This window comes from Psychrobacter maritimus (assembly GCF_029953575.1).
Classification (GTDB): Bacteria; Pseudomonadota; Gammaproteobacteria; order Pseudomonadales; family Moraxellaceae; genus Psychrobacter; species Psychrobacter maritimus.
The window spans coordinates 2,883,574-2,941,244 of the sequence record NZ_CP124526.1 but is presented as its reverse complement, the minus strand read 5'-3'; the positions used below and the strand labels follow the sequence as shown (position 1 = coordinate 2,941,244).

General features: G+C 43.7%; 49 protein-coding genes and 1 tRNA gene (2 of these 50 only partly in view). 27 read left to right on the top strand and 23 right to left on the bottom strand.

The window, feature by feature from the left end; translation table 11 throughout:
* The 4 genes from thrS to rnr all read left to right on the top strand — a co-directional run.
* On the top strand, positions 1-301 hold the final stretch of the coding sequence (gene thrS / locus QJS82_RS12550; RefSeq protein ID WP_281490712.1) for a threonine--tRNA ligase. The gene continues 1,634 nt to the left of window position 1, outside the view; the window shows 301 of its 1,935 coding nt (coding positions 1,635-1,935); its start codon lies beyond the left edge, outside the window; its stop codon occupies positions 299-301.
* A gap of 23 nt (positions 302-324) precedes the next feature.
* Complete coding sequence (gene infC / locus QJS82_RS12545; RefSeq protein WP_045447656.1) at positions 325-828, top strand: translation initiation factor IF-3; 504 nt, start codon at positions 325-327, stop codon at positions 826-828.
* Positions 829-1,254: 426 nt separating this feature from the next.
* Entirely contained in the window at positions 1,255-2,499 is a 1,245-nt protein-coding gene (locus QJS82_RS12540; RefSeq protein WP_281490711.1) for a toxic anion resistance protein, read from the top strand.
* Positions 2,500-2,655: 156 nt separating this feature from the next.
* Positions 2,656-4,950: a ribonuclease R gene (gene rnr / locus QJS82_RS12535; protein ID WP_281490710.1), complete on the top strand. Its 2,295-nt coding sequence runs from the start codon at positions 2,656-2,658 to the stop codon at positions 4,948-4,950.
* Between the two features lie 103 nt (positions 4,951-5,053).
* Here the strand turns inward: rnr and QJS82_RS12530 are convergent, their stop codons facing one another.
* From QJS82_RS12530 to hisA, 4 genes are all read right to left on the bottom strand, one after another.
* The gene (locus QJS82_RS12530; RefSeq protein ID WP_281491729.1) at positions 5,054-5,980 is read right to left on the bottom strand and encodes an IS30 family transposase; all 927 of its coding nucleotides are present in this window, start codon (positions 5,978-5,980) and stop codon (positions 5,054-5,056) included.
* 204 nt (positions 5,981-6,184) lie between these two features.
* On the bottom strand, positions 6,185-6,475 hold the full coding sequence (locus QJS82_RS12525; RefSeq protein ID WP_281490709.1) for a hypothetical protein: 291 nt from the start codon (positions 6,473-6,475) through the stop codon (positions 6,185-6,187).
* 119 nt (positions 6,476-6,594) lie between these two features.
* Positions 6,595-8,385: a mechanosensitive ion channel domain-containing protein gene (locus QJS82_RS12520; protein WP_281490708.1), complete on the bottom strand. Its 1,791-nt coding sequence runs from the start codon at positions 8,383-8,385 to the stop codon at positions 6,595-6,597.
* Positions 8,386-8,455: 70 nt separating this feature from the next.
* Positions 8,456-9,196, bottom strand: a complete 741-nt coding sequence (hisA, locus tag QJS82_RS12515) for a 1-(5-phosphoribosyl)-5-[(5-phosphoribosylamino)methylideneamino]imidazole-4-carboxamide isomerase (RefSeq protein WP_183619188.1) — start codon at positions 9,194-9,196, stop codon at positions 8,456-8,458.
* Positions 9,197-10,246: 1,050 nt separating this feature from the next.
* Here hisA and QJS82_RS12510 point away from each other — a divergent pair.
* The 14 genes from QJS82_RS12510 (at position 10,247) to QJS82_RS12445 (ending at position 26,666) form a co-directional block, all read left to right on the top strand.
* Positions 10,247-11,599 carry a Na(+)-translocating NADH-quinone reductase subunit A gene (locus tag QJS82_RS12510; protein WP_201563919.1) on the top strand — a complete coding sequence of 451 codons (1,353 nt, stop codon included), beginning with the start codon at positions 10,247-10,249 and terminating at the stop codon, positions 11,597-11,599.
* A gap of 5 nt (positions 11,600-11,604) precedes the next feature.
* Positions 11,605-12,840, top strand: coding sequence for an NADH:ubiquinone reductase (Na(+)-transporting) subunit B (locus QJS82_RS12505; RefSeq protein ID WP_201563917.1), 1,236 nt, complete (start codon positions 11,605-11,607; stop codon positions 12,838-12,840).
* Positions 12,821-13,765, top strand: a complete 945-nt coding sequence (locus QJS82_RS12500) for a Na(+)-translocating NADH-quinone reductase subunit C (RefSeq protein ID WP_201620173.1) — start codon at positions 12,821-12,823, stop codon at positions 13,763-13,765. The genes QJS82_RS12505 and QJS82_RS12500 overlap by 20 nt, the downstream gene beginning before the upstream one ends.
* 1 nt (position 13,766) lies before the next feature.
* The gene (locus QJS82_RS12495) at positions 13,767-14,438 is read left to right on the top strand and encodes an NADH:ubiquinone reductase (Na(+)-transporting) subunit D (protein WP_281490707.1); all 672 of its coding nucleotides are present in this window, start codon (positions 13,767-13,769) and stop codon (positions 14,436-14,438) included.
* A complete protein-coding gene (nqrE, locus tag QJS82_RS12490) occupies positions 14,438-15,046 on the top strand; it encodes an NADH:ubiquinone reductase (Na(+)-transporting) subunit E (RefSeq protein WP_149490233.1) in 609 nt (202 codons plus the stop codon). Before QJS82_RS12495 ends, nqrE begins: the two co-directional genes overlap by 1 nt.
* 123 nt (positions 15,047-15,169) lie before the next feature.
* On the top strand, positions 15,170-16,405 hold the full coding sequence (gene nqrF / locus QJS82_RS12485) for an NADH:ubiquinone reductase (Na(+)-transporting) subunit F (RefSeq protein ID WP_281490706.1): 1,236 nt from the start codon (positions 15,170-15,172) through the stop codon (positions 16,403-16,405).
* A 172-nt stretch (positions 16,406-16,577) separates the two neighbouring features.
* Positions 16,578-17,378 (top strand): SDR family NAD(P)-dependent oxidoreductase, encoded by an 801-nt coding sequence (locus QJS82_RS12480; protein ID WP_281490705.1) that lies wholly within the window; start codon positions 16,578-16,580, stop codon positions 17,376-17,378.
* Positions 17,379-17,567: 189 nt separating this feature from the next.
* Complete coding sequence (locus tag QJS82_RS12475; RefSeq protein WP_281490704.1) at positions 17,568-18,698, top strand: FAD:protein FMN transferase; 1,131 nt, start codon at positions 17,568-17,570, stop codon at positions 18,696-18,698.
* Between the two features lie 122 nt (positions 18,699-18,820).
* The gene (nqrM, locus tag QJS82_RS12470) at positions 18,821-19,066 is read left to right on the top strand and encodes a (Na+)-NQR maturation NqrM (protein ID WP_201563905.1); all 246 of its coding nucleotides are present in this window, start codon (positions 18,821-18,823) and stop codon (positions 19,064-19,066) included.
* Positions 19,067-19,567: 501 nt separating this feature from the next.
* Positions 19,568-20,893, top strand: a complete 1,326-nt coding sequence (locus QJS82_RS12465; protein ID WP_348651551.1) for an MFS transporter — start codon at positions 19,568-19,570, stop codon at positions 20,891-20,893.
* 112 nt (positions 20,894-21,005) lie between these two features.
* Entirely contained in the window at positions 21,006-21,821 is an 816-nt protein-coding gene (locus QJS82_RS12460) for an arylesterase (RefSeq protein ID WP_281490702.1), read from the top strand.
* Positions 21,818-22,501 (top strand): ABC transporter ATP-binding protein, encoded by a 684-nt coding sequence (locus QJS82_RS12455; RefSeq protein ID WP_201612092.1) that lies wholly within the window; start codon positions 21,818-21,820, stop codon positions 22,499-22,501. The genes QJS82_RS12460 and QJS82_RS12455 overlap by 4 nt, the downstream gene beginning before the upstream one ends.
* Positions 22,502-22,575: 74 nt before the next feature.
* Complete coding sequence (locus tag QJS82_RS12450) at positions 22,576-25,188, top strand: ABC transporter permease (protein ID WP_438656729.1); 2,613 nt, start codon at positions 22,576-22,578, stop codon at positions 25,186-25,188.
* A gap of 131 nt (positions 25,189-25,319) precedes the next feature.
* On the top strand, positions 25,320-26,666 hold the full coding sequence (locus tag QJS82_RS12445; protein WP_281490700.1) for a valine--pyruvate transaminase: 1,347 nt from the start codon (positions 25,320-25,322) through the stop codon (positions 26,664-26,666).
* 46 nt (positions 26,667-26,712) lie between these two features.
* On the opposite strand, the gene QJS82_RS12440 is transcribed toward QJS82_RS12445, so the two are convergent.
* From QJS82_RS12440 to hisB, 4 genes are all read right to left on the bottom strand, one after another.
* On the bottom strand, positions 26,713-27,105 hold the full coding sequence (locus QJS82_RS12440) for a hypothetical protein (RefSeq protein WP_281490699.1): 393 nt from the start codon (positions 27,103-27,105) through the stop codon (positions 26,713-26,715).
* A gap of 183 nt (positions 27,106-27,288) precedes the next feature.
* Positions 27,289-27,924 (bottom strand): imidazole glycerol phosphate synthase subunit HisH, encoded by a 636-nt coding sequence (hisH, locus tag QJS82_RS12435; RefSeq protein ID WP_281491728.1) that lies wholly within the window; start codon positions 27,922-27,924, stop codon positions 27,289-27,291.
* A gap of 86 nt (positions 27,925-28,010) precedes the next feature.
* Entirely contained in the window at positions 28,011-28,571 is a 561-nt protein-coding gene (locus tag QJS82_RS12430) for a cysteine hydrolase family protein (RefSeq protein ID WP_281490698.1), read from the bottom strand.
* A gap of 54 nt (positions 28,572-28,625) precedes the next feature.
* Positions 28,626-29,300 carry an imidazoleglycerol-phosphate dehydratase HisB gene (gene hisB / locus QJS82_RS12425; RefSeq protein WP_271133658.1) on the bottom strand — a complete coding sequence of 225 codons (675 nt, stop codon included), beginning with the start codon at positions 29,298-29,300 and terminating at the stop codon, positions 28,626-28,628.
* A 387-nt stretch (positions 29,301-29,687) separates the two neighbouring features.
* Between hisB and QJS82_RS12420 the strand changes: the two genes are divergently transcribed.
* The 4 genes from QJS82_RS12420 to QJS82_RS12405 all read left to right on the top strand — a co-directional run bounded on the left by QJS82_RS12420 (position 29,688) and on the right by QJS82_RS12405 (position 31,798).
* A complete protein-coding gene (locus tag QJS82_RS12420; RefSeq protein ID WP_201620161.1) occupies positions 29,688-30,110 on the top strand; it encodes a hypothetical protein in 423 nt (140 codons plus the stop codon).
* Positions 30,111-30,232: 122 nt separating this feature from the next.
* Positions 30,233-30,308 (top strand) — tRNA-Phe (locus tag QJS82_RS12415).
* Positions 30,309-30,503: 195 nt separating this feature from the next.
* The gene (locus tag QJS82_RS12410) at positions 30,504-31,004 is read left to right on the top strand and encodes a DUF4385 domain-containing protein (RefSeq protein WP_281490697.1); all 501 of its coding nucleotides are present in this window, start codon (positions 30,504-30,506) and stop codon (positions 31,002-31,004) included.
* A gap of 101 nt (positions 31,005-31,105) precedes the next feature.
* Complete coding sequence (locus QJS82_RS12405) at positions 31,106-31,798, top strand: phosphoglycolate phosphatase (RefSeq protein ID WP_281490696.1); 693 nt, start codon at positions 31,106-31,108, stop codon at positions 31,796-31,798.
* A gap of 12 nt (positions 31,799-31,810) precedes the next feature.
* On the opposite strand, the gene QJS82_RS12400 is transcribed toward QJS82_RS12405, so the two are convergent.
* Positions 31,811-33,370 (bottom strand): YifB family Mg chelatase-like AAA ATPase, encoded by a 1,560-nt coding sequence (locus tag QJS82_RS12400; RefSeq protein ID WP_281490695.1) that lies wholly within the window; start codon positions 33,368-33,370, stop codon positions 31,811-31,813.
* Between the two features lie 380 nt (positions 33,371-33,750).
* On the opposite strand from QJS82_RS12400, the gene QJS82_RS12395 reads away from it, so the two are divergent.
* Together QJS82_RS12395 and hemN are read left to right on the top strand one after the other, a co-directional pair.
* The gene (locus QJS82_RS12395) at positions 33,751-36,246 is read left to right on the top strand and encodes a penicillin acylase family protein (protein ID WP_281490694.1); all 2,496 of its coding nucleotides are present in this window, start codon (positions 33,751-33,753) and stop codon (positions 36,244-36,246) included.
* 183 nt (positions 36,247-36,429) lie between these two features.
* Positions 36,430-37,974 (top strand): oxygen-independent coproporphyrinogen III oxidase, encoded by a 1,545-nt coding sequence (hemN, locus tag QJS82_RS12390; protein WP_281490693.1) that lies wholly within the window; start codon positions 36,430-36,432, stop codon positions 37,972-37,974.
* A 172-nt stretch (positions 37,975-38,146) separates the two neighbouring features.
* Here hemN and QJS82_RS12385 read toward each other — a convergent pair whose 3' ends face one another.
* From QJS82_RS12385 to grpE, 7 genes are all read right to left on the bottom strand, one after another.
* The gene (locus tag QJS82_RS12385; RefSeq protein WP_281490692.1) at positions 38,147-39,520 is read right to left on the bottom strand and encodes an esterase-like activity of phytase family protein; all 1,374 of its coding nucleotides are present in this window, start codon (positions 39,518-39,520) and stop codon (positions 38,147-38,149) included.
* A gap of 206 nt (positions 39,521-39,726) precedes the next feature.
* The gene (locus QJS82_RS12380; protein WP_201563875.1) at positions 39,727-40,587 is read right to left on the bottom strand and encodes an SPFH domain-containing protein; all 861 of its coding nucleotides are present in this window, start codon (positions 40,585-40,587) and stop codon (positions 39,727-39,729) included.
* A 21-nt stretch (positions 40,588-40,608) separates the two neighbouring features.
* Positions 40,609-41,097, bottom strand: coding sequence for an NfeD family protein (locus tag QJS82_RS12375; protein WP_281490691.1), 489 nt, complete (start codon positions 41,095-41,097; stop codon positions 40,609-40,611).
* A gap of 164 nt (positions 41,098-41,261) precedes the next feature.
* Positions 41,262-41,810, bottom strand: a complete 549-nt coding sequence (locus QJS82_RS12370) for a porin family protein (protein ID WP_281490690.1) — start codon at positions 41,808-41,810, stop codon at positions 41,262-41,264.
* Positions 41,811-42,049: 239 nt separating this feature from the next.
* Positions 42,050-42,592, bottom strand: a complete 543-nt coding sequence (locus QJS82_RS12365) for a porin family protein (protein ID WP_201563866.1) — start codon at positions 42,590-42,592, stop codon at positions 42,050-42,052.
* 332 nt (positions 42,593-42,924) lie between these two features.
* Positions 42,925-44,868: a molecular chaperone DnaK gene (gene dnaK / locus QJS82_RS12360; protein WP_201563864.1), complete on the bottom strand. Its 1,944-nt coding sequence runs from the start codon at positions 44,866-44,868 to the stop codon at positions 42,925-42,927.
* A 253-nt stretch (positions 44,869-45,121) separates the two neighbouring features.
* The gene (gene grpE / locus QJS82_RS12355; RefSeq protein ID WP_281490689.1) at positions 45,122-45,751 is read right to left on the bottom strand and encodes a nucleotide exchange factor GrpE; all 630 of its coding nucleotides are present in this window, start codon (positions 45,749-45,751) and stop codon (positions 45,122-45,124) included.
* A gap of 507 nt (positions 45,752-46,258) precedes the next feature.
* Here grpE and QJS82_RS12350 point away from each other — a divergent pair.
* Complete coding sequence (locus tag QJS82_RS12350; protein ID WP_281490688.1) at positions 46,259-47,740, top strand: alpha/beta hydrolase; 1,482 nt, start codon at positions 46,259-46,261, stop codon at positions 47,738-47,740.
* Positions 47,741-47,881: 141 nt separating this feature from the next.
* Here QJS82_RS12350 and QJS82_RS12345 read toward each other — a convergent pair whose 3' ends face one another.
* Complete coding sequence (locus QJS82_RS12345; RefSeq protein ID WP_281490687.1) at positions 47,882-48,961, bottom strand: metallophosphoesterase; 1,080 nt, start codon at positions 48,959-48,961, stop codon at positions 47,882-47,884.
* A gap of 176 nt (positions 48,962-49,137) precedes the next feature.
* Here QJS82_RS12345 and QJS82_RS12340 point away from each other — a divergent pair, with 176 nt between their 5' ends.
* On the top strand, positions 49,138-49,623 hold the full coding sequence (locus QJS82_RS12340) for a winged helix-turn-helix domain-containing protein (protein ID WP_281490686.1): 486 nt from the start codon (positions 49,138-49,140) through the stop codon (positions 49,621-49,623).
* A gap of 29 nt (positions 49,624-49,652) precedes the next feature.
* On the top strand, positions 49,653-50,174 hold the full coding sequence (locus QJS82_RS12335) for an IS630 family transposase (RefSeq protein WP_281490685.1): 522 nt from the start codon (positions 49,653-49,655) through the stop codon (positions 50,172-50,174).
* Between the two features lie 131 nt (positions 50,175-50,305).
* Here the strand turns inward: QJS82_RS12335 and QJS82_RS12330 are convergent, their stop codons facing one another.
* The 6 genes from QJS82_RS12330 to QJS82_RS12305 all read right to left on the bottom strand — a co-directional run.
* Complete coding sequence (locus QJS82_RS12330) at positions 50,306-51,202, bottom strand: TIGR01777 family oxidoreductase (protein ID WP_281491727.1); 897 nt, start codon at positions 51,200-51,202, stop codon at positions 50,306-50,308.
* Between the two features lie 288 nt (positions 51,203-51,490).
* Entirely contained in the window at positions 51,491-52,186 is a 696-nt protein-coding gene (locus QJS82_RS12325; protein WP_201563851.1) for an L-threonylcarbamoyladenylate synthase, read from the bottom strand.
* A 107-nt stretch (positions 52,187-52,293) separates the two neighbouring features.
* Entirely contained in the window at positions 52,294-53,550 is a 1,257-nt protein-coding gene (gene dprA, locus QJS82_RS12320) for a DNA-processing protein DprA (protein ID WP_281490684.1), read from the bottom strand.
* 57 nt (positions 53,551-53,607) lie between these two features.
* Positions 53,608-54,705, bottom strand: a complete 1,098-nt coding sequence (locus tag QJS82_RS12315; protein WP_281490683.1) for a LysM peptidoglycan-binding domain-containing protein — start codon at positions 54,703-54,705, stop codon at positions 53,608-53,610.
* A gap of 348 nt (positions 54,706-55,053) precedes the next feature.
* Entirely contained in the window at positions 55,054-56,475 is a 1,422-nt protein-coding gene (gene thrC / locus QJS82_RS12310) for a threonine synthase (RefSeq protein WP_281490682.1), read from the bottom strand.
* A 58-nt stretch (positions 56,476-56,533) separates the two neighbouring features.
* On the bottom strand, positions 56,534-57,671 hold the 3' portion of the coding sequence (locus tag QJS82_RS12305; RefSeq protein WP_281490681.1) for a transcription antitermination factor NusB. The gene runs 449 nt beyond the window's last position; only the last 1,138 of its 1,587 coding nucleotides appear in the window; the start codon falls outside the window, past its right edge; its stop codon occupies positions 56,534-56,536.

Genomic DNA, 57,671 nt, shown 5'->3' with positions numbered 1-57,671 from the left:
TATCACTGATAAACAGGCGGATGCTTGTGAAAATGTGGTCAGTCAGCTGAAAAATGCGGGTTTACGAGCCACTAGCGACTTGCGTAACGAAAAGATTGGATTTAAGATACGAGAGAAAACATTAGAACGCGTTCCCTATATGCTAGTATTAGGGGATAAAGAAGTCGAATCGGGCAGTGTCAATGTCCGTACTCGCGAAGGTGAAAACCTTGGCGTGATGAGCGTTGCAGAATTTATTACATTAGTACAGACTGCTGTTGGTAAAAAAGGCCGACAGACCCCAAAAACAGATGAGGAGTAATACCTATTAAACAGTCAAACCGTTTGAACATCAACGAAGATATCACAGCTAAAGAAGTCCGTCTCGTTAAAGAAGACGGCGAACAGATGGGCGTGGTAGATATCGAAACCGCGATGAAAGCGGCACGTGAGGACAGTCTAGATTTGGTCGAATTGGTTCCTGAAGCCAAACCGCCCGTATGCAAAATCATGGATTATAAGCATTTCCTCTATGATCAAAAGCAAAAGGCGAAAGAAGCTAAAAAGAACCAAAAGCAAACTCAGCTGAAAGAGATGAAGTTGCGTCCTAGTACTGAAGAAGCCGATTATCAGGTAAAACTGAAAAAAATCGTCAGCTTCTTAGAAGACCAAGACAAAGTTAAAATCAGTATCCGTTTCCGTGGTCGTGAAATGGCGCACCAAGAGATTGGTCGTAAACAGCTAGATCGCATCATCGAAGACACCGCTGAGATTGCAAACGTCGAGCAATATCCAAAGATGGAAGGTCGTCAAATGGGTATGCTGCTTGGGCCTACTAAGAAAAAGTAATCTGCTTACAGATTGCTGCTAGTGGTGGCTGTAAATCGATGTGCCTGTTAGTTAATATAAATAATTAACTGATATAGACAGATCGTTGATAGAGATAGTTATAATCTTAACCATCAATATGCTACGGGATATTGGTGGTTTTTTAATATTTAGACCCCTAAATGCTTATTCTTGCATATAATAAGTTGACTATAATCAGTGACGATTATTTATAAACCTTTTATAAACCGCAGTTTACAAAATCCATCTTCTCAACCTTTTCATTACCAGTTAATCTAAAGGTCAGCGCAATCACTCTTAAATATAATTCGAATAAAACCATTAAGGGCATAAAAACAATCTATACCACGACTAACTAAGAGTCTCATCAAAACCTAATGTCGTTGGTAACCAACAACGCCCTTTTCAGCTATTATAGGAAATTCCATGCAAGAATTAACCCCACCCGAAAATACCTCGACGCCAAGTATCACTTTGACCGCGCCTGAACCGGTGAAAGAAATACAAAAAAGCGAAGCCGATCAAATGGTGAAGCTGGATGAAAGCCAGATTCCAGAACTTGATGCCAAGGTCGACGCCTTTGTTGATCATGTGATTAATAACTCAGTACACAGCTCTGAGTTTCAGCAAAACGTACAATCTATCCATAATTTGGGTAATAAAGAGATTCGCGAATCGGCGCAAGTGTCTAATCGTATGCTCGATTTACCAGCGAAAAGTATTAATAACAGCTTGTTTGATAACTCCCCTATTGCCAAATCATTGACTGAGCTGCGCGGGATTGTCGAAGATTTAGATCCGAGCAAAAAAGAGCTGACCAGCTCACGTAAGCTGTTTGGTCTCATCCCATTTGGCAATAAAGTCCAAGATTATTTCCGTCAGTATGAGTCAGCGCAATCGCATATCAACGCGGTGGTAACGAGCCTTTATAATGGCAAAGACGAGCTGCTCAAAGACAATGCCATGATTGAGCAAGAAAAGGTTAATATGTGGGAGTTGATGCAATCGATTCGCCAATATATCTATGTCGGTAAAAAAATCGATGAGCAGCTTGAACAAAAGGTTTATGCCGTTGAAGCGACTGACCCTGAAAAAGCGCGTATCATTAAAGAAGAGATGCTGTTTTATGTGCGTCAAAAAAATACCGACTTCTTAACCCAATTGGCGGTAAATATTCAAGGTTACTTAGCCCTTGATACCATCCGTAAAAACAACTTAGAGTTGATTAAAGGCGTAGACCGCGCGACCACGACAACTATTTCTGCATTACGTACGGCGGTTGTCGTTGCCCAAGCGATGACCAATCAAAAACTGGTACTCGACCAAATCACGGCGTTGAATAAAACGACTAGCAGCTTGATTGAATCAACCTCGGCGATGCTTAAGCGTCAGTCCTTGGAAATTCACGAGCAAGCAACTAGCAGCACAATTGAGCTTGATAAACTGCAAAATGCCTTTAATAATGTCTATGATACGATGGATATGATTAGCAATTATAAAATTGAAGCCTTAGAAAATATGAAGCAGACGGTCAATACCTTGACGACTGAAGTGGATAAAGCCCAGAAGTATCTCGATAAGTCGAATCAAACGACGGTACTTGAGGTATCCAAAGAGTTAGACAGTAAAAAAATAACCAATCAATCAAATACCGTTGATATCGATATTTGATATTTGGTTTATCTCGAATGGCGAATGCTGCTAGCTTTTAAAAGCTGACAGCTACTTGCTATCTGATACAGATAAGACAATTGACCTAAGATATTGCGACGTTGTTCGTGTTAAGATAGCTCTTATTAATAATTTTAAAAATAGATACGGTAATTTATGAGTTGGAATGATCCAAACGCCTCAACTGAGGCACAAAAATATGACAACCCTATTCCTAGTCGCGAACTGATACTCAGTACGATTAACGAACATGGCGAAGTCACCCATCAACAATTGGCAAAAGCCTTTAATATTGATGACCCTGACCAATTTGATGCTTTGGGCAATCGCCTAAAAGCAATGGCGCGCGATGGCCAAGTAAACCGTGACGGGCGTCCTTATCGCTATCGTACGGTAACCAAGCACGATATCGTTACAGGTACGGTGACTGCGCATCCAAAAGGTTTTGGCTTTGTATTACTAAGTGATATGCCTGACCTATTCTTGCATGAGAAGCAAATGCGCTGGGTCTTTAATGGCGATACGGTAGAAGCCGTTGGCACGTCAACAGATAACCGTGGGCGTACCGAAGGGCGTATTGTCGATGTCGTTGAACGCCGCCAAAGCAACTTTATTGGGACATTGGCGCATGATGAAGACGGTTATTGTGTTGAGCTTGGTAGCCCAAACAATCATCAGCCGATTACCGTTACTGAAGAAAACGTGCAAGCGTTTAACGCAAAACAAGGTGCGCCGGTTAAAGTCGATATTATCGATTGGCCGAACCAGCATGAATTTGCCACCGGTAAAATCACTGAAGTGCTATCCGATGATAATGACCGTGAGTTGATTATTGAGACTACTTTACTCAACTATGATATCCCATCAGACTTTAGTGAAGCGGCACTTGAACAAGCCAATGCTTATCAAGAACCAACCGAAAAAGACTTAAAGGGTCGTAGAGACTTACGTGATTTACCGCTAATTACCATTGATGGTGAAGATGCCCGCGACTTTGATGATGCGGTATTTGCAGAAAAACGCTCGGGCGGTAACTATCGTGTTTTAGTAGCGATTGCTGATGTCAGTTATTATGTCACGCCAAACTCGCCACTCGATAAAGATGCTTATGAGCGCGGCACGTCAGTCTACTTCCCGCATCGCGTGATTCCGATGTTGCCAGAAGTATTGTCTAACGGTCTTTGCTCATTGAACCCTGATCTCGACCGTCTCTGTATGGTTGCCGATATTAAGATATCGCGTGCAGGCAAGGTTACAGGCTATGAGTTCTATCCTGGAGTTATGCATTCACAAGCGCGTCTGACTTACAATCAAGTGAACGCTTATCTTGCTGATCCAAATGATAACAGCGTGCCTGAATCATTAACTGGTAATAAAGACGTTAAAAAATCGGTCGATACCTTACATCAATTATATGAGCTGCTGCTGAAAAAGCGTGAAGAGCGCCATGCGATGGAGTTTGAGACGGTTGAAACTTATATTAAGTTTAATGAAAAAGGTGGTATCGAAGCCATCTTACCGCGTACACGCGGTGATGCGCAAAAGCTTATCGAAGAGTGCATGCTGCTTGCTAATACTTGTGCGGCAAACTTTGCACTGAAAAATGAGCTGCCTGTTTTATATCGTAACCATGATAAGCCTGATGGCGAAAAGTCGATGCGTATCCATGACTATGCAAAAAACTTTGGTCTAAGCTTTCCAGAAGAAAGCCCAACGCAAGCAGATTATCAGCGGATTATCGAAGCGACTAAAGACCGTCCTGACGCGATTAGCATCCACAGTATGCTGCTGCGCTCGATGATGCAAGCGAACTATGCGCCTGACAATATCGGGCACTTTGGTCTCGCTTATGACGAATATAGCCACTTTACCTCGCCGATTCGCCGCTATCCTGACTTAATGCTGCATCGCGCGATTAAAGCAAAAGTGACGAATAGTCAGCAGCCAGTGATGGACTTCTCGCTTGACGGTGCTGGCACACAAACCTCAGATACTGAGCGCCGCGCCGAAAAAGCATCGCGCTATGTAGAATCTTGGCTCAAATGTCATTATATGAAAGATCATGTCGGCGAAGAGTTCGATGGCGTCGTGACTACCGTGACCAGCTTCGGTCTATTTGTGACCTTGACCGACTTATATATCGATGGTCTAGTGCATATCTCAAACGTTGGTGACGATTTCTTTGTCTATGATGAGCAGCAACAACAGCTTATCGGTAAAGACAGAGGCACAGTATTTGGTCTCGGTGATTCGGTCAAAGTAAAAGTAGCAGGTGTCAATATGGACCTGCTACAAATCGACTTTGACCTCAAAGCCAAGCTACAAGCAAGCCAAATGAATCAAACCAAACGAGATCAGCCGAAGAAGAGCACTGCTAGCAAAACTCCGGCTAACAAAACGTCTGCTAAGAAAAGCAGCAGCCGTGGTAAAGGCACTAGTAAGAAAAGCTAAGGCTTTCTAAAACTTAAGATTAAAAAAAGACTAACGTTATCGTTAGTCTTTTTTTATGTATATCAACTAATTGGCGTCTTAGATTAACACACCAAGTGCAACGCTAATTAATATTATAGAACGCCTGCATAGGCGTTTTAAACCCTAACCGTTTTCTTGGTCTGTTGTTTAGTTTGTTCTCAATGTCCTGTATTTCATTATCAGAGACTTGTCTAAAGTCACAACCCTTAGGCAAGTACTCTCTGATAAGGCCATTGGTATTCTCGTTGGTTCCTCGCTGCCATGACGCATAAGCATCGGCAAAGAAGAAAGGGCTAAAGAGCTTTTGTTTCACCTTCTTATGCTGAGCAAACTCCTTACCATTGTCAGAGGTAATGGTCTTAACCTGCAAACTCACTGGCGCTAAGAGTTCTATCATTGCCTCTGATACTTGCTGTGCTGTTTTATGAACCACACGCTTCATCTTCAATAGCCCCGTTTTACGTTCAACGAGCGTGACAATCGCTTGCTTGTGATGCTGACCGATAACGGTATCCGCTTCCCAATCTCCAATACGTGAGCGTTCTTCAACAATACAAGGGCGCTCATGAATCGAGACTCTGTCATTGATACGGCCTCGAGTCTCAGCGGTTAGACGCTGCCGGTATGGTTTTCCTTTACGTCTGAGACACTGCCACAATGTGCCGCCCTGCCTCTTATCACGCCAAATATAGCGATAAATGCTCATATGACTGATACCAGCATGAACGCCAGATATTTGCTCAGGACTCCAGTTCTCTTTAAGCTTGTCTGTCACCCATGCCCAGAGGTCAGTCACAATAGTTGTGGCGTTGTTAGCCCGTCTGTCACAAGCCTTGTTATTAGCATGCTTTGCTCGGTAACCTCGTAGGCTTTTATTGCGTCTAAGCTCTCTTGATATGGTACTGGGACTTCTATTTAACGCCCTCGCTATAAAATTAATACTATGTTTTGCCCCTTTAAGGGCATAAATCTGGTATCGTTCACCTAGGCTTAGATGTGTATAGCTCATGGTTGCAATCTCACTTTGGTCGGTGGATAAAAACTTTGATGCTAGCGCATCTAGTTCTTTTTTTTTACCTCGCATTTGGTATTGCACTTCATTTGTTAATCTAAGCGTTTAATTAAACGGCTACATTGAAATACAGCTTATTTAAACCCTAAAAAATTAGTCACTAAGAACTTTAGGCACTAAGAACTCTAAGCACTAAAACAACTACTGCGTATCCGTCATTTGCTCGGCGCGTTGTTGGCTCGTCTGCTCTGCTTGCGCTATCTGAGTGGTTGCCTTATCGATAATGGCTTTTGGCTGCTGTCCTAAGGGCTGGCTTGCGATATCTGCTGTATTGCTATTGACGTTGCTAGTATCAGCATTAGCCTGTTCTACTTCATTACTAGCAGTTATAGCTTCTCTATTTTTTTCACGTTGGCTGCCGTTAATCATATTAAACCCTAATAAAATAACGATACCTGCCAAAGCGAAAATAATCAGATGTTTGATTTGCATAAAAAATGTCTCGTCTATTTCGATAAAATGTAGATAGACGTTTTACTGCATTTTTTATGCCGACTTTTATAGTTAGTACTCACCTTTTAATAGCTAATCTTCAACGCCATTCTTGCGGGCTATTCTTGCGGGCTATTATTACTTAATAAATCCGTCTCATCTGAATTTTCAGCAATTTCTTGCTCGACCTTTTCCATCAATTTTTCATCAGGACGCGCATCAAGCACTTCGTCGGCATTCCGACCTTGCAGGATATGTTTTGCCCGCGCTTTGGCTTGTTTTTTATCCTTATCTTCCATTGTGGTTTCAGGAGCTTGCGCTTCATTAGATGTTTTAAAAGCGCTAGAGGCGTCAGAAGCTTTAGCAATATTCGGTGTTGCTGTTACCTCAGCGTTAGCGTTATCAACACTGTGAATGCTTTGAAACTGTTCAAACGCTTTTTCTAGCTTATGGTTAAAGCGCAGCTGATAAATAGGCTCGGGTAAGCTAAAGCCTTCATCTTCCAGCGCATGCTTAGTTTCGCGAATGGCAATACTGCGGGCTTTGGAAAAATCAGCTTCCAATTGATTGACCCATACTTGAAACTGCAAAATAATATTTGAGTCACCAACTTCTTTAATGAACGCTGTGACTTTTGGTTTATCTAGAGCAAAACCCAACTGACATATCGCATCGATACCTACTTTGATAGCAGCGAGCGGATCATCATTGGCATCTACGCCTAATTCAAAAGTAAAACGGCGCTCAGGGTTTTTGGTGTAATTTAAAATCGTTGCTTTAAAGACTTCGGCATTGGGAATCCGTAACTGGTTACCATCTAAAGTCATCAAAATCGTCGCACGTGAGGTCAGGCGTACCACAATGCCTTCTTGATTATTAATCAAAATATGATCGCGGGCGCGAAACGGTTGGCGAATACTGAGCATCAAGGAAGCAATATAGTTCTCAATCGTATCCTTGACGGCAAAACCAACGGCAATACCGATAACGCCTGCGCCGCCAAGTAACGTGCCCAAGATAGTCTCAGCACCTATCAAACTTAACGCTAAAATAAGACCAAAAACGATAAAGATGACTTTAACGGTCTGGGCAAGCAGCTCTGCAACAAAAGGATTGGGCGTAAGGCGTTGCCACATTTTTTTGCGATTGGAGAGCCAGCTGCCAAACCACGTGACCAAAGCAAATAAAACAATCCCTACTAGCAACAGTGGCAAAGCTTTGACTAGGTTTTTGGTTTGTGCCTTGAGGCTTTGATAAACGGTCGAGACATTATCTTGCACATCAAGCGTGCGATTGATTCTATCTTCGACCGTCACCACGTCCGTTAAGCGATTGGTTAAATTAATGGCTTGCTGGGCTTTTTTCTCATTAGGCGTCTCACCGGTTAAGGTAACAACGCCTTGGTTGACGCTAACATTAACTGCTTGTAAGCCGTCAATTTCAGAAAAAATACCACTGATACGTTGACGAATGTCATTGTCTTTTAATGGTGTTGGGGTGGTTTCGATTTGAGCATTGTTGGTACTTTCACCGCTGATAACAGGTGGTAGCTGGACGGGCGTCGGCGGTGCAGTGTCAGAAGTATTCGGAATCTCAGGTGTGATAGCTATAGTACTATTTGGCCCGTTATTTAAATCACTCGTAGCTGGATTGTTGATAGCTGGATTGTTAATAGCTGGTGCAGCAGTAGTCGGCTGAGCGCTTGGTTCATTATTAACGGCATTATTATTAGCAACCGCATCAGTAAGTACAACATTCTCACTTGTACTGCTTTTTTCAGCCGCATAAGTGGGCAGGTTTAAAAAGATGCTTAAGAGCAATAGTAACTGAGCGCACGCCTTTGTCGTTATGCGTGACTTGCCTAGCCAGCTTGACCTAGGTAATTCAGGCTGGTCAAAATACGCTGCCATAAGCATCCCTTTTGTATTCTAACTCTATGCTACATTTGCAATCATGCTATGCAAATATAGCTATTTAAAACTACTTACCATCCAGATAAAGCTGCGCTTCACCCAAATCTAAGGTGCCTTCATAAATAGCACGACCAGTAATAATACCTTCGATGCAATCACCATAAGGTTTTAGCAATTCGATATCTTTCATATCGGTGACGCCGCCTGATGCAATCACAGGTAAGCCGCCTTCACGCGCTAAGTTGACGGTCTGCTCGACGTTGACGCCTTGCATCATGCCATCGCGGTTGATATCGGTATAAACGATTGACGATACGCCGACATCAGCAAAGCGCTTGGCAAGCTCAGTCGCTTTAGTATCGGTCACGTTTGCCCAACCGTGTGTTGCAACCATGCCGTCTTTGGCATCGATACCGACGATGATATGTCCGGCAAATTCGCGGCAAGCTTCGGCCACAAAATCAGGCTCTTCAACGGCTTTGGTACCAATAATAATGTAAGTGAGACCCGCGCTAATATACTGCTCGATGGTTTTCATATTGCGCACACCGCCGCCCAATTGAATCGGCAGCTTAGGGAAGGCTTTAGCAATGTCATTGACCACTTGCTTATGTACTGGAATCCCGTCAAATGCGCCATTCAAATCGACCAAATGCAAGCGCCGTGCGCCTTCATTAACCCAACGCGCCGCCATAGCGACAGGATCATCAGAAAATACCGTATCGTCTTCCATACGACCTTGTTTTAAGCGCACACATTTACCATCTTTTAAATCAATAGCAGGGATAATGACAGGGACAGCACACATATAGCATTCCTTATAAAAACAATATGAACAATAAAAAAACCATTAAAAAGTGAAACAAGCGTCAATAGTTACTTAATCAATAGCCACTTAACCAATGGCTACTTAAAAGCGACTGCTTATAAAGTCATTTAGCATAGCAAATTAAAAGCGGCTGTTAGGAGAAATTCGTTAAATATTAAAATGACAGTAGAAAATATAAAAATTGCTTAAAATTCGGCTGGATAATGGCAAAAAAACGACAATCATAACCATAAGTTTTAGCACGTGGATTCAATAGCAACATTAGGTAAATTCAATTACCAACTGGCAATTTTAGGTCAGTTTAGCGTATAATCCTAGGTAAATTTGTATTTGTGCGATAAAACCTAATCGTCTGCTACCTATTGACGATTTCAATCAGCACAAGGTAAATATGAGCTAAGTGTTAACAACCAGATTAATGCTTACGCTTACAAATTGCGCTTATCAAGCAATTGAGTTTACCCTGTAACCATAGTTCGTTAAACAGCGCTTGGATAGTTTTCTAAAAGATGGCTTGGACAAAACATAAACAAGTCACTTATTCCTCATTTATATTCACTCGAATGAATAGCGCTGCTTAAAATACACAGATATTGTGATTTAAAGATCCTGTGATTTAAAGATTCTATGGTTTACAGATGTTCTGATTTATCGTTATTAGGATTTATAGCTATTAGGATTTTGAATACGACAAATTTTAAGATTTTAATAAATCGTATGCTAAAACTGTCTTTTATCTAACGTCATCCTAGTTGAGGATGGCATGAGATTTAAAGGTTTTAGTGTACACCTTGGTAGCCAGTCGTCACTTTGGTCATTCGAATAAGACATTAACGTGTTGTTAAGGAGTCTAAGGTCAGCGTTAATACTCTTACTTGTAGTTATGATGATGTGTTATGTCTAGAGCGCTTTTTCACGCCCTTTTTGGGGCTTGATTAAGGACTTTATTGATGACGCTGTTATTCATGCTGCCGATATACCAAACAGGACGTCTGGTATCGTTTTAGACTATGGACTAAGTTTTCGCTTATGATTACCATCAAAAAAGGTTTGGATTTACCCATCACTGGTGAACCCTCCCGCGAGATATCTGAGCACAGACCCGCCCATGTGGCACTTGTTGGCTATGATTATGTGGGCATGAAGCCCACGATGAATGTCAAAGAAGGCGACATCGTAGCTAAAGGTCAGCCCGTTTTTGAAGATAAAAAACGTGTCGGCGTTATCTACACCGCCCCTGCTGCTGGTAAGGTCATCGCCGTTAATCGCGGTGAGCGTCGTGTGTTCGAAAGTCTTGTGATTGCGGTCGACCCAAACGGTGAAGAAGTAGAATTTCAGCGCTACGACTCCCAGCAACTTGCTGACCTAGATTCTGAAGTCGTTGAAACCCAACTGCTTGCCTCTGGTGAATGGACCGCGTTCCGTACGCGTCCCTATAGCCGTTCTCCTGAAATCGGTGCCCGTCCGCACGCCATCTTTGTCACCGCCATGGATACCAATCCATTAGCGTTTGACCCGATGTTGCTGATTAATGAGCAACTGCAGGCGTTTAATGACGGACTTGCCGTATTATCAACGCTCAGCCCCAAGACCTTTGTCTGCCATCATGGCGATGCCCAGTTGACGCCAGTTGCCAAAACGGCGGCTAATAATGTCACTGAGTATCATAGCTTTGCCGGTAAACATCCCGCCGGTCTTGCGGGCACGCACATTCACTTTTTGCATCCTATCATGCGCGGTGTGACCGTTTGGACGATTGGCTATCAAGACGTGATCGCCATTGGTAAGCTATTTACCACCGGTCGCTTATACACGCGCCGTATGCTTAGCCTTGCCGGTCCTGCGGTTAAAAATCCGCATTTAATCGTCACCGAACGCGGTGCTGATATCACAGCATTGACTAAAGGTGAGCTTGAAGCAAGTGAGAACCGTGTGATTTCAGGTTCTGTGCTATCGGGTCGCAAAGTGTTTGGTAATACCGCTTATCTTGGTCGCTTCCATAATCAAGTCAGTGTGCTAACCGAAGGTCGTGAGCGCCCAGCGTTCCATTTCTTAAGTATTGGTAGCAACCGTTTCTCAAAACTGCCTATCTATATTTCTAAGTTCTTTGGTAGTAAGAAATACGACTTTACCACCTCGAGCAATGGTTCGCCGCGCGCAATGGTGCCAATCGGTGTCTATGAAGAAGTCATGCCACAAGACTACCTGCCAACGCAGCTATTACGTGCTTTGATTGTCGAAGACATCATCAGCGCCGTCGATTTGGGCGTACTTGAATTGGACGAAGAAGATTTGGCATTATGCACCTTCGTATCTCCTGGCAAATATGAATTCGGCGATATTTTGCGTGATAACTTAACGCGCATTGAGCTGGAGGGCTAACCACGATGAAATTTTTACACAATATGTTCGATCGTATGGAGCCGTCTTTCACCAAGGGTGGCAAACACGAAAAATACTATGCCATCTTTGAGATGTTTGATACGTTTTTACGTCAACCAGGCTCAACGACATACGCATCATCACACGTACGCGACGGCATTGACCTTAAGCGTATTATGATTACCGTTTGGTTATGTACTTTCCCTGCGATGTTTTGGGGTATGTACAATATCGGTCATCAAGCATTAACGGCGATTGCAACGCTAGGCTTGCAGCCTGAAGGCTGGCGCACGGTTATCACCAGTATGGCAGGCTACAACCCAGACAGTATCTGGGCAAGCTTTGTCTACGGGGCGATGCAATTTTTACCGATTTATCTGGTCACCTTTGGGGTCGGTATTCTCTGTGAGATTATCTTCGCCGTGGTGCGCGGGCATGAAGTCAACGAAGGTTTCTTTGTAACTTCTGTCCTATTTGCGCTCTGTCTGCCACCAGATATTCCTTTATGGCAAGTTGCCTTAGGTATTATCTTTGGTGTGGTCGTAGCAAAAGAAGTCTTTGGCGGTACGGGTAAAAACTTCCTTAACCCTGCCCTCTCGGGTCGTGCGTTCTTATACTTTGCCTATCCAGCTTATATGTCTGGCGACTCAGTATGGACAGCGGTTGATGGTTTTTCGGGTGCAACGCCCCTTGGTTTGGCTGCACTTGGCGTCGTCCCACAAGACTTCGTTGATGTCTATGGCAATGCCATTACGTGGACTGATGCTTTCTTAGGTAATATGCAAGGCAGTATCGGTGAAGTATCGACGCTGGCTATCTTATTAGGTGCAGTCGTTCTACTTTGGACGCGCATTGCCTCATGGCGCATCATGGCAGGTTGTGTGGTTGGTCTAATTGCCACATCGCTAGTCTTTAACATGATTGGTTCTGAAGACAATATGATGATGAAACTGCCGTTCTATTGGCACTTAGTTATCGGTGGCTTCGCCTTTGGTGCCGTATTTATGGCAACCGATCCTGTATCAGCTGCGCATACCAATAAAGGCCGCTGGGCTTATGGTATCTTGATTGGTTTTATGACCGTATTGATTCGCGTCGTCAACCCAGCCTTCCCAGAAGGCATCATGCTTGCCATTTTATTCGCCAACTTATTTGCGCCACTATTTGATTACTTTGTGACGCAAGCAAATATCAAGCGCCAAACAGCACGGAGGGTTCGCTATGTCCAAGCCCAAAAGTAATAATGCAAAAACCATCAGTGTGGCGTTGACGCTATGCTTGGTGTGTTCTGTATTGGTCTCAGCCGCTGCTGTTGGTTTAAAACCAGCGCAAGTTGAAAACGCGCGCTTAGACCGTAACAAAAACATCTTAGTTGCCGCCGGTATGTTTGACCCGGCGTCAGATACCAATGAAGATGTGGCTGAGCGTTTTAAAGATTTTGAGGTAAAAATCGTTGACCTAAGTAAAGGCAACTACCTCGATGACGACGCGCTAAAAGCTGCAGGCATCCCTGATCGTAACGCTTACGATGCCAGTCAAGCAACCAAGAACAAAGCCTTAAGTGAAGACTTGGGCAGCAACGACCCTGCCGGTATCGGTCGTGTTCCTAAATACGCCAAGGTCTATGTCAAAAGTGATGACGCCGGAAAGCCTGAAATGGTGGTCCTGCCGATTCAAGGTTATGGACTATGGGGTACGATTTATGGTTTCTTAACGCTTGAAAGTGACATGAATACCATCAAAGGTATCAGTTTCTATGAACACAAAGAAACCCCAGGTCTAGGCGCTCGTATCGAGGAGCCTGAGTGGCGCGCCATGTGGAGCGGCATTCACTCTTATGACGAAAACGGCGCAGTAGCAACTGGTGTGACCAAAGCTGGTAATCCAAAAGATAACTGGGTCGATGGTATCAGTGGCGCAACCTTAACTGGTCGCGGCGTCAGTAACATGATTCAGTTTTGGCTCGGTGAGCAAGGCTATAAGCCCTACCTAGACCAACTGCGTAAAGAAAGCGGCAAAACACTGGCAAATACTGAAGTAAAAGCCAGTCAAAGCCCGTATAAAAAGCTGGGTCAAAGCCTAAATCAGCATCAGACTCACAAACAGACGCATCCCGTAACCGAACTGGTCGCAGTAGTACCAGCAGCACACGGCAAGGAGGCATAACATGGCTGATACAAAAAGTATTTTAACCTCGCCTATTTTTGATAATAACCCGATTGCGCTACAAATCTTAGGTATTTGTTCGGCATTGGCAGTTACTACGAGTGTGGCGAATGCGTTGGTAATGAGTGTGGCGTTGACCTTGGTCACCGCATTTTCAAGCTTTTTTATCTCTATTATCCGTAAGCAAATTCCAGCCAGTATTCGTATTATTGTGCAGATGACGATTATTGCGTCATTGGTTATCGTGGTCGATCAGATCTTAAAAGCGGTCGCTTATGATGTCAGTAAAGGTCTGTCGGTATTCGTTGGTTTGATTATCACCAACTGTATCGTCATGGGTCGTGCTGAAGCATTTGCGATGAGCAATCCACCAGTACCGAGCTTTTTAGATGGTATTGGTAACGGTCTTGGGTATTCGGCGGTACTGCTATTTGTCGCCAGTATTCGTGAAATTTTAGGTGCAGGCAGTTGGTTTGGCATCACCCTTTTACAAACTTCGACCGATGGCGGCTGGTACGTACCAAACGGTCTATTGCTACTACCACCGTCAGCGTTCTTTATTATCGCCCTGTTTATCGTGATTATCCGTACATGGAAACCAGAACAGGTTGAAGAAGCTGAATTTGTAATGAAGCCGCAATCTAAAGGCATGGCACAAGGAGGCGGTCACTAATGGGACATTATGTCAGTTTATTTATAACCTCAGTCTTTATCGAGAATATGGCGCTGGCCTACTTCTTAGGCATGTGTACCTTTTTGGCGGTATCGAAAAAGGTATCAACCGCTATCGGTCTTGGGGTGGCGGTGGTAGTGGTAATGGCAATTACTGTACCGCTAAATAACTTACTGTTTCAGTTTATCCTAAAAGATGGTGCGCTGGCATGGGCAGGTTTCCCTGATATAGACTTAAGCTTCTTAGGTCTACTCAGTTATATTGGTTTGATTGCCGCTGTGGTACAGATTCTAGAGATGTTCTTAGATAAGTTCGTCCCAAGTCTGTATAACGCCTTAGGGATATTCTTACCCCTGATTACCGTCAACTGTGCCATTTTAGGTGGCGTGCTATTTATGGTTGAGCGTGACTATAACTTTGGTGAATCGATGGTATACGGCGTTGGCGCAGGCTTCGGTTGGGCATTGGCGATTACCGCATTGGCGGGTATCCGTGAAAAGCTAAAGTACTCAGACATTCCAGCACCGCTGCGTGGTCTTGGCATTACCTTTATCACGGTTGGTCTGATGTCACTTGGCTTTATGTCTTTCGGCGGTATGTCAATTTAAACCGCTACGCTTAAAAGCCTATTTAGCGATTTGACCTATTTAATTCATTTATTCGGTAGGGGTTCAGGAAACACGCAATGACGTCTTTTCGCACCCCTACTCCATAGATTAAGGATACCTACCATGGATTACGCTACGGCGATTGGTGGCGTTGCTATGTTTACCTTGATCATCATGGGACTCGTTGCCATTATTTTGGCGGCGCGCTCAAGACTGGTCAGTTCAGGCGATGTTACTATCCATATTAATGATAATCCCGATAATGACGTCGTGACACCCGCAGGCGGCAAGCTGCTACAAACACTGGCGAGCGAAGGTATTTTCTTATCTTCAGCCTGTGGTGGTGGTGGTACGTGTGCGCAGTGTCGTTGCCGCGTTATTGAAGGGGGCGGATCTATCCTGCCCACCGAAGAAGGGTACTTTACCCAAGGTGAAATCCGTAACCACATGCGTCTTGCCTGTCAGGTTGCGGTAAAGCAAGACATGAAAATCGAGATTGACCCTGAATTCTTTGATGTACAAAAGTGGGAATGTGAAGTTATCTCTAATGATAACGTTGCCACCTTTATTAAAGAGCTTGTGCTTAAAATTCCAGATGGCGAAGAAGTTAACTTCCGTGCCGGTGGTTATGTACAGCTAGAGGCGCCACCGCATGAAGTACATTATAAAGACTTTGTGATTGACGAAGAGTATCGTGAAGACTGGGAAAAATTTGGTATCTTCAACTATGTGTCAAAAGTTGATGAGCCGGTGATTCGTGCGTATTCGATGGCCAACTACCCTGAAGAAAAAGGCCTTATTAAGTTTAATATCCGTATCGCCAGTCCACCGCCACGTGGTCCTGACGGTATTCCACCCGGCAAAATGTCCTCTTGGGTATTTAGCCTCGTACCTGGCGATAAAGTGACAGTTTCGGGTCCTTATGGTGAATTCTTTGCCAAAAAGACTGACGCTGAAATGATTTTCGTCGGTGGTGGTGCGGGTATGGCACCGATGCGCTCGCACATCTTTGATCAGCTCAAACGCTTACATACTAACCGTAAGATTAGCTTTTGGTATGGTGCGCGCTCGATTCGTGAGATGTTCTACGTTGAAGATTATGATCAATTAGAAGAAGAATTTGATAACTTTGAGTGGCATGTGGCCTTGTCTGACCCATTACCAGAAGACAATTGGGAAGGTCCAACGGGCTTTATCCATAACGTGCTACTTGAGAATTATCTCAAAGACCATCCAAATCCAGAAGACTGTGAATACTACATGTGTGGGCCACCGATGATGAACGCGGCGGTAATCGACATGCTACATAGCTTGGGCGTGGAAGATGAAAACATCATGCTTGATGACTTCGGTGGTTAAGCGGGTGGTTAAGCTGCTTGATTAAATTGGGTGATAAAAGCCATTCATCAAGCAAACAGTATTACCCAGATAATATATGCTAAATTAAGAGTCTCAATGGAGGCTCTTTTTTTATGGGCTAAATAAATTAGATGATGTGATGAAAAACATATTCGCACAAGAAAGGATTCTTATGAAAACCAAAGTTAAAGATTTAACCATTTGGATAACCGGTGCTTCTAGCGGTATTGGTGAAGCACTATCTATCGCCTTTGCCAAACGCGGTGCCAGCATTATTTTAAGTGGCCGTGATAAGGATAAATTAGAAGCGGTTAAAAGTCGCTGTAAAAACAGCAAAAAACATATCGTTGTCTCCTTTGATATCGCTGATGCTAAGCAAGCAAAAGAAGCTTATGAAACAATCAAAGCCCAAACTGGAAAAATAGATTGGCTGATTAATAATGCCGGCGTCAGTCAACGTTCGCTTATCATGGAAACCACTGAAGACGTCGAACGCCAAATCATGGAGATAGATTACTTTGCGCAAACGCGGCTGACCAGATTGGTATTGCCCGATATGATTGCGCAAGGCGGCGGCAAAGTTGTCATGGTATCGAGCGTGGCAGGTTTACTTGGTACCCAATATCGCGGCGCTTATGGTGCTGCAAAAGCGGCTATCCATATGTGGGCAAACAGTCTACGCGCTGAATTGCATGACCAAGGTATCGAGGTGGCGACGATATTTCCAGGGTTTATTCAAACCAATATCTCTATAAATGCCTTAACGGGTGATGGGAGCGCGCAGGGTACGATGGACGAGGCAACCAATAAAGGACTGACGGCGACAGCCTTTGCCAAACAAGTCGTCAAAGCACTGACTAAAGGTAAAGAATATATTATCGTTGCCGGCAATAAAGAAAAACTCGCCACTAGAGTCAATCGTTTATCGCCGCCAAAACTTTATAAGCTCATCCGTGAATCGAAAGTAAAATAAATCTAATAAGCTAAGCAATTAGGTCTTAAGTCGATGATTGGCGTTATGGGTAACAAGGGGTGTAAAATAGGCAGCGCTTAGTTAGTTAGTTGTTTATTAATGGTTCTTTACTAACCATTCTTTACTAACTACTCTTTACTAACTAACGCCCCACTCACCCCTTCGCTTTATCAAGCTGTGATGACTTATATGACAAATTTAACCGCATTTTCTTCTGCTAACAAATTCATAAAACCCGCCTTCTTGTCCGTAATCGCTATCGGATCTGTATTAAGTATTAGCGCCTGCCAGCAAAAAACCGATTATAACAATCTCAGCGGCGAAACCATGGGTACCAGCTACCATATTAGTTATCAACTGCCCAAAGGCGCTGATGAAGCCGCCATACAAGCCGCCATCGATAAGCGCTTGCAAGACATCAATGACAGCATGTCCACTTATCAAGCAGACTCTACTATTTCTAAATTTAATCAATTAGGCAAAGATACGCCGATTGCTATCGACGCCGATTTTAACCATGTATTAGAAGCGTCTAGGCAGGTTTATGAGCTGTCGGGCGGCGCGTTTGATCCGACGGTAATGCCATTGATTGAAACCTGGGGCTTTGGCAGTACCATGACGGTTGAGCGCTTACAAAGTCCACCGACGGCGCTTGAGATTGCACAAGCCAAAGCCTTGGTCGACTTTAAAAGCGTGATACAAAAAGAGCAAAGCATTTATAAAACCAAAGATGGCGTCGAGCTTGATTTTTCGGCGGTCGCTAAAGGTTATGGCGTTGACGTCATTGCCGATGTACTCCGAGATGACTATCAGATTCGCAATTACATGGTTGAAATTGGCGGCGAAGTGGCGACCTCTGGGGTCAGCGCTCAGCAGCAACCGTGGCAAATCGCCATTGATGCGCCCATCGAAGGCAGCACGGTAAGCGCACGCCAAACCATGGCAGTGATTCGCCAACCTATTAATAATGGCTCTACTATGTCGCTAGCAACTTCTGGCAACTATCGCAATTCCGTCGTTTTTGATGGTAAGCATTACAGCCATACCATTGACCCAACCACAGGCGAGCCCATTGTTGGTGGCGCGCCATCAGTGACTGTGGCAGCAGAAACAGTCGCACTGGCGGATGCTTGGGCAACTGCTTTGACCGCGATGCCTTATGAGAAAGCCCTTGCCACTGCCAAAGAGCACAATATCGCCGCCTTATTTGTTATCTTGGCTGATAATGTAAAGCTCGGTGCAGCGGCCGACAGTATCGATGAGTGGCAAGTAGTAGAAACCCCTGCGATGAAAGCCTTACGTGCCGACAAAAAGTCCTAATATCAAAAGCATGGGCTTTACTAGGCCTGCTAAGCACAAACGGAGCAGGCGAAATTTTGCTATACTATAAGCAAGTTATCGACTAGATGACTGTCCTATATTTTAAACGAGAGGTTCCCTCTATGCTTAACCAATTGCTCCCCATGCTTGCTATCACCTTTACCGTCTTCATGCTGTTTTTTATCTTCATGGGCATCGGTTATATGGTCAAGAAAAAGCCGCTTAGAGGGTCTTGCGGCGGTGTGGCAAAATTGATGGGCGACGAGCATTGCTCATTTTGTGGTAATGACCCCAATAAATGCGATTCACTGGTCGACCAACAGCAAGAAACCGCCCTTAAAGCTGCCCAACTAGGTAAGTCTGTATAGAACTAAGCAAGTCTGTCTAAACGCCTTATTTGTTACCATACGCTGGTAGTATTTGCCTAACCTCTGTTCCTATAATAGCGTCTAGTCCTTTGCAATTGAACGTTGCAAGCTAACAGGGACTGACGCTATTTTTTTGGGCGCTTAGTCCCTGTTAGCTTAGTATTTGTATAGAATACTTTTTATAAGCCAATTTCTATCATAAGCGCTTGATAAGCAAAATCGACTTATAAGCAAAAACTAAAAATCACTACTCATATACTAAGTTTACCCTGCTAAATTAGAGGGGTAGTAAGCTTATATGATGGGCGTTCTGCTAGTGTTTTTATATTCTGAACTCGTACATTCTAATATATTGTCTTAGCCTTAATTACCGTCTTAATTACCGTCTTAATTACCGTCTTAATTACCGTCTTAATTGCCGTCTTAATTGCCGTCTTAATTGCCGTCTTAGTGACGTACTCTGGTGTTATTTTATAAGCGATGGTGCGCCAGCGCTTTTTAATGACGTGTCCTTTTTCTTATGCTGATAGTCGTGCTGCTATGTCTACCTCTCCTAATTTGCAAACTGATTTGCCCTCCCAGTCTCCCACGTCTCAGTCGAGTGCGCCGTCAAACTTTAAGCTACCCTCTTCGCGCTTTACGTTTTGGTTGGTGCTATGTGCCATGATTTTATTGGCGACCAATATGCGCTCGCCGATTGTGGCGCTGGGTTCTATTGCGCCGGTGGTTCAAGGGGCTCTTAATATCTCTGAAACCCAAATTGGCTGGCTTGGCGCGGTGCCGATGCTGACCTTTGCGCTTGGGGCATTTATTTCGCCCGCGATTGGGAAGCGTTTTGGCCTTGAAAATACCTTGATTGCGATGATTGCCCTTTTAACGATGGGTATGATTATTCGCAGCGTTATTCCTACTTGGATGGGCTTTTTAGGCGGCACGTTATTGCTAACGTTAGCGATTGGTTTTGCCAACACCCTTGCTGCCCCTGTTATCAAGCAGCGCACACCAAATCATATTCCGTTGATTACGGGTTTATTTAGTCTCACCATGACGGTGTCGGCAGGGATTGTCGCTGGCGTGGTCTTGCCATTATCTGAGCACGTTGGCTGGCAATGGGCGCTTGGTGGTTGGTCGATTTTAGGCGTGTTTGCCTTAATGATTTGGGTGCTGTTACGCTTGCGTTTGGGCTCATCAAATCATCAGCCAGTTGTACCGCTTGCTGAAGGGGTGCAAGCGCCGTCACCTATTTCTATGTGGCGTACACCTTTTGCTTGGCAAATTGCGGTATTCATGGGCTTGCAATCGCTACTTTTTTATACCGTTGCCAGTTTTTTACCCTCGATTTGGCTCAGTAAAGGATTATCAGCGGTAAGCGCGGGGCAGATGAACTCAGTCTTCCAGTTTATGGCACCAGTAGCAATTTTAAGCTTAACCTGGCTGGTCAATCGCGGACGTCCTATTCAGGCGCTAGCGGTACTTGCTGCGGTCTTAAACGTGATTGGCATTTTAGGGGTCAGTTATTTATCAGCTGATTTGGCATGGTTATGGTCGGCGCTGATGGGTATTGGTTGTTCAGCGATTTTTACCTTAAGTATGATGCTGTTTTCGATGCGGACTTATACTGCCAATCAATCGAGCGAGCTGTCAGGCATGGCGCAAGCAGTCGGTTATCTGATTGCGTTCTTTGGTCCGCTGGGCACCGGCTGGTTGCATGAAGCAACGGATAGCTGGGATTTGCCTTTATTAATCATGTTGGTTTTGATGGTGGTAAACGTGGGTTTTGCTTGGATGGTCAGCCGTCCAGTCATGGTCGATGGTAAGAAAATTTAATTTTTACCGTTAATATCAACTGACAGGCGCGCAATATCGTTAACTGTCGCGCCATATTGCTCATAAGCTTAGTTTGCTACACTGGTTTGATTGTAAACAGGACAGCAAAATCATGATAAATATCTCTTCTTATTTGACTAAACCTTTAATAATAGCGGCGGCATTAAGCGTTACCCTTGTGGTTAGCGGCTGTCAAAAAGAGCCTGATAGCAATACAGCTGATGATAGTACGCAAACTACCAGCACTCAAAGCACTAGCATCCAAACTAATGAAACTCAGAAAGTAACAGAGGCAACTGAGCAGCAGCAAGCGCCATTAACGATATTGGCATTGGGCGATTCATTAACCGAAGGATTGGGCGTTGATAATGATGCCAATTATCCCGCTCAGCTAGAAGCACGCTTACAAGAGCTTGGCTATAAAAATGTCAAAGTAGTCAATTCAGGCTTAAGTGGCGAAACCAGTACGGGGCTTGTCAATCGCCTAGATTGGGTATTGCAAACCAAACCTGATATTACGATTTTAACCGTTGGAGCTAATGACGCCATCCGCGGTATTGATGTAGCAACGGTCGAAGCCAATATTCGCACCGCTGTTAAACGCCTGCAGGATAATGGTAGTGAGGTTATCTTAGGTGGCATGCAGATTTATGACAACCTTGGCTCGGACTATGTAGAGTCGTTTGCCGCGATATACCCAAGAGTGGCTAAAGATATGAATGTGACGCTGATTCCTTTCTTTTTGGATGGTGTGGGCGGCGACCCTAAGCTCAACCAAGCCGATGCGATTCATCCAACCAAAGAAGGCTATACCATTATCGTTAATGATAATATTTTGCCAATTTTACAGCCTAAAATTGAAAAGTTAGAAGCTAATCACGCCAATACAGCAACGAAATCTAGCACACCTACTGAGACTACCCAATGACCGCTACACCCAATAACAAAGCACTACTTACCGCCTCCAAGCTGAATAAAACCGTGCAAGTCGGTGAGCAAAAGCTATCTATCATCAAAGACGTCGATATATATGTCAATGCGGGCGAGTTTGTGGTCATTATGGGTAAATCTGGCTCCGGTAAATCTACCTTGTTAGGTCTATTAGCGGCGTTAGATTATCCTGATAGTGGCTCGGTTGAGTTAGCGGGGCAAACCTTAAGCAGCCTTGATGAAGATGCGCTGGCGGTTATTCGCCAACGTGATATGGGTTTTGTCTTTCAGTCGTTTCATCTATTACCGACATTGACGGTAGCAGAAAATATTGCCTTCCCGCTTGATATCGCCCGCCGTCCGAATAAAGCACGGGTAAATGAGCTGATTGAAGCGGTTGATTTGGGGCATAGGCGTGATAGCTTACCCAACCAATTATCCGGTGGTGAACAGCAGCGTACTGCCGTTGCCCGCGCGTTGGTTTCGCAGCCAAAAATCGTCTTTGCCGATGAACCAACGGGTAACTTAGATGAGCAAAATGCCAATCAAGTGATGCAGCTACTATTAGATTTACGCCAGCAAGTTGGCTCGGCATTGGTTGTTGTGACCCATGATGCCGCGCTGGCGGAGATGGCAGATCGGGTTATTACCATGCACGACGGGCGGATTATTTCTTAATGAATAACTTAAAGAATAATAAGCAAACAGAGAACCATTCAGCTATCGATGCTACTGCTACGACTGATACCAACATGGCAAAAGAGTCAGATTATACTGGCGGTATCATGCACCAGCTGTTTAGCGGTATTTTGAATTTGCCCATATTGGGCTTACAAGGATTGGGCGCACAAGCCTTAAGTCGCAGTTGGTGGCAACGCTGGATTTATCCGCTATTATTTTTATTGACGCTAACGTTATCGCTTGCAACCTACTTGACCCTCGACTCCGTGCAGCAATCGGTTAATACTTATATCAATGATAATCAGCGCGCGCTCGTTGGGGGCGATTTAATATTAAACAGCAAACAAGACTGGCCAAGCGAAGTATTAACGCAGGTAGAGACGGTTACTGATACACAAATAGTATATGACTATCAGTTTAGCGCGATGGTGGTGACCGATGAGCAAACCTTGCTTGCCAGCGTCAAAGCCGTCTCTCCGGCTTATCCCTTATACGGAGAAGCTGAGCTTGCTTCAGGGCAACCGTTATGGCAGCAATTAAGCGCTGATAATGTCGTCGTCGCACCAGAAGTCCTGAATAGCTTAAATGCGAGCGTCGGTGACCAAATCACCATTGGTGATGCTGAATTTACTATTAGCGATGTATTGACCAACGAGCCTGACCGTCCATTAACCGCCTTTGGTTTTGGCGGACGCGTTTTGATGCATCAAGATGCGCTTGTAGCGACCAATTTATTGGGACAGCGTAGCCGTATAAACTATCGTATTGAGCTGGCCGGTGAGCCAGAGTTAATGGTAGTACAGCGAGATAAGCTCACGCAAATACTAAGCAATTATCCTGATATCGAGCTGTCTGATGCAGAGTCGGCAGATACCTCTGTCTCGCGTATCTCTGACAATGTCTTGATGTTTTTAAAGCTGCTCGTCATCGCCGTGCTGTTATTATCTGCGGTGGCGATGTATGGCGTCATTACGGCTTTTGTGACCAAGCAGCAGTCTAGTAATGCCATTCGCTTGGCATTAGGTGAGCCGCTTAGGTCGCTGAAACGCAGCTATTATCAGCTGTTGATTGTTACCACTATCATCGCTTGTGTGGCAGCAATTGCTCTAAGTTTTGGCTTACTTAAAGTCGGTCAGCCGTATCTGATTGCTATCTTACCAGCTGATGTTGGTTTAGCTATTAATCCAGTCAGTGCTATTAAAACCATTATTATCGCGTTAGTGGTGACCTTGCTTATCGCTCAACGTGGTTTAAGCACCCTAAGTACCACCAAACCTGCCACTTTACTCAATCAAGGTGCGAGCACAAACTCGCAAAATCTGCCGTGGTATCGACGTTTGCCATTATTATGGTATGGACTGACGCTCATCGGACTTTATGCGTTTTTTGCTTATGAAGTAGACTCTCTTATACTAGGTGCACAGCTACTGATAGGACTTACAGGTTTCGTAGCGATATTTTGGCTATTGGCACGCGGTTGGTTATGGCTGCTGACTAAGTTTGCCAAGCATTCTAATATCAGCTGGATGCAGCGTATTGCTATCCATAACCTTGCCCGTAAAGGCAATCAGTCGGCATTATTTTTTGTCACCTTATCACTGTCAGTGGCGGTCTTAACCCTGATTACCACACTTAATCATAGTATTAATACTCAGTTTATTAATGCGTATCCTGAAGATGCGCCCAATTTATTTTTGCTCGATATTCAAAGCGACCAGCATGATGCGATTAATAATATCATTGCTGCACCTGTCAGCTATTATCCTGTCATTCGTGCCCGCGTCGTCACTGCTGATAATGTACCCGTACAAGATATCGAACCTACGGACGGCTTTGATGACCCGATGCGGGTTTTTAATTTAAGCTATGCCGATACGGTGATGGATACCGAATTCATTACTGATGCTGTAGAAAACGACAAGCTTTATGCGCCTATTAAGACTGCAGATAGTGACTCAGCGCAAACCGTTGCGCCATTATCGATTTTGGATACGGCTGCCAGCTTGCTAAACGTTGGTATGGGTGATCAGGTGCGCTTTAATATCCAAGGGATTGAGGTTGTCGGTCAAATCACCAGTATCCGCTCGCGCTATGAAAAAGGACCCAGCCCTTATTTCTACTTCTTATTTGAGCCTGCGGTGCTATCAGCTGCCCCGCAAATCCAATTTGCTACCGCTCATGTCGCAGCAGAGGATATTCCAAAACTCCAAGGTCAGTTAGTACGCGAGTTTCCTGCGGTAACGACCATCGACGGCACAGCAATCGCGCAGCAAGTTCAAGAGCTAGTCGTACAAATGAGCCGTTTGGTCTATGTCTTCACCTTACTGGCATTATTGACCGGTATCATGGTCTTAATTAGCTCGCTACTCTCTACCTCACAAGACCGCATGGCTGATAGCGCATCATTTAGGCTGCTCGGTATGCAAAAGCGCGACCTATATATGCTCAATATCTTAGAGCTGGGGATACTTGGCATTAGTGCCGCCTTATTTGCAGTTATTATCGCTAATATCGGTGCATGGGCTGCTATTACCCAATGGTTTAATCTGCGCTTTAGTGTGCCGTGGGCAAGTTTAGGTATTGGCGGTGTGGCGTTAGTTGTCTTGCTATTTGGCATTGCTATTATTTATGTGCGATTGGTGATTGGGCGTGGGATTATGGCGCGAGTTCGGGCGATGATATAACGGTCGATATTGTCAATATCAGCCAGTATTCATATTCAAGCTCGTTTAAAACTGACTATTTGCTATACTAATGCCCATCTCAGCATTCAGATACAGCTCTCATAAACCATTTAGGAAAGTACGGTAGCCTTATGAAATTCTCAAAGTTCGGTCAAAAATTTACCCAGCCAACTGGCATCTCACAACTGATGGATGACTTGGGCGATGCGCTAAAAAGCGATCAGCCTGTCAATATGCTGGGCGGTGGTAATCCTGCCAAGATTGATGCCGTTAATGAGCTGTTTTTAGAGACTTATAAAGCGCTTGGTAATGATAACGATGCTGGCGAGGCTAATAGTAGCGCAATTATTAGCATGGCAAATTACTCCAATCCGCAGGGTGACGCCGCCTTTATCGATGCTTTGGTTGGCTTCTTTAATCGTCATTATGACTGGAATTTGAAGGCAGAAAATATCGCTTTGACCAACGGTTCACAGAATGCTTTTTTCTATTTGTTTAATTTATTTGGTGGGGCGTTCGCTGATGAAAAGAGCCAAGATAAAGAAAGCCAGTCTATCGATAAATCGATCCTACTGCCATTAACCCCTGAATATATTGGCTATAGTGATGTGCATGTCGAAGGTCAACATTTCGCAGCCGTATTGCCGCATATCGATGAAGTGACTCATGATGGCGAAGCAGGTTTCTTTAAATATCGTGTGGATTTTGAGGCGTTAGAGAACTTGCCAGCGCTAAAAGAAGGTCGCATTGGCGCGATTTGCTGTTCGCGTCCAACCAATCCAACGGGCAATGTGCTGACCGATGAAGAAATGGCGCATTTGGCCGAGATTGCCAAGCGTTATGAGATACCGCTAATCATCGATAACGCCTACGGTATGCCCTTCCCTAATATCATTTATTCAGACGCGCAATTAAGTTGGGATAACAATACGATTCTTTGCTTTAGCCTGTCTAAAATTGGCTTGCCCGGTATGCGTACCGGCATTATCGTTGCTGATGCTAAAGTGATTGAAGCAGTCAGCGCGATGAATGCGGTGGTCAATCTAGCACCGACCCGCTTTGGGGCGGCAATTGCCACGCCATTGGTGAACGATGACCGTATCAAGCAGTTAGCTGATAATGAGATTAAACCCTTTTATCAAAAGCAAGCGACATTAGCGGTAAAGCTTTTAAAAGATGCTTTGGGTGATTATCCTTTAATGATTCATAAGCCTGAGGGCGCGATATTCTTATGGTTGTGGTTTAAAGACTTGCCAATTAGCACGCTTGAGCTATACGAGCGCCTTAAAGAAAAAGGCACATTGATTGTACCAAGTGAATATTTCTTCCCTGGTGTCGATGTGAGTAATTACCAACATGCCCATGAATGTATCCGTATGAGTATCGCTGCTGACGAACAGACCTTAACGGATGGTATTAAAGTCATTGGTGAAGTGGTGCGCGAGCTTTATGATGAGGCTAATAGTCAGAACTATTAAAGTTTTTATTAAGCAAAGTGTTAATGATAGAAATAAAAAAACGGACTTATGAATAGTCCGTTTTTTTCTGCCTTTTAATCATAGGTTTGACGGTATTGATTGATTGAAACGTCTTTGTCCATACGGTAAAGCCATAGATTATATAAGACAGCAGACAGGTATTAATCAAATCGTGAATACTGGCTTTTAGCTCCGTGCTGCCTATCGCTGTGATACCCAGCTCAGTAATCGTCTGGCGATTGTCCAAATATTCGCCCAATAAGGCGATGGCGGTCACCATAATTAAAGCGATAAACGCCCTGACACTATATTTTTTGAAAATTGGACGTAGCAAGAGTAAACTTAATAGGTACACGCTGACGCCCACATAAATATGCAAGGCGTCTTTGTCTAACCCTGTAGCAGCCACGACACCGTTTTTGAAGAGATAAAAATCCACGATTTTATTCCGCGTATGAGAGATAGAAGATAGCTGAGTATAAATAAAAAAAACAACTAAGTATAAATTAAAAATAAAAAAGGTAGATTACGCATTTGCTAACCTACCTTCCTGTTTAATCGAAGCTGTTTAATCAAAACGGTTTAATCAAAACTGTCCAATCAAACATTTAAAGCATACTGGTTAAATATTCCAATCGACAAAGTTCTTTAACAGCTGTAAGCCCGCGGTGTGGCTTTTTTCTGGATGGAATTGGGTGGCAAATAAATTGTCTTGCAAAATACTGGCACAAAACGGCTGACCATAATCACAAACGGCCGCCACTTGAGAGCTGTCAGCAGGCGCGCAATAATAACTATGTACAAAGTAAAAGTGCGCATTGTCCTCGATGCCATTCCACAATGGATGCTCGAAATCCATACCGTTAATAGTATTCCAGCCCATGTGCGGCACTTTAATGGTCGCCCCTTGCTCATCTTTCCACGTCGGGTCAAACGCTTCTACATTGCCATCTAAGATGCCCAAACATTTTGTACCACCATTCTCAGCGGACTGCTCAAACAACGCCTGCATGCCAACACAGATGGCCATGACAGGCTTATTAAATATTGCCTGACGTATGACCTCGTCAATACCTGCATCCTGCATGCCAGCGATACAATCGCGCATCGCACCGACACCGGGGAAGAAAATCTTATCAGCCGCCGCGACCACTTTTGGGTCATTGGTAATAGAGACTTCCGCGCCTACCGCTGACAATGCCTTGCTGGCCGAGTGCAGATTACCCATGCCATAATCTAATAATGCTATTTTCATAATTGCGTCTTTAGTCTCATATTAAAATAGGAAGATGATGCATATGGCAAGTTAGTCACCAACTCTGATTCGCTCATCTATGCAAAAGATTATAATCGCTCGTAAAGCTCTCTTGTACTTAAGACAGTTGCAAACTCTTTATTTAAACTGGCCAATGCCGTCTGGTGCATAAGCTCTGCATCAAATTTTTCACCATTAACACCCACTCTATCGAAAGTAGCGGTAGCATCCGATATGAGGTAAGTTTCATATCCATAATTACCAGCCATACGTGTCGTCGTCGATATGCAATGGTTGGTAGTCAGTCCAATAATGACAAGGGTAGAAATCTTTTTCTCGTCTAACTGCTGCTTTAAGTCTGTACCGATAAATGCACTATTCACATGCTTGGTTATCACTGTCTCATGCGGTTTCGGCATCGCACATGGATGGAAAGCGAAACCAGCATGAGTTGGGTGTAGTCTAGAGTTTGGCTCTAATGAGCTGTGACGTATATGAAAAATAGGGAGTTTATGCTCTCGCCATTTCTGTAGAATTTCACCGCAAATGCTTTCTGCTGCTTTATTATTACGGTGACCTCCCCAGTAATCTTCATCATCAAACCCTTGCTGAACATCAATGACTAGTAACGCTGGGTTCTTATATTTCAAATCCATCACCGCTCTCGATTTAACTTTAATTGGTTAGAAAAAGTCAACTTGCTATTAAAAAGCCTCTTTGGTCGATGGCAAGGTATTCAGCGCACGCTCATCATATTCGCAAGCCATACGTAGCGCACGAGCAAAGGCTTTAAAGGTAGATTCGATCTGGTGATGGCTGTTTTTACCTTTAAGATTATCCAAATGCACCGTCATCCATGAATGGTTGACGAAGCCATAGAAGAACTCGCTAAATAAATCAACATCGAAGTTACCAACATGCGAGCGGGTAAAAGGAATGTCCATATGCAAACCGGGACGGCCTGATAAATCAACAACTGCGCGCGTTAGTGACTCATCGAGTGGCGCATAAAAGTGCCCGTAACGACGGATGCCTTTTTTATCACCTAATGCTTTATTGAATGCTTGCCCAAGCGTAATACCCGTATCTTCGACACTATGGTGATCATCGATAAAGGTGTCGCCGGTACATTTGATGTCTAAGTCAAACAAACCATGACGCTTGATTTGATCAATCATATGGTCTAGAAATGGCACGCCAGTATCTACAGTCCCTTGTCCCGTTCCATCAAGATTAACGGTGCAAGTTACTTGCGTTTCAGCAGTATTACGCTCAACGGTAGCGGTACGGGCTGGGCGACCATGTAAATTTAGATTGGCAGATTGGTTTTGCCCAGTTGTATCGGCGGTATTGGTTGTCGTCGTAGAATTGGCAGTCATGGCTACTCTCTATAAATGAAAAGCGGTCAATAAAATAGGGCGAAAAAGCGCCCAAATCATTCTTACTAGCGTCTAAAGCAAATGATAAAACAATGAATAAAAAATATAAAAAGCTAAGCTAAAAATGGGTTTAATGCTTATTCAAAAAGCTTACGTATAAAAGCCAAAATATTAGCTTTTATGCATAAAAAGCATCGTCTATCTTCATCATAGCAAACCCTAGCATTTACTGCCACGACCAAGCAGTAAACCACGCACAAAATCCTGTCATTCTGCTAAAATAGTGAGTTCAGTATTATCAATCATGAACCGCACCGACTCTACAATGCTACACTCGATGCCATGCTGTATCACCTTATAGCAACCGATTATTTATAGGAACTGATTATGCCTTTAGAAGCAATCGCCATCAACAGCTTGGATGCGCCACTGATTAAAAAACCTGCGCGTGAAAACGAACTATCCGAGCGCCTGCATGCCTTATATGACAGCGATGAGAACCAGCCAAGTGGCGCAGAAGTACTACATCTCGTTGAGCAAGGCTTTAAGCGTGGTCAAACCCTGTATGTCGGTATGTTTAATGACAAGCCTATCGCTGCCGTTGCCTGCTTTGATGATGGACAAACGGATGCCAAGCGCTTGCAATATCTCACGGTACACACCCAAAATCGAGGTCGCGCTATCGATGCTAAATTTATCAAACTGGTCTATGATGCCGAAGTGAAAAAAGGCGTGCGCGAGTTTGTCCCAGTCGATGCCGATATTCATCGTATCATGAGCGAGTATGAGCTACTGCGCGTTAAGGATTAAATGTGAGGTTAAAAGCTTTTATTTGGCTTATATTTGACTATTTGTGCCTTTTTATCGCATATTATGCAAAAACCACTTGACAGTAACGCCGATATTTAGTTTAATAGCGCCTCAACGAAGACGGCTCGATAGCTCAGTCGGTAGAGCAACGGATTGAAAATCCGTGTGTCGGCAGTTCGAACCTGCCTCGAGCCACCATTCGTTTAAGAATTCTAAAAAGCCCCGAACATTTATGTTTGGGGCTTTTTTTATGCTTAAAATTTGATAAACATTACAGGGATACCTATCAATAATATTTGATACCCACACTAATACATAACATTTTTAGGCTGTTTTTGAAGTGCAAATGCTCTCTATACTAAAACAACCAATTAGCTGCGAGAGATAGAATTCATGAGAGAGTTTGATTATGATTTAGATTATAAAAACCTAGACTTACGCGCGCAGCCTGAGCTGTATCGTGTCGGTCGCGGTGAGCAAGGCGTGTTATTGGTCGAGCCTTATAAATCCGAAATCCTAACGCACTGGCGCTTTGCGACGCCTGATATTGCGCTTGAGAGTAGCGAGATTATTTATCAGATGTTTTTAGATTATTTAGCTGCTGATGACTTTGTTGGTGCCGATATGGCGCGCAAATTTATCCAAATGGGCTATACCCGCGCCCGCCGCTATGCCAATCATAAAGGCGGCAAAAAGTATAAGGGACCCGTGCCCGATGATAAAAAAGGCCAAAGCGGCGCGCATGGACGCGAAGAATTACCACGGCAAAGCGAAGACCCTATCAAAGCAGAATCTGCGCGTATTTTTAAACAAAAATGGGATGAGTGCCGTAAAAATGAAACCTATCTAAAGATGAAAGCGGCACACCGTGAGCGCTATGAAGAGGTTAAATAATCGAGCAAAAACGTGCTTTGCATGCGCTTTAATGGCTTCTTATGCTATGGTTAAAACATAAATCTAAGAAACAGACGTGATAACCCAAAAGGCGAGAAATAATGGATAAGCAGCTTTTAATTTTTGACTTTGATGGCACTTTGATTGATAGCGTACCAGATTTGGCTGATGCGACGAACGCCATGCTAACCACGCTTGGTAAAGAGACCTATCCGATTAGCACCATACGTAACTGGGTCGGTAATGGCTCAAGAATGTTGGTCGAACGCGCGTTGGTGGGTAAAATAGAAGTACTAGAAGGTGAGTTAACGGTCGAGGAAGCCGATCACGCCGAGCAAGTATTTTTTGACGCTTATAAAAATATTAGCGGTAGCAAAACCGTCGCCTACCCAGATGTCGATAGCGGACTAAAAAAGCTCAAAGCAGCGGGCTATACGTTGGCATTAGTGACCAATAAACCGATTCGTTTTGTCCCTAAAATACTGCAATCCTTTGGCTGGCAGGCTTTATTTTCTGAAGTACTGGGCGGAGATAGCCTGCCCCTTAAGAAACCAGACCCCGCCCCGCTATTGCATGTCTGTGAGGCGTTGAATGTGACTCCAGCACAAGCGGTGATGATTGGTGATTCTAGAAACGATATATTAGCGGGACAAAACGCCAATATAGACACCCTTGGACTGTCTTATGGTTATAACTACGGGCAAGATATTCGCGAGCTCAATCCTACCGCAGCATTTGATGACTTTGCGGCATTGGTTAAATACCTTTTAAAAAAGGAGATTATAAATAATTGAACTTCAAGTAAGTTATTTACTACGATAACTCAGCGCCTCTGATACATGAGCGCTGGTAATATCGATACTGTCCGCCAAATCTGCAATCGTTCGTGCAACGCGTAGTACACGATGATAACCACGGGCAGATAGATTAAGACGTTGCTGAGCGAGCTGTAATAACTGCTGCTCGCCCGCGCCTAACTGGATATATTTATCAATCTCGCTAGGACTCAGCTCGTTATTAACCTTTTTTTGGCGTTTTAATTGCTGCTTATGCGCAGCAGAGACTCGAATTCGCACTTGTGCCGAGGTTTCACCAGCTTGAGCATTTTGTAAATCAGCTATTGGCAGTGCTGGCACGGTAATATGCAAATCAATACGATCAAGCAGTGGCCCTGATAGCTTATCTTGATAGCGCTTAATTTGCTCCGGTCGGCAGCGACATCTTCCTGAGCCGTCGCCATCATAGCCACAAGGGCAAGGATTCATCGCCGCCACCAGTTGAAAATTTGCGGGAAAAGTAAGCTGTGAGTTTGCACGGCTAATGGTAATTTGCTTGGCTTCCAACGGCTGACGCAAAACTTCTAACACCGTACGGTCAAACTCTGGTAGTTCGTCCAAAAATAAAACGCCCTTATTGGCAAGGGTAATCTCGCCAGGTTTGGGACGAGAACCACCACCGACCAAAGCAACAGCTGATATAGTATGATGAACTTGGCGAAATGGCCGCGTACCATAATCATAGTCGCTGTCTGCTACTGAGTAGGTACTGGCAACTTCTAACGCGTCCTCATCACTCAAATCAGGCAAGATAGTCGGTAGGCGTGACGCCATCAAGGTCTTGCCGGAACCGGGTGGTCCTGTAAATAATAGTGAATGACCACCGGCGGCGGCAATTTCTAACGCCCGCCTAGCATGATGTTGACCTTTTACATCCGCCAAATCTACCTGATAACCAATATGCTGCTGCGCCGGACTGGGCGTGACTATCTCCAGTCTCTCAGTGATTACGCTTGGGTCAGCTAACGATTGTAAGTGGTCACAAACGGCTTTTAGACTTTGAGCGCCTAATATCTCAATGCCTTCAACACGGCTGGCTTCCGCGCCATTATCAATCGGTACTATTAATTGCCGTAATTGCTGTAACTGGCGCGGCTCTTGTTCGTCAGCTATTACAGACTTTGCCACTATTGACTCTGCTTTCATTGCCCGTGCAACCGCCAAGCTACCACTTACCTGCCGCAGCTCGCCATTGAGCGCCAACTCGCCGATAAACTCAAACCCTGACAGTACTTCTGGCTCAAGTTGCCCGCTTGCCGCTAAAATACCGATGGCAATCGGCAAATCTAGCCTTGCACCATCTTTTGGCAAGTCTGCTGGTGCTAAATTAATCGTCAAGCGGCGATTAGGGAATTGAAAGCCCGAATTCAAAATCGCCGAGCGCACCCTATCTTTACTTTCACGTACGGCAGCAGCAGGCAAACCGACAATGGTTAATGCTGGCAAGCCTTGTGATAAATGCACCTCGATAATGACCTGCGGGGCATGCAGTCCGACGACTGAGCGCGTATAAACTTGGGCAAACGACATGAGCGTTTCCTAATATAGATATTTATCGATAATAGAGTATTATTAATCAGTGCGCAAATGTCGTGTCTTATAATTTATCAATCTGTATGAATAGTATTGTTCCCAGCCTATTAGTTAGCTATATAAAGGACATTTCTGCCTAGCTTTAAGCCAAATATCAGCCGTTAAATCCGTTGGTTTATTCGCTAGCATAGAGGTTTGAAATTGTTATATGATTGATAAATGCTTTTTAATTTATCTTATCTATCATCACGCATAATAAATGCAATATAAGGCATAAAAAAGCATGGCAATAAAAGGAATTTATTGACATATAAAGCTTGATGGTGGTTTTTGTCGACGCTTTATAAACTCGTAATTAACCATGGATGGGTAAGCTTATGAGCATCAATATGCTGAATCGGCGTGTACACACACTCACGCTATTAACGATGGCAGTCTCGTTGGGATTGTTTGGTTGTTCGGATAACGATAATTTTAATGGCAATATAGATAACGATGACAGCTATGCGGCGGATATCCAGCGCACTGAGTTTGGGATACCGCACATCACTGCCAAGAACTATAAAGGCTTGGGTTATGGCGTCGGCTATGCCTTTGCTGAAGACAATATCTGCTCACTGGCGCGCGAAATCGTAATCGCTAAGGGCGAGAGTATGCGTTATCTGGGTGATAAAGGCGATGTTGATAGTGATGTCTTTTATACCTGGTATAACTCAGAGGCTAAGCGTAAACAGTTTTTAGATGCACAAGAGCCTGAGGTTTTGGATGCGGTAGCAGGCTATGCTGCGGGCTATAGTCGCTATTTACGTGATAAAGGTGTCGACAATATCGATCCTGACTGTGCAGGCGCTGAATGGGTTCGCGAAATCACGACCGATGATTTGCTAGCGCTTTACGGCAAGGCCAATTTGCGCGGTGGTCTATCAAACTTTGTTACGCCTATCGCCACTGCGGCGCCTGCCGTCGAAAAAGGTATCATGGGTAGCTCTCGAATACGTACGCTTTCTATAGAACCAGAGAACGACTTATCGCCAGAGTCGGCAGCGGATTTGGCCTCAGGCTTTGATTTTGATATGAAAACCATCAATGTGACTGATGGCGGCAGCAACGCCTATGCTTTTGGTAGTGAAGTCACTGGCACCAAAAGCGGTATCCTTTATGGCAATCCTCATGAGCCTTGGGATGGTCTACAGCGCTTTTATGAGTTTCATTTGACGATGCCAGGCGAGCTTGACGTCATGGGAGCGGGACAGCAAGGACAGCCTTTCCCCAATATTGGCTTTAATAAAGACATCGCTTGGAGTCATACGGTTTCTACCGCCAAGCGTTTTACCCTGTATCAGCTCAGCTTAGTAGATGGCGACCCAATGAAGTACAACTATACCAATAGTGCAGGCGTCGTTGAGCAACGTGATATTAAAAAGGATGACGTCACCATCCAACTGCCAGACAATAAGACGCTGGTAAGATCTATTTATTCGTCACATTTTGGTCCTATGATAGCCGTCAATCAAGTCAATGGCTTACTGCCACCTTGGGGCGCGAACAATATCGCCTTTACCATCCGTGATGCTGCCGCAGAAAACGCCCGCTCACTGAACCAATGGCGCAGCATGAATAAAGCCACCAGTGTCGAGGATTTGGTCGATAAAATGCAAGATATGGTTGGGCTAGGATTTGTTAATACCATTGCCACCGACCGCTATGGTAAAGCGCTTTATGCTGATATCTCAACCGTGCCGCATGTCACCGCAGATAAATTAAATAGCTGTACTGCTGGTAAGCCCTACTTACAAGCTATCGTCAGTTTTGGTCTACCAGCATTGGATGGTAGCAAGGCTGATTGCGAATGGGGTAATGATGCCGATTCGCCGCAAGCGGGCATCTTTGGACGCTCAAATCTGCCTTTCTTGATTCGTGACGATTATGTGCTTAACTCAAACGATACTTATTGGTTGAGCAACTTAGATGAGCCTTTAACAGGGTTTTCACCGCTGCTACGTCGTCGTTTAACGCCATTCCCTAGTGCGACTAGCCCTGAGGGCGTGCCACTTTCTCTGCGTACACGCATGGCATTTCAGCAAGTTTTAGACCGTCTTGATAACTCAGATAACTTGGGTGGCACTACCTTTACCTTAAACAATATGCAAGACGTCGTTTATGGCAACCGTAGCTATGCTGCCGAGTTGGTTCTCGATGATGTCTTAGCGGACTGTAACGCCAACGCTATGTTACCTCTGACAGGTGGCGGAACTATCGATGGCAAACAAGCTTGTAGCATCTTGAGTAATTGGGATCGTCGCAACAATATCGACAGCCGAGGCGCTCATGTGTTTAGAGAGTTTTGGAGCAAGGCTGGTGTTAGCGAATACACAAATACCGCATTTGAAGTGCCATTTAACGAGGCAGACCCTATCAATACGCCGCGCGAGCTGAAAATTACGCCACAAACTCGCCAAGCTTTGGGCGATGCGATTGCCTATTTCCAAAATAAAGGCATAGCACTTGATGCCAGCTTAGGTGAACTGCAATATGTGCTAGATGCTGGCAAGAATAATCAGCGTATCCCTATGCATGGTGGTTATGGTAGCGAAGGTATCTTTAACGCTGCCCGAGGTGAAGGAGTCAATGAGGTTGGTAATTATATTATTAATAATGGGCCAACTTATATGCAAGCGGTGACTTTTGATGCTAAAGGTCCTGTCGTAGAGGCGCTGCTTGCCTATTCACAAGCAGGGGATAGTACGCGCCCTTATCATCTCGATCAGACGCGTCGTTATTCAGCTAAAGAGTGGATTCGTGTGCCTTTCAGCAGCAGCGAAATCTCCCAAAAAGCCGTTGGTGAGGTGATTAAATTAAGGGAAGAGTCATAGCCAAATCGTTGAGCATTATAAAAAAGACTTTAGGCCAATCCTGAGGTCTTTTTTTATTCCAGATAACAATACAACTTTATGGGTATATACGAAAACTTGCCATCCATGCCACTATAACCAATGATTTGTTATACTGCTTATTACTTAAATGGCGATTTATACAGTTAAACCGAGGAATCTCGCATGTCAGAACCATCCGATATCAATAGCGACCAAACGTCTTTCGCTCATGCTAGCGAGCAGCCGACCACGGTACGCCCTGTGACGCAGCCGGACAATCCGTATGCCAGTACCCGTGGCAGCATCACCAGTAAGCAGCTGCCAGCATTCGATGAAGAGATTATTAATAAATACAATCGTTCTGGGCCGCGCTATACCTCCTACCCGACCGCTTTAGAATTCTCACCGATGCCAGCAGGACTCGAGACTAAGATTCTACAAGAACGCGAAGCCCATGCGCCCTTATCGCTGTATTTTCATATTCCGTTTTGTCGGCACCTTTGCTATTACTGTGCTTGTAATAAAATCATCACCAAAAAAAATAGCGATGCCGGTGATTATTTAGAATATTTGATGGCGGAAATTAAGCATAAACGTAGCTTATTACAAACACCAGAAGACGGCAAAAAACCACTGGTCAAACAGCTGCATTTCGGTGGTGGGACGCCAACCTTTTTACAAGATAATGAATTGGTACAACTGTGGGAATTTTTGCAGACCCAGTTTGAATTTTTGCCAGAAGACCAAGGCGATTACTCTATTGAAATCGACCCGCGCGAGCTGGGAGACGAAACATTAACAGTACTACGCAACTTGGGTTTTAACCGCGTAAGTTTGGGCGTACAAGACTTAGATGAAAAAGTACAAATTGCCGTCAACCGTATAAATTCTGCTGAACTTATTGAAAATGTGCTTGCTGAGGCGCGTGCGCTGGGCTTTCATTCTACCAACGTCGACCTGATTTACGGCTTACCGCATCAAACGCCTAAAACTTTGGATACAACGGTACGCCGCATTATTGAGATGGCGCCCGATCGCTTATCGGTATTTAACTATGCCCATCTGCCTGAGCGTTTTAAATCTCAACGCCAGATTAAAGAGGCTGACTTACCGACGCCAGCCGCCAAGCTTACGATGCTCGGCAATACCATCAACACCTTAACCGAAGCCGGTTATCAATATATTGGTATTGACCATTTTGCCAAACCTGATGATGAGCTTGCCATCGCCCAGCGCGAAGGCAAATTACATCGTAATTTTCAGGGTTATACCATCATGGGCGATTGCGATTTATTGGGCTTTGGGGTGTCGTCAATCAGTCAAATCTCTAATGCTAATAGCAGCTATATCTTGCAAAACCACACCGATTTGCAGGTATATAAAGAGAATATCGACGCAGCACGTAATAACCCAACCGTCATGCCCGCGGTCAATGTGATTAAAACCTCGATTAAAGATCGCTTACGTGAATACGTGATTATGAATTTACTCTGTCACGACTATATGGATTTTCGAGATATCAATCAGAAATTTGGTATCGACGCCATTACCTACTTTATCGATGAAATCCAACAGTTGGGTGAGATGCAACAGGACCGCTTGATTGATATGGATGCTGCTGGCATTCGCGTATTACCCAGAGGTCGTTTATTAGGTCGCAACGTCGCTATGGTATTTGATGAATACCTTGAGAAAAAACATAAAAACCGCTTCTCCAAGGTTATCTAAAATACACTGAGTCAATATTTAACAATAAAAAAGACCTCACTTGTATGAGGTCTTTTTTATTGTCTGTAGTAAGAATAAATAGTTAAGAATAAATAGTTAAGAATAAGTAGTTAAGAATAAGTAGTTAAGAATAGGTGGTTAAGAATAAATAGTTAAGAAAAATCACGCTACTCTATTCAGTCGGCATCACGATATATAAGCGATTGGCATCTTCTATCGTTTTATCTTTATCGAGATACTTTTGCTCAACCGTGCTTTTTGGGTTGATGACCTCTGAATCAGTCATGGCGAAATCATCATCATTGAGTAAACCCAATGAGCCATCTTGCCGTAACCATAAGCCTTCAAGCTTGTCATGCGGATAATCTAAAGTAGCTAACACATCGACAACCAAGGTTTTTTTAACAGGTTTGATGTTTATTTCTTCAAGCATTTGCCAGTTTTTTTCGTCTACTGCAATCAACTGCTCAAGCGTTTGTCCATTGACTAGCAAGCCAAGCGTTTCATCTTGCTTAACATTCTCATCATTTAAAATAGCTTCGATATCTGTTGCTTGCGAGATATCGATTTTGTAGATTAGTTTTTGCGCTGACTTATCTTGTAGTGGGAACTTGCGATCATGTTCAATCAGATAAAACTCATGACTACTTAAGGCCGCGATGCCAGAAGTCACGTGCTCCGCTTTATCTAATCGATATAGATACTGGGCTATTTGTCCCGAAACCAAATTTATCGTCACAATACGCACCAAAGAGGACAGACGTCCTGACTTATCAGGATTGTCCATAGAGGACTCCATGATACCAACAAGCGTCGTTTGGTCTGGCGTCATCGTCAATGCTTCCATACCGCGATTGGCACGACGCTTGGTAAATTCTGTCGGTAACAGAACCTGCTTACCATTGATAATTACATTATTACGCTCATCATTGGCAAAAGCATTGATACGGGCTATCTCTATCCCATTGGCATCATAATGCACAAGGTGTGGACCATATTCATCACTGACCCAAAAACTGCCATCTGTGAGCGCCGCTAGCCCTTCAGGGTCTAAACCATTAATATCGGTTTTAATAGGATTGGTCACCGCATCAAAAGGTAAATTTGGGTTAACCGTCATCGGCTGACCATTGACGTCATAAGGTACTTCATTGGTGCCGCCCAGTGCCTTTGGATTCGGTAACCCAGAGATGGGATTGCCTTGCCTGTCTTTCAGCAGCAGCTCTTTTACTTTGACAATTTTGCCGTCAGCTTGCAATTCAAACAACCCAATAGACGGCGTATAATTTGGCACAAGAAACTGCTTACCCTTACCAGCAATCCCATCAAAGTCTGCATTAGGACCACGATCGGTAAGGGCATAAAATTGATTGGCATTGGTTGGATGTGCCGCCGCATCTGAACCGTAGCCGCCGCGAATCTCTAATTTCTGCTCAGGATAAGCGGCATTAATATGTGTGGCATCAAGTATGGTATAAGGCAATGGGCTGCCTTGCGCAAATTCATTTATAGCAATAATTACAGCATTCATATCTTGCTTAGTCATTATTATTTTCCTTATACATTTATTTTATAGGCGTATTTTTATTATTAAACAACAAGAACATCGTACGCTAAAAAACCACTGACATGATTAGGGGTAAATTAAAATTAAAATTAAAAAAATAGCCAGCACGTAAAACGCTCACTGACTATTTTTACTCGCTGGCTACTTTTAAGAGTTATTTTTATAACAGCTTAAAACATGCTTGATTAAACCTTAAGCTTATCGCCAACCATACCTTTAATAGTGCTTAAAATATCAGCGGGTAATACCACCATTTTTGCGTTATCCGATTCTGCTAACTGGCGAATCGACTTAATATATTGCTCACCCAATAGGTATACAATCGGCATTTCTTCTTTGCCCATCGCCGCGGTAATAAGGCGAATAGACTCTTCTGAACCTTTCGCCAATACCACTTGCGCTTCCGCATCACGGCGTGAGGCTTCCAAACGACCATCAGCCTCTAAGATAGCCGCTTGCTTTTGACCATCAGCACGGGTCACGGTCGCACGACGTAAACGCTCTGCCGCCGCTTGCTCTTCCATTGACGCTTGCATGGTCTGCGAAGGGTTAATATCCTGAATCTCGACCGTTTTTAGGGTAATACCCCAATCGGCAATATCTTCTGAGATGGCGTGTTTTAGCTTAGTTTTGATTTCATCACGGCTTGATAAAGCGCTGTCTAAATCCATCTCACCAATGATTGAACGCAAAGACGTCTGTACCAAATTACGAATACCATACTCATAATCTTCGATACCATAAACGGCTTTATCAGGACGGACAATATTAATATAAGCAACGGCGTTGGCGATAATCACTACGTTATCTCGGGTAATAACCTCTTGTGAGGGAATATCAAGCACGATGTCTTTGGTTGTGACTTTATAAGCGACATTATCAACATAAGGAATAATAATATTGAGTCCAGGCTCTAAGGTTTGGCTATATTTACCCAGTCTCTGCACCACCCACTTATACCCTTGTGGGACAATGCGCACCCCTTTAAACACTGTAAATACCACCAATGCAATCAATACCACCATCACAATACTAAAACTTTCCATGTTCCACCCCTATTATTCTGCTTAACTATTTTTATTAATGACCGCTTGCGATGTCATCGTACTGACAATCAGCTCATTACCGACGATATCTGTTACCACCACCCGATCACCAACCGCTACTTGCTCGCCTCTGGTACGGCACATCCATTCGGCAGCACCAACGATAGGCACGCTAAAACGTACCATACCAGCTCTCTCAGGTTGCGGCGCGACGATAATCATACCGGTCTCACCGATAATCACACTGCCGCCCAATCCCGCTTTGGTGCGATCGACAGACAAGGGTTTGATAAATTTAAACCACGCTACTAAAAAGATAGCCGAAAGTACCAACCAAATAATGATTTGGACGGAGACAGGGATAGGTATTAACCATAAGAGGGCGGCAACGATAATAGCGGCTGCCCCAAACCAAAGGCTGGCAAACGTCGGCACAAACATCTCGACGATCAGCAGCACAAAGCCTAATACGAGCCAGTGCCAAGGTTCAATCATCCAAAGCATTTCCATTATTGTCATATTCCCTATTCTTGCCAATCTAGCTTTCAATGTAGCACATTTTGTTATCAAACAGCGCCTTAAAAGTTATACGCATAAAAAAACGACCACCGCAGTGATCGTTTTTTATTTATTTAACTGATTTAACTTTGAAAATCTCAAACTCTAAACTCATACTAGAATTTGAAATGTGCACCAACAGTTAATAGCGCAATATCTTCAGCAACATAGTCATATTCAGCTTCAAGGCTCATGTTAGGGTTAAAGTTATAACCTAAACCGATACCACCAGCAAGACCGCTGTCGCTATCACTTTCGCTAACAGAGCCTCCTAAAACATTGCTGGCAGAAACATCAATCTCAGCTTTAGCAAACCCCAGTTTACCTTTAGCGTATAGACCGGTATTAGGGAATTGATAACGGTAGGTGCCGTAGGCGCCATAAGTTTTAAGGTTGTATTCAGCATTAACACCCCTAACACCCGTCTCAATATCAGTGTCACTAGAGCCTACATACTCAATTTCGGCACCAAAGTTAGGATCAAAGTTATAACCCGCATAAATACCGTAAGCAGTAGGATCATCTAAATCATCAGTATCTACCAGAAACTTACCAACTTTAACACCAACATACGGCTGACCTGCATAATTAACTGCTGCTTGAGCACTCACACTCAGTAAAGAACCAACTGATAATGCGATCAAAGCTTTTTGTAAAGTATTCATATATGTTCCTGTTAAATAAAACTAAAATGCAGTCTGGATGGGTATTACAAGGCGTACAAATTAGTTAGACTATTGTTGAACGCGCAATACTAACAGAACAATTTTAGTAATGCTCGTTTTTTTAATGACGCTTACAGCACTTTTTCTTTTCGCATAAAAAAACGACCACCGAGGTGATCGTTTTTTATTATACTAACTATTCAGGCTATTGCTAATTAAAGAACTTAAGATTCAAATAATTAGAATTTAAGTTGTGCACCAACGGTCATAAGATCAGCATCACTACCTAATTTGTCATACTCAGCTTCAACGCTGAAGTTAGGGTTCACTGAATATCCAAGACCTACACCACCTGCTAGACTAGTATCGCTATCTGAGTAGGTGTTACGACTGCTATTACTACTTAAATAGTTACCTTCTACCTTAGTTTTCGCCACACCTAACTTACCTTTGGCATATAAACCAGTGTTAGGGAACTGATAGCGATAAGTACCGTATGCGCCATAAGATTTAGCATCGATATCACCGTTATAGTAATCAGCATCATCTGAACCTACGTATTCAGCTTCAATACCGAAGTTAGGATCAAAGTTATAACCACCATATACGCCATAAGCTGTTGGCTTATCAGCACCGTCTACGTCTAAGTCAAACTGACCGACTTTTACGCCGACGTATGGTTGACCAGTATAGCCGTTGCCATAAGATACAGCTGCTTGTGCACCCATGCTTACTAAAGAACCAGCGGCTAGTGCAAGTAGAGTTTTTTGTAGAGTTTTCATATGTAGCTCCTTAAAATCAATTTGGACAAACAAGTTATTTATTTATGTGGGCTTTTTTAGCCATATCGCCTTGTTTGCTAACGATGTATACATAGTAACAAACTATGTCAAAGACTCTGTCAGTATTTAATGGTAAGAAAGTTAAGTTTTGCAAGTGTTTGTCAGCACTCGGGTTACAAAGGCTGATATATGAAATCTTTTGTTACAATCACCGGTTTTGGGTAATACTTCCTACTCATTAGCCCGAGCTAAGTTTATAAAATAAAAGAACGCACCTCAAAAGATGCGTTCTTTATTATAAATCAGACGTCAATTTTAGCTTTTAATCTGGCTTATTTTTTGTCTTCGTCTACTTCAGTAAACTCAGCATCGACGACGTCGTCATCAGCTTGGTTGCTGTTGCCAGCATTATCCGCACCTTGTTGGAACTGGTTTGGATCCATACCTTCTGCGCCTGCACCACTATCTGCATAAATCTTTTGGCTAACTGGCAAGAAGGCATTGTCTAACGCTTCAAGCTTGGCTTTGATTTCGTCATGATCGTCTTCTTTAGCAGCTGCTTCAAGCTCAGAGATAGCCGTTTCTACTGTTGATTTTTCATCTTCAGTCACTTTATCTTCGGCGTCTTTCAGTGCTTTTTGTACCGCATGGATACGACCATCTGCTTCGTTACGAACTTGTGCTAAGTTAGCGAATTTCTCGTCTTCAGCAGCGTTCGCTTCGGCATCACGCACCATTTGTTCGACTTCTTCGTCCGACAAACCAGAATCCGCTTTAATTTGGATACTTTGTGCTTTACCAGTACCTTTATCTTTCGCTGAGATATTCATGATACCGTCAGCGTTGATGTCAAAAGTCACTTCGATTTGTGGTAGACCACGTGGTGCTGGTGGAATATCGGTCAAGTCAAAACGGCCGAGCTGTTTATTTTGGTTAGCGATTTTACGCTCACCTTGATAAACCTGAATGGTGACTGCTGGTTGGTTGTCTTCTGCCGTTGAGAATACCTGTGATTTCTTAGTCGGAATCATGGTGTTTTTCTCAATGATTGGCGTCATAACACCGCCCATTGTTTCGATACCTAAAGTCAATGGCGTTACGTCAAGCAATAGGACGTCAGTTTTGTCACCAGACAATACCGCACCTTGAATCGCAGCACCAGCGGCAACTGCTTCGTCAGGGTTGACGTCTTTACGTGGCTCTTGACCGAAGAACTCTTGTACTTTTTGCTGTACCAGAGGCATACGTGTCTGACCACCTACCAAGATAACGTCATCGACATCACCGATTTTTAGACCAGCATCTTCTAGAGCTGTTTTACAAGGACCCATGGTACGTTGTACCAGTTCTTCCGTTAAGCTTTCAAGTTTTGAGCGGCTGATAGTCACAACCAAATGCTTAGGACCACTGCTATCGGCAGTGATATATGGCAAGTTCACTTCTGTACTTTGGGCACTTGATAGCTCAATTTTCGCTTTTTCTGCCGCTTCTTTTAAACGCTGCATCGCAAGAGAGTCACCTTTTAGGTTGACGTCTTGGTCTTTTTTGAATTCGGCTACTAAAAAGTCAATTAGCGCTGAGTCAAAGTCTTCACCACCAAGGAATGTATCACCGTTGGTTGCTAGTACTTCAAATTGCTGTTCGCCATCGACATCAGCGATTTCGATGATTGATACGTCAAAAGTACCACCACCCAAGTCATATACAGCAACGGTGCTATCGCCTTGCTTTTTATCCATACCATAAGCAAGTGCTGCAGCGGTTGGCTCGTTAATAATACGTTTTACATCAAGACCCGCAATTTTACCGGCGTCTTTGGTTGCTTGACGCTGTGAGTCATTAAAGTAAGCTGGGACAGTAACAACAGCTTCAGTAACGGCTTCACCAAGATAGTCTTCGGCTGTTTTTTTCATTTTTTTCAAGATTTCAGCAGAAACCTGTGGTGGCGCTAATTTTTTGCCGTTGATTTCTACCCACGCATCACCGTTATCAGCTTTGGCGATTTTATAAGGCACCATACCGATGTCTTTTTGCACGACTTTGTCATCAAAACGACGACCAATCAGACGCTTAATGGCAAATAGGGTGTTGTTTGGGTTGGTGACCGCTTGACGCTTGGCTGACTGACCAACAAGGATCTCGTCATCTTTATAAGCGACAATCGATGGCGTGGTACGTGTACCTTCAGCGTTTTCGATGATTTTAACTTTATCACCTTCCATCACTGCCACACATGAGTTAGTCGTACCTAAATCAATACCAATTACTTTACCCATAATTAATTGCTCCTAATTTATTTTTAAATAAAAATATCTATATCATCAGACCCTAGATTATGAAAACTATCGACATCTAGTCGGTCACTTGTTGCTTTATATCGGTTTAAGGCTTCGTTTTTTCAAGTCAATCCACTGCTAAATATTGCCTTTTGTGTGATTTTTTGTGTAAAACCCCATTAATAATAGGGTTTAGTACAATTAAAGACTTATTTTTTAAATACTAATACCTTAAATCTTCTATATTTGATTGCTACTGTCCAACGCGTACCATCGCTGGGCGCAATAGTCGACCGTTTAAGCTATAGCCTTTTTGCAAGACCGTACCTACTGTATCGGCTGGCGCATCGGCATCAATACCGACCGCTTCATGCAAATCAGCGTTAAATTTCTCGCCTTGTGGCTCGACGACTTCAACGCCATTTTTATTCAACACGTCTAACAACGCTTTATGAGTCAATCTTACCCCTTCGGTAACAGGGTCATCGGCATGGGCGTTTTCGATAGCGCGCTCTAAATTATCGACCACCTCTAACAGCTCTTTGGCAAATTTCTGCAGGGCAAATCTTTTGCTTTTATCGGCTTCTTGTTCCATGCGTTTTTGCGCGTTATACGCTTCGGCATTGGCGCGAGCGGTGCCTTCTTTAGCTTGCTTGACTTCGCCTTCTAGCTCAGCGATGCGCGCTTTAAACGTATCTAAATCGATATCGTTTGCAATTGTGCTCTCTGCACCTGAATTATTTTGTGGATCAAATTCTTGCAAGGTTTCATTTAAAATACTGTCGTCGTGTTCGACATTATCGTGCGAAACATTATCGTGTGAGACGTTGTCGTGTGGCATATTTTGCTCATTAGATTCGTGGTTATTATTCTGCTCGCTCATGATAGCTCCTTAATAGGGATATAATTATTAATGGGGTTGTTAACTTAATGATGATGGATTGAAAAACGCAATAAAGCGGCTACTGGCTAGCCAAGCTGTGTTTTTCTCCATTGCTTACTTAATAGGTTTATCGGCTTTTAAGAATCATGTAGCCGTTATCACTCACTTTTTTATCAATCACGGATTTTTAGCAATCGCTTTTTTAACCTCTTCTGATAGCTGCTTGATAAAGGTGATGAGGGCAAATTTCAAGCCTAATCTAAGGAATTTTTCTCGATATTCATTAATGTCGGGATAATACCTCCCAACTATGCCCTAAAATGACCGCATTACCTTTACGCTTATCGTCAATAAGTCGTTAATTTCGCTAACAAAACCAACAAAACACCGTCAGTTATTCCAAATAAATTACTATTCACTCCTAAACCATTACCAAAGAATACTCAACTTTATTTCCACTTATCATATGATGGCTGCAAATATTATCTATCATTTATAGGAGGTGTTATGCCTAATTCAACCGTATTATCAATCAACACCTTACTTAATAAAGCAGTGAGGTCACTTAACCTGACGGCTTTGGCTCAAGAAAAGCCTGAAAGTTTATGTGATAGTGCATCAAGTAGCTCATTAAAAAGCCGTAAACCAGAAAACTTACCGACTTTGCCAATAAAGAATGCAGAGATTGCAACCAGCGCTGAGGATAAGCCATTATCCATCAAAGATAAGGTGCTTTATCATAACCTAATGACCAGCTATCAGCCGCATCTACTGCATTACGCTATGAAAGGCATCGGCTGCTTACCAGAGTCAGTATTAGAAAGCTTGGTCGGCTATTTGGATGGACCGACCGCTAAGCAATACGAACACGTTGATGCCCATTTGCGTTTAATCCTTGCAGTCAATAGTAAGCTTAAAACGCCATTACACCTTGTAGACATGGTCGAATTGCGCAAACGCTTTGCGACCGACGTCGTTGCAATGCAAGCGCCAACCGTCTGGCAACAGCCAAGCTCTACCTTATTTAGCAGTATTAAACCCTTTACCAAAAAAGATGGCCCTACCGTAGAGTGGGAAGACAAAACCATTGCCAATGCTGATGATGGTGACATGACCATTCGTTGCTATCAAAAACAAGTAAGTGCAACAGGCTTTAGCTTTAAAAAGAAACCGAAACGTAATCCTGATGAAACCGTGATGCTGTTTTTTCATGGTGGCGGATTTTGTATCGGTGATGTCGACACCCATCATGAATTTTGTCATGCCGTCTGTGAGCAAACGGGCTGGCCGGTGGTTAGTGTTGATTATCGCCTAGCACCCGAATATCCTGCACCGACAGCGCTACGAGATTGTATTGCTGCTTATGGATGGTTGGCTGAAAACTGCCAGGCATTTGGCGCATTACCATCGCGTATTGTACTGGCAGGTGATAGTGCGGGCGGCGGGTTATCAACCATGGTTGCTCAACAAGTCATCACCCCAACGGCAGAAGCATGGCAAGATTTGGGCATTAATGGGCAAAAAACTTTTGAGATATTGCAGCGCGTGCCATCACCCATGGCGCAAATGCCTCTGTATCCTGTGACGGATGTTGAAAATGATTATCCTAGCTGGGAGTTATATGGCGAGGGTTTACTATTAGATCATGCCGATGTAGCGGTATTCGACGCCGCGTGTTTGGAAAACAGCCCGTTACCGCGCCAGCATATCTTGACTTCACCTATGCTTGGCGACAATAGCCATATCTGCCCTACTTATATCGTCGCGGCCGAATTAGATGTCTTGCGTGATGAGGCTTTTGCTTATGCTAAGCAGTTAGAAAGCCATGGTGTTGCGGTCGAAACCTATACTGTCTATGGCGCACCACATGGATTTATCCATTTTATGAGCGTCCATCAAGGGCTTGGACAAGAAACGCATCATATTATTAATGGTTTTGCTAGCTTTGTACGTGAGGTCATCAGCACCCAAGAGTTAGTGGCTGCGTGAATAGCTGAATAATGGCTGTGGGTTACGGGCTAAATACGGGTAGCTATTAAAACAAGCTAAAAGCTAGCATTAACTGACAAGTGGAAAAAGATAGATAAAAAGCACGGATAACCATAACGGCTAGTTACTATGAATCAGCTACTATGAATCAGCTTGACCTGTCAAAGTAATTAGCCAAATCTCAGAACGCGTACCCAATCTAAATGGCACCGCGCCGATACCATAACCTGAAGTCACCAAAAACTGCGTGCCTTCTAGTTGTTTGTCGCCATAAACCAGTGGCGTGAACCATTTTAGCAATGTCGTTAAAGGAAATATCTGCCCACCATGGGTATGCCCTGATAAATGTAAATCAATGGGCAAGCCTTTGATTTGTGCTAAATCGGCAGGGCTATGCTCTAAAAATATCACCGGTTTATCCGCCCTCACTTCACTAAGTAACTCTGTGGCGGCAGGGCGTGCAGGATCGGTTTCATCCGAACGCCCTATCAGCAATACTGAGTCATCCAACCAGACACTTTTATTATCAATCACTTGAATACCTGCCCGCTCGACTGCTTTGGCAATAGCAACTTGATTACCTGAATAATCGTGATTGCCCAAAGTAGCATAGACACCGAGCGGCGCTCTTAGTTTTGATAAATGCTCATGCATATTGGTATTGTCATAAGCAGCCGTGGAATCATTCATGACATCGCCCGCGATAACCACCACATCTGGACTTTGGACATCTATCAGCTTGACCATCTTATCTATCTGCCGATTGCCAAACCATCTACCTAAATGAGTATCAGACACCAAAGCTATCTGCATTGGTTTATTGAGTGGCTTATCTGTCGTTACTTCCAAGTGATGTACGACAGGCGAATAAGCATTAAATACTGCTAGACCTACAAGACCAGCATAAATCACAGCAGCAACGGCTCTCATGAGAATTGGATGGTATTTTTGCTTCAGGATATAGACATAAACTAAGGTAATGACAGCGGTTATTAAGCCTGCATAGAACATAAAGCCTTGTAAAATACTGGCAACCAAGTAGACATGGAAGCGCTCATGCCAAAACTCACTCAGTCCGTAAATAAGAAAAGCATTATTAATGACAAAAATGCTTAAGACTAAAGCAGTCTTAGCCAAGCGCTGTTTTGGTTTGATGAACCAGTACAATATCCCGCTACTCATCATCGCGAGCAGCTGGGTAAGGATGATAAAAAGCCACATAATAAAATTGAATCAGACAAAGACGGGCTTATAGTACGCCAATATTCTTACCTGTTGTAGACAGCATGATTGTTTATTGAAACTGTATAAAGGTTTTAAAAGAAATCACAGTTATACAAAACGTTTATCGAAAAGTCAGCTTATACCAAACCCAAAATATATAGTATAATCCATTTATGACTATATCAATACATAACCTAGAAGATCATGACTTTGGCAAACACTCAAAGACCGAGAGTAACCCCAGAGCCCGACTACGCCTGCTTATCTTATACCAATATAGTATAGGCAAAGCCACTAACGATATTGCCAAAGATCTTTGTATTCACCCTGAAACTGCCAGACGTACATTGAAACGATATCATGAACGAGGACTTGAGAGTCTCTATGATCGTCATCGCAAAGGTCGCCATAGTAAACTGGCAGAAGCAGACACAGACGCTTTTAAAGCCATGATAGTCTCTGAACAAGACAAGCGAGCTGGCGGTCGTTTGACCGGTAAAGATATTCAGCAATTGGCTAAAGAACACTACAACGCCCACTATACCGTCAATGGTATCTACGAGCTGCTTAAGCGTATCGAGATGAGTTGGATAAGTGCTCGTAGTCAGCATCCAAAAGCAGACCTACAAGCTCAAGACGCTTTTAAAAAAACTTTTTAGCACAGGTTAAGGCGTCCTTACCCACTGATGTGAGCCTAGATCAAGTGGACATCTGGTTTCAAGATGAAACTCGAATAGGACAACAAGGCTCATTGACCAGAGTTTGGCATTACCGAGGACAACGACCTCGACTCATCAAGCAGCAACAGTTTAATTCCGCTTATCTGTTTGGTGCCTTTTGTCCAGCGACAAAGAAGGCGGTAGGCTTAGTACTGCCTTCAGTGAATAAACATACCATGTTATTGCATATGCAAGAGATTAGTAAAGCCGTACCAAAAGGACGTCATGCGGTGGTGGTGATGGATGGGGCATTATGGCATCAACCAAGCTTGAATCAGGCTAATGTCACTATGCTTAAACTACCGCCTTATTCACCTGAGCTTAATCCCTCTGAGAGGGTATGGCAGTACCTTAAGCAAAATGAGCTATCTAATCGTTGTTATGACAGTTATGAGGCTATTGTCGATGCCGCATGCTTGGCTTGGAATAATCTACTTAAACAGCCACAAAGGATTCGGTCTTTAACTACTCGTACCTGGGCGCAACTTTAATTGTTGGGTTTGGTATTATTTTAAGGCGCAGATTGTTTCACATGAAACAATGCCTTATGTCATTTGATACGTCTTATATTTAAGAGATAATTTTTTCGCTACTCACTTTTTATAGTTGCTGCTTATACTTTCTACTCTAACGCTTGCTTAAGGGTTGGCTGTTTGAATTTAAAATCTGCATTGAGTAATGCTTGTGGCAACACCTTTTGCCCATCAATCAGCAAGGTCGACATTTCACCAAATATCAATTTTAATAAAAATTTTGGTAAAGTAAAAAACGTCGGACGATGCAGCCACGCGCCAAGCGTCTTGGTAAAAGTACGATTGGTCACAGGGTTAGGCGCGGTTAAGTTATAGACCACGGCTGGCGTATCGCTTGCTGTGTTTAAAGTATTGCTCGTATTATTTAACTGAGCTTGCCGCTGACCCGTAAGATGCTGCTCGATGATAAAAATAACTGCCCTTACCCAATCTTCACGGCTGATCCAACTCATGATTTGCTTACCATTAGCCAATTGACCGCCAACGCCCATTTTAAAGGGTGTTAATAACTTACTAACCATGCCGCCCTCAGGATGGATAACGACACCGGTGCGCACGATAGCAACAGGAACGCCATAATCGGTAGCTTTCAATGCCAACTGTTCCCAATCGTCACATAGTTTATGCGAAAAATCAGTATTAAAATCACTGCTCTCAATTAAAGGCTTATCACCTTGAGCGCCATACCAACCAATCGCTGAACCGCTAACCAACAGCTTAGGTTTAGTGCTACTACGCGCTATAAAAGCAAGTAACGCTTCGGTAGGCTGTACACGGCTGGCAAGCAGTTGCTCTTTACGTGCAGCGCTCCAACGCTTATCCGCAATCCCTGCGCCCGCTAGATTTAAAATGACATCAAAGCTTTTATCGGATTTCGTCAGCTCATCATAAGTCATCATCTTAATATCGATAGGATGTGGCTGATTACTATCACGGGTCAGCCACGTAATATGCACTTCCTTATTCTCACTGCGATAGCGCTTGATAACGGCTTCACTAAACGCGCTACCTAAGAATCCTGAGCCACCGCTGATTAGAATATTAATTGGTTTTTATCCTTATATTTATCCCACCTTTTTGTCAGTGTGACAAAAAACCTGCTATAAAAACAAGACGTTAATTGTAGGTCTAAAATTTAGCCTAAAGTGGGGTATAAAGAAGGATTTTAGCTATATAAAAGATTCAAATGGTCAGTGATAAATGGGTAAAAAGGATAAGATGAATTACTGCCGGTTAGCAGTTATTATAAAAAATCGATCAGACTTAAAAGCGGACTAACGAATCACCTGCCCCGTTAGTGCATCGCTGATTTGGCTAGGTAATAGATAGCCAAGCGTCTCGCCCTTTAAATAACCAACTTGTTCGTTACCATTTATATTAGCAGAGTCATTAGTGTAGATATGGGTACTGATATTGGCGACATTGTTATTATTTAGAAAATAAGACTGCGCGTCTGCTAATGACAAAGCGGGCGGCTGACCAGAAGGGTTACAGCTGGTCGAGACCACAAAGCCATAAGGATTGTGGGCAGAAACCACCTGTTGACACAGCTGCTGCACCAAAGGATGGTCGATAACCCGCACCGCCACACTATTATGAGCGCCAGTTATCCATGCGGGAATAGCAACCGGCAGGTTTGGCGCTAGAGGCAACAACCAAGTATGCGCCTGCTTAGTTTCAGCATCAGAATTAAAGTCGTTACGCCAGCTGTCTAATACTAATTGGCGTTGCTCATCACTTAGATAGTCTAACAATGCCGTTAGTCGGCTGGCGCTATCGGTGACCACTATCATGCCCTTCTCTAGCGGTCGCTGCTTGATGGCCAAAAGCTGCTGTACCGCTTGTTGGTTAAAGGGATCACAGCCGATACCCCAGACGCTTTCGGTTGGATAAGCAAGCAGCTGTCCTTGTTGAAGCCAACGCGCAGCTTTAACGACAGAATCGGTAATGAGTGGTTTAGAGGTAGACATAGCTGAAGGGAAAAGAAAAAGTGTGAGCGGATATAATACAACTTTAATGATGCGCAAAATAGCACGTTTAGATATTTCTTAAAATCGCGTTAAGTTTAAAAATAAAATTACACGCGCAAATAACGCCCACCTTGCACACTGATAATCCCTAATAATTCAAGCTCCATAAGTTGCCCAATCAATTGCGGTGGCGTCAGGTTAGTAGTGCTTAATAATGCATCCAAATCTTGTCCATGCCAGTCAAGCTGCTCATAAACCTGCGTTAAATGCTCGGGAATAACGATAGCATTGGAAGAAGATTTGAGATTAGACTGCGGCGCGTGACCAATAGTGGTGGTAGAAGTTCTGTCTGTATTTATAGTATGAGAGCTTTGGCTAAGATTTGCTTGCTCAATATTAAGTTCTGCGTTATCCGATGAATTATAGTTACGGCTTTGATAGCCTAATTGACTGTTAATATCTTCGAGTACTTGCTGTGGATGATAAATTAAAGTTGCGCCCTCACGTATCAAGTGATGACAGCCTTCAGCATTATTATTATCGATATGACTTGGAATCGCAAAGACTTGCTTGCCTTGCTCAGAGGTTAGGCGCGCAGTAATGAGCGAACCACTTTGAATCGTCGCTTCAGTGACAATTGTCGCTAAGCTGAGCCCTGCAACTAAGCGATTACGGCGCGGAAAGGTATGCTTATGTGGCTGCGTATGCGGTAGCAGCTCACTGATGATACAGCCACCTTGCTCGATAATCTGGCTAAATAACTTGTCATGATGATTGGGATAATTGACATCAATCCCTGTACCCATCACGCCGACCGTACGACCTTGATATTCCGCATCAACTTGAGCCAAAGCACCTAAATGTGCACGCTTATCGACACCCATAGCAAGACCACTGGTGATAATATAACCGGCTTGCGCTAAATATTGCGCCATATCAAAGGTGATTTTTTGGGCGTGGGCAGTAGGTTTTCGGCTCCCAACGATGGCGATTTGCGCTTGTTGCAAGCGTGCTTTATCGCCACGATAAAACAATAAAGGCGGTGGGTCATAGATATTTAATAACTGCGGAGGATAATCGGACTGATCGGCAAATAGCAGACCGTATTTGTTATCTAGCAATGCCTGTTGGATGGTATCGATAGTGGCTTGCGTTTGCTGTGGCTGTTCGTGACGCTTAAGATGCGTACTATGAATGCCAAGCTGCCGCCATGCCTCTACTTTGGCACACCAAGCAAGCTCGGCATTACCAAAAGAAGTAACAAGCTTATGATAAGCCGATAATGACGCATTGACCTCAGTCCACAGCGCCAATACTGCGCGCTGCTCATCGGATAAAAGAGAGGAGACTGCGGTCACGGTCATAAGCGCTTAACTCATAGTAACTGACGGGGATAATGACTCAATAGAGGCTCAAGTCAATTATAAGTAAGGCGGTGGTAAAAGCTGATCACCGACGTTGAGCGGTAGCTCAGAGTCAAGCACATACGCATAGCTGATATTATCAAAGGTATTAAACACCATCACCATACCACTAGGCTCACTTGGCAAACGTACTGGGGTATCGTTGTCCTTGATATCGCGTATGACCGCGCCTTTTTGATAAACGGTCAACACATCACCAGGTTTAGCGCCGTGCGTGCTACCTAGATTGATAGCAACCACGCTGCCTTTAGCGGCTGAGCTGATAGAATCCATGACGCGGACAATCATACCGCCACGGTTGACGGTGGCAGGCGTTGGATAGAATACTGGCGGGATAGAATTGTTTAATTCTACAAAAACGCGATCGCCTTCACGCACTTCTTTGCCATAACTGTCAATCAGCTGCAAGCTAGTCACACCATTGGTTTCTGTAGACGTGACCAAACCGGTAGCAACTTGGGTGACTTCTAAACCGATGATTTTTTGCGTTTTAGGCTCGACATACTTCTCGCCTTCACGGTAAATACCATAACGCTGTCCAACGATAAGTGGTACGCCTTTAGCATAGACTTTATCGCCGCTTGCGGTAATTAAATTGCCTTTTTTAGAAGCTAAAATATAGGGCGTGGTATTAAAATCTGCTGGATTAACAATGATGGTCTTATCGAGCCAATGCTGAATCGCAGACCATGGAATAGGCGGAATACTATTAGTGGTCGAAGTGACCGAAACTGTGCTAGACACTACATTGCCCGTCAACTGCTTTTCAACGCCCGCACAGCCCTCGCCTGTATCAACGCCAATTAAAGTCTTACCTTTAATCACACATAAAATAAGAATGTCATTAGGATAAATAAGGTTGGGGTTTTTGATTTGCTTATTGGTCGCCCAAATCTCTTTCCAGCGCCATGGACTGTCTAAATAGCGCCCTGAGATATCCCACAACGTATCGCCTTTTTTGACGATATAGCGATTGGGTGCGTCCGCTTTGATGGTCGGCGGTGGATTATTAGCGTGGGCAGTGGTCATCAGCATTGCACCACTAAATGTCGTCACCAATAGTGCTTTTGCTATATTTTTTAAGCTCATCTTCATTGTTATATCCACAATATGTAGCGCTATTAGCGTCGAATCTGGTCTACTTAAGTCTATTACTTAGGTTTAAAATCTCATTCTATTCATTAAATAACGATTAGAAAATAAAAACATAAAAGGCTTAAGTATCAACATCATAAAGCTTCTAGAGCAGCTGTTCAGTGTTGTCGACTGATATGATTGACGGGTTTGATTGCTAAAAAAGCGCCGAGCATGATGATGACTCGCCGACGCTGTTTCTAATATTACAATTATATCTACCATAACACAATCATAAACACTTTATTACAATAGCGTAACCTTTAATTGGATATTAATTTCAATGAATACTTTATATAAATAAGCTACCTAGGCAAGATTTGGCGTCACGTGCTGACGGATTTGCTCAGCGACCAGTTCAGCCTTGTTATCTAGCACCACCACATGCTGCGGTAAGCCCTCTAAGCCTTCGGTATGAGCAGGGCGAGTAATCTCTATTGGACCAATAGCTTCGACAATCGTATCGGCAAACTTAACCGGTAATGCCGTTTCGGCACAAACTATCACTTCACCTTCGCGCTGTAATTCTTTAGCGACTTTAATACCGTCGGCTGTGTGCGGATCGACTAGCTCACCATGCTGCTCATAAAGTGCTTTAATGGTTTGTAAGCGGTCGCTATGGGTAGATTTGCCCGCAGCAAAGCCATAACGCGTATTAACCGCCTCCATCAAGTCAGACAAGTCAAAACCTTGACCGGATTTCACCCCTTCAAATAACTCGCTGACACGGGCGCTGTCTTTGTCGAGTAGTAGATAGACAAAGCGCTCAAAGTTAGAAGCCTTAGAGATATCCATTGATGGGCTGGACGTTACGTAAGTTTTATCGGTCGGACGCGGCTGATAAGCGCCTTGATTAAAGAAGTCGTTGAGTACGTCGTTTTCATTGGTCGCGACGATTAAACGGTCAATTGGCAAGCCCATTTCGCGGGCAATATGACCGGCGCAAATATTACCAAAGTTACCAGATGGGACGCTAAAGCTGACTTTTTCATCGTTGCTTGTAGTAACGGCAAAGTAGGCTTTAAAGTAATAAACGATTTGCGCAAGGATACGACCCCAGTTGATAGAGTTAACTGTACCGAGGTTATAAGCCGCTTTAAATTCAGCATCTTGTTGCAGCGCTTTGACAATATCTTGGCAATCATCAAACATACCATCGATGGCGATATTATGGATATTATCATCGGTCAAGCTATACATTTGCGCACGCTGGAATTCGCTCATTTTGCCGTGCGGTGACAGCATAAAGACTTCGATATTATCTTTACCACGTAGCGCATATTCTGCTGCACTGCCCGTGTCACCACTGGTCGCACCAATGATGGTAATACGCGCGTCTTTTCTTTTGAGTACGTATTCAAAGGCATTGCCCAAGAACTGCATCGCCACATCTTTAAATGCCAATGTCGGACCGTTCGATAATCCTAAAATATATAAGTTATCCTCAAGCTTACGGACAGGAACAATCTCATCAGAACCAAATACCTCAGCGGTATAAGTACGCTCGATGATATCTTGCAAATCAGCGGCAGGAATATCAGTGGCAAAGCGCTGCATAATCGCCATGGCAAGCTGTGGATAGCTGAGCGTGCGCCACTCATCAAGGGTCGTGCTATCAATGTTTGGATAGTGCTCAGGCAGCATCAAACCACCATCTGGCGCAAGCCCCATCAATAGCACATCACTAAAATCCATCGGCGCTGTCTGACCACGGGTACTGATATATTTCATTAGATTGTCCTGTCTATAATGAGGTTATTCAATATTTAAAACGGTTTATTCAGCAGTTTTATGCCATTGTCTTATGAAGCAATGCATAATAAAAACCATCACCACTCTCGCTATCAATCGGCAAGCACTGACGACCGATTGCTTGCGCGATGCCCCAACTGCAGTCTTCGGTAAACTCAATCGCTACCGCGTCATTATGATGACTGATAAAATCCTGCATTTGCTCGACGTTTTCTTGCTTTAAGATAGAGCAGGTCACATACAATAGATAACCACCCGCTTTCAATTGTGGCCATAAATTATGCAAAATATCGGCTTGTAATAATGCGGTTTGCTCAACATCTTCTTCGGTACGCAAAATACTGATATCAGGATGACGGCGAATCACGCCTGTCGCAGTACAAGGGGAATCGAGTAATATTGCATCAAATACCGGCTCATTGGTAGCCGCTTTTTTATTTTTCCCATGCTGCCATCTGGTGGCATCAGCACAGACAATATTCAGTGCGACACTTTTCTCTGCTTGCTGTAAATCGTGCTGACTTAAATTTAAGCGCTGTAAGTTCTCACGAATACGCTCAATACGCGGCGCTTCATTATCGATAGCCGTTACCTTAATATCAGCAGTCACAGGCGTCGATTTAGCATCGTCTTGTTTCACGTGAAACAACGATGATTCGTTATTAGCGCTTATGAGCTCTAACCAGTGAGCCAATTTACCACCAGGTGCCGCGCAAGCATCTAAGATATGCAGCTCATTATTATTGGCTTCTGAATCAATGTCTGTATTAGATTTATCAGTGCTTATTTTAGCCATTAACGCTTTATTAATAATCGGCGCAGCAAGTTGAGCATGCATGTCTTGTACGCTGGCAACTCCAAAAGCAAAATCAGGCAAAGCGTTCACGGCTGTGCTTTGATGCAGCCGGAGACCTTTTGTGGATAGCGTTGTTGCTATAGCTGTATTTGATGAGTTAGGTAAATTAAAACCACTCGTTAGCTCAACGATGTCTGCATCAATTTCTGCCCCATCAAGTGCTTGCTGATAATCCTCTACTGAGCTAACAGCTGAGTTTACGCGTAAAAACATCGGTGCCGCTTGGCGCAAACCTTGGGTCAGCTCATCATACTGCTCGCTCCAGTCTTGCTTAAGCTGATAGGCGAGCCAATTCGGTAGACTATGCTTTTTATCGCAC

Excerpts from the sequence above, each read along its gene's own strand:
- QJS82_RS12445 (WP_281490700.1), top strand. The coding sequence starts at position 25,320 with ATGAAATTCTCAAAGTTCGGTCAAAAATTTACCCAGCCAACTGGCATC.
- hemN (WP_281490693.1), top strand. The coding sequence starts at position 36,430 with ATGTCAGAACCATCCGATATCAATAGCGACCAAACGTCTTTCGCTCAT.
- dprA (WP_281490684.1), bottom strand. The coding sequence starts at position 53,550 with ATGACCGTGACCGCAGTCTCCTCTCTTTTATCCGATGAGCAGCGCGCA.
- QJS82_RS12400 (WP_281490695.1), bottom strand. The coding sequence starts at position 33,370 with ATGTCGTTTGCCCAAGTTTATACGCGCTCAGTCGTCGGACTGCATGCC.
- hisB (WP_271133658.1), bottom strand. The coding sequence starts at position 29,300 with ATGACTGCCAATTCTACGACGACAACCAATACCGCCGATACAACTGGG.
- QJS82_RS12475 (WP_281490704.1), top strand. The coding sequence starts at position 17,568 with ATGACAAATTTAACCGCATTTTCTTCTGCTAACAAATTCATAAAACCC.
- QJS82_RS12315 (WP_281490683.1), bottom strand. The coding sequence starts at position 54,705 with ATGAAGATGAGCTTAAAAAATATAGCAAAAGCACTATTGGTGACGACA.
- QJS82_RS12385 (WP_281490692.1), bottom strand. The coding sequence starts at position 39,520 with ATGACTAAGCAAGATATGAATGCTGTAATTATTGCTATAAATGAATTT.
- QJS82_RS12480 (WP_281490705.1), top strand. The coding sequence starts at position 16,578 with ATGAAAACCAAAGTTAAAGATTTAACCATTTGGATAACCGGTGCTTCT.
- QJS82_RS12345 (WP_281490687.1), bottom strand. The coding sequence starts at position 48,961 with ATGTGGCTTTTTATCATCCTTACCCAGCTGCTCGCGATGATGAGTAGC.
- QJS82_RS12375 (WP_281490691.1), bottom strand. The coding sequence starts at position 41,097 with ATGGAAATGCTTTGGATGATTGAACCTTGGCACTGGCTCGTATTAGGC.
- thrC (WP_281490682.1), bottom strand. The coding sequence starts at position 56,475 with ATGAAATATATCAGTACCCGTGGTCAGACAGCGCCGATGGATTTTAGT.
- QJS82_RS12405 (WP_281490696.1), top strand. The coding sequence starts at position 31,106 with ATGGATAAGCAGCTTTTAATTTTTGACTTTGATGGCACTTTGATTGAT.
- grpE (WP_281490689.1), bottom strand. The coding sequence starts at position 45,751 with ATGAGCGAGCAGAATAATAACCACGAATCTAATGAGCAAAATATGCCA.
- QJS82_RS12395 (WP_281490694.1), top strand. The coding sequence starts at position 33,751 with ATGAGCATCAATATGCTGAATCGGCGTGTACACACACTCACGCTATTA.
- nqrM (WP_201563905.1), top strand. The coding sequence starts at position 18,821 with ATGCTTAACCAATTGCTCCCCATGCTTGCTATCACCTTTACCGTCTTC.
- QJS82_RS12410 (WP_281490697.1), top strand. The coding sequence starts at position 30,504 with ATGAGAGAGTTTGATTATGATTTAGATTATAAAAACCTAGACTTACGC.
- rnr (WP_281490710.1), top strand. The coding sequence starts at position 2,656 with ATGAGTTGGAATGATCCAAACGCCTCAACTGAGGCACAAAAATATGAC.
- QJS82_RS12460 (WP_281490702.1), top strand. The coding sequence starts at position 21,006 with ATGATAAATATCTCTTCTTATTTGACTAAACCTTTAATAATAGCGGCG.
- QJS82_RS12520 (WP_281490708.1), bottom strand. The coding sequence starts at position 8,385 with ATGGCAGCGTATTTTGACCAGCCTGAATTACCTAGGTCAAGCTGGCTA.
- QJS82_RS12325 (WP_201563851.1), bottom strand. The coding sequence starts at position 52,186 with ATGTCTACCTCTAAACCACTCATTACCGATTCTGTCGTTAAAGCTGCG.
- QJS82_RS12450 (WP_438656729.1), top strand. The coding sequence starts at position 22,576 with ATGGCAAAAGAGTCAGATTATACTGGCGGTATCATGCACCAGCTGTTT.
- QJS82_RS12340 (WP_281490686.1), top strand. The coding sequence starts at position 49,138 with ATGACTATATCAATACATAACCTAGAAGATCATGACTTTGGCAAACAC.
- QJS82_RS12380 (WP_201563875.1), bottom strand. The coding sequence starts at position 40,587 with ATGGAAAGTTTTAGTATTGTGATGGTGGTATTGATTGCATTGGTGGTA.
- nqrE (WP_149490233.1), top strand. The coding sequence starts at position 14,438 with ATGGGACATTATGTCAGTTTATTTATAACCTCAGTCTTTATCGAGAAT.
- QJS82_RS12455 (WP_201612092.1), top strand. The coding sequence starts at position 21,818 with ATGACCGCTACACCCAATAACAAAGCACTACTTACCGCCTCCAAGCTG.
- QJS82_RS12365 (WP_201563866.1), bottom strand. The coding sequence starts at position 42,592 with ATGAAAACTCTACAAAAAACTCTACTTGCACTAGCCGCTGGTTCTTTA.
- hisA (WP_183619188.1), bottom strand. The coding sequence starts at position 9,196 with ATGTGTGCTGTCCCTGTCATTATCCCTGCTATTGATTTAAAAGATGGT.
- QJS82_RS12465 (WP_348651551.1), top strand. The coding sequence starts at position 19,568 with ATGACGTGTCCTTTTTCTTATGCTGATAGTCGTGCTGCTATGTCTACC.
- dnaK (WP_201563864.1), bottom strand. The coding sequence starts at position 44,868 with ATGGGTAAAGTAATTGGTATTGATTTAGGTACGACTAACTCATGTGTG.
- QJS82_RS12530 (WP_281491729.1), bottom strand. The coding sequence starts at position 5,980 with ATGAGCTATACACATCTAAGCCTAGGTGAACGATACCAGATTTATGCC.
- QJS82_RS12495 (WP_281490707.1), top strand. The coding sequence starts at position 13,767 with ATGGCTGATACAAAAAGTATTTTAACCTCGCCTATTTTTGATAATAAC.
- QJS82_RS12420 (WP_201620161.1), top strand. The coding sequence starts at position 29,688 with ATGCCTTTAGAAGCAATCGCCATCAACAGCTTGGATGCGCCACTGATT.
- QJS82_RS12540 (WP_281490711.1), top strand. The coding sequence starts at position 1,255 with ATGCAAGAATTAACCCCACCCGAAAATACCTCGACGCCAAGTATCACT.
- nqrF (WP_281490706.1), top strand. The coding sequence starts at position 15,170 with ATGGATTACGCTACGGCGATTGGTGGCGTTGCTATGTTTACCTTGATC.
- QJS82_RS12510 (WP_201563919.1), top strand. The coding sequence starts at position 10,247 with ATGATTACCATCAAAAAAGGTTTGGATTTACCCATCACTGGTGAACCC.
- QJS82_RS12505 (WP_201563917.1), top strand. The coding sequence starts at position 11,605 with ATGAAATTTTTACACAATATGTTCGATCGTATGGAGCCGTCTTTCACC.
- QJS82_RS12500 (WP_201620173.1), top strand. The coding sequence starts at position 12,821 with ATGTCCAAGCCCAAAAGTAATAATGCAAAAACCATCAGTGTGGCGTTG.
- QJS82_RS12525 (WP_281490709.1), bottom strand. The coding sequence starts at position 6,475 with ATGCAAATCAAACATCTGATTATTTTCGCTTTGGCAGGTATCGTTATT.
- QJS82_RS12350 (WP_281490688.1), top strand. The coding sequence starts at position 46,259 with ATGCCTAATTCAACCGTATTATCAATCAACACCTTACTTAATAAAGCA.
- QJS82_RS12370 (WP_281490690.1), bottom strand. The coding sequence starts at position 41,810 with ATGAATACTTTACAAAAAGCTTTGATCGCATTATCAGTTGGTTCTTTA.